Source organism: Pseudorhodoferax aquiterrae (assembly GCF_014652235.1).
GTDB classification, from domain to species: Bacteria; Pseudomonadota; Gammaproteobacteria; order Burkholderiales; family Burkholderiaceae_C; genus Pseudorhodoferax; species Pseudorhodoferax aquiterrae.
On the sequence record NZ_BMYK01000003.1, the window covers coordinates 500,154 to 546,368 of the forward strand.

The window sequence follows — 46,215 nt, forward strand, 5'->3', positions numbered from 1 at the left end:
CTTTCTCCACCCGACCACCGTACCGCCATGAACGACCTGACCCTGCCGACCTACGAAGACGTGGCCGCCGCTGCCCAACGCATCGAAGGCCATGCCCACCGCACGCCCGTGATGACTTCGCGCACGCTCAACGAAGCCATCGGCGCCGAGGTGTTCTTCAAGTGCGAGAACCTGCAGCGCATGGGCGCCTTCAAGTTCCGCGGCGGCTTCAACGCGCTGTCCAGGTTCGACGCGGCCCAGCGCCGCGCCGGCGTCGTGGCCTTCTCCTCGGGCAACCATGCCCAGGCCATCGCGCTGTCGGCCCGCATCCTGGGGATCCCCGCCACCATCGTGATGCCCAGCGACGCGCCGGCCATGAAGGTCGCCGCCACCCAGGGCTACGGCGCCACCGTGGTCAGCTACGACCGCTACACCGAGGACCGCGAGCAGATCGGCCGCGACCTCGCGCAAAAGCACGGCCTCACGCTGATCCCGCCTTACGACCATCCCGACGTGATCGCCGGCCAGGGCACGGCCGCCAAGGAACTCATCGAGGAGGTCGGCCCGCTCGACGCCTTCTACGCGCCGCTGGGCGGCGGCGGCCTGCTGTCGGGCTCGGCGCTGGCGCTGCGCGCGCTGTCGCCCCAAACCCGCATCGTGGGCGTGGAGCCCGAGGCCGGCAACGACGGCCAGCAGTCTTTCCGCAGCGGGAAGATCGTGCACATCGATGTGCCCAAGACCATTGCCGACGGCGCCCAGACCCAGCACCTGGGGAATTACACCTTCGGTGTGATCCGCCGCGACGTGGACGACATCCAGACCGCCAGCGACGCCGAGCTCGTGGACGCCATGGCCTTCGCCGCCGCGCGCATGAAGATCGTCGTCGAGCCGACGGGTTGCCTGGGCCTGGCCGCCGTGCGGCGCGAGGCAAGCGCCCTGCGCGGCCAGCGCATCGGCGTGCTGCTCAGCGGCGGCAACGTGGACCTCGCGCGGCTCTGCGAACTGCTCGGGAAGCAAGCCGCATGAACGCCGCCGACCTTGCGGCGCTGGAGACCCCGCTGCTGCTGCTCGACGAGGCCCGCATGCAGCGCAACATCGCGCGCATGCAGCAGCGCATGGATGCGCTGGGCGTGCGCTTCCGTCCGCACGCCAAGACCAGCAAGTGCGCCGCCGTCGTGCAGCGCCAGATCGCGGCCGGCGCCCAGGGCATCACGGTCTCCACGCTCAAGGAGGCCGAGCAGTTCTTCGCGGCCGGCATCGACGACATCCTCTACGCCGTGGCCATCGTGCCATCCAAGTTCGACCACGCGCTGCGCCTGGTGCGCGCGGGCTGCCGGCTCACGCTGCTGGTCGAGTCGGTCGCGGCGGCCGAGCAGCTGGCCGCGCACGGCCGGGCCAACGGCCACCGCCACCGCGTGCTGATCGAAGTGGACACCGACGGCCACCGCAGCGGCATCCCGCCCGAGGACGCGCGCCTGCTGGCCGTGGCTGCCGCGCTGGTGGACGATGGCGCCGAGCTGGCCGGCGTGCTGACCCATGCCGGCAGTTCCTACAGTCTGAACACGCCCGAGGCCCTGGAGGCCATGGCCGAACAGGAGCGTGCCGGCTGCGTGCGCGCGGCCCAGCGGCTGCGCGCGGCCGGCCACGCCTGCCCCGTGGTCAGCGTAGGCTCCACGCCCACTGCGCTGCACGCGCGCCGGCTGGAGGGCGTGACCGAGGTGCGCGCCGGCGTCTACGTGTTCTTCGACCTCGTGATGGCCGGCATCGGCGTTTGCGGCGTGGACGAGATTGCGTTGTCGGTGCTGGCCACCGTGATCGGCCACCGGCCCGAGGCCGGTTGGGTCATCACCGACGCGGGCTGGATGGCCATGAGCCGCGACCGTGGCACGGCCCGGCAGGCCCAGGACCACGGCTACGGCCTCGTCGCCGACGTCCAGGGCCGGGCCATCGCCGAGCTCAGCTTCGGCGAGGCCAACCAGGAGCATGGCGTGCTGCAGTGGCGCGGCGCGGCGGGCGCCGAGCTCGAGCGACTCTTTCCGCTCGGCAGCCAGCTGCGCATCTATCCCAACCATGCCTGCGCGACCGGGGCGCAGCATCCGGCCTACCAGGTGCTGGCCGCCGACGGCACGCTGGCCTGCTGGCCGCGCTTCAGCGGCTGGTAGCCCCGCCGCAGGCCGGATTGTTCGGGGCGGCCCCACAATGGCGGCTCGACGGGCTGCGCCCCCGCCACGCAAGCGCACCAGAAAGGACCACCATGACCACCGTGCAGATCACCTTGCCCGATCAACTCGCGCAGGAAGCACAGCGTGCCGGCCTGCTGTCGCCAGCGCGGCTGGAGCAGTGGTTGCGCGACCAGTTGGCGGACCAGCGCGTGGAGGAGCTCTTCTCGGCCATGGACCGCATGGCCGGTGTCGATGAACCCGCAGCGATGGCCCCCGAGGATCTGGCCCGGGAGATCGCCACCATGCGCGCGGAGCGACGCACCGACAACGCGCATTGACCAGGCCATGCCATGCGGCTGGTCCTGGACACCAATGTGGTCGCCTCCGCGATCCTCTGGGGCGGCACACCGCGCCAGGTGCTGCAGGCCGCGCGGGACAAGCGCGTGCGGCTGTTCACCAGCACGGCGCTGCTGGCAGAACTCACCGACATCCTTGGGCGGCGCAAGTTCGATCGCAAGATCGCCGCATCCGGCTTGACCGTCGACCAGATCGTGGACGGCTACGTGGCGCTGGCGACGCCTATGCGGCCCGCGCCGACACCGCGCATCGCGCCCGACCCGGACGATGATGTGGTCGTGGGCACCGCACTGGCCGCCCGGGCGGATGGCATCGTCACCGGCGACAAGGCCTTGCTGTCGGTCGCTGCGTACCAGGGCGTCCGGATCATCGGTGTGGCCGAGGCCGTGCAGCTGATCGGCGCCGTTTGAAGCAGCCGCGGCGGCGCCGCTCAAAACACCGACAAGCCGGTCCGCCCCACGAACATCTCCAGCGCCTGCCGCCCCAGGGCCGAGTTGCCCGTCGCGTCCAGCGCGGGCGACCAGACCACCAGCGTGAGCCGGTCCGGCACCACGGCCACGATGCCGCCGCCCACGCCGCTCTTGCAGGGCAGGCCGATGCGGTAGGCGAACTCGCCGGCCGCGTCGTAGGTGCCGCAGGTCAGCATCAGCGCGTTGATGCGGCGCGTCTGGCGCTCGGTGCAGACGGCGCGCCCGGCCCACAGCGGGTGGTGGCCGTCGCGGCTCAGGTAGGCCGCAGCGCGCGCCAGCTGCAGGCAGCTCATGCGCAGCGCGCACTGGTGGAAGTACAGGTCCAGCACCTCTTCGACCGGGTTGTCGAGCTTGCCGAAGCTCTTCATGAAGTTGGCCAGCGCGAGGTTGCGGAAACCCGTGGCGGCTTCGGAAGCCGCTACCTCTTCGTCGAAGGCGACCGGTTCGCCCGCCAGCGCCGCCATGAGCGCCAGCAGCTCGGCCTTGGCCCGGCCGCCGAACAGCGTGACCAGCCGGTCGGCCACGGCGATGGCGCCGGCATTGATGAAGGGGTTGCGCGGCCGGCCCTGCTCGAACTCCAGCTGCACCAGCGAGTTGAAGGCCGTGCCCGAAGGCTCGCGGCCGATGCGCTCCCACAGCGTCTCGCCCAGGTGCTGCATTGCCAGGGTCAAGGTGAACACCTTGGAGATGCTCTGGATCGAGAACGGCAGCGCGCCATCGCCGGCCACGGCCTCCTGGCCATCGGCCGTGACCAGCGCCATGCCGAAGTGCCGCGCGTCGATGCGGGCCAGTGCCGGGATGTAGCTGGCGACCTGGCCTTCGGCGCCACGGAACTCGGCCAGCGCTGCCAGGATCCCGTCCAGCACGGGCTGCAGCGGCGGGCAGGCGCTCACTTGTCTTCGTCGTCGCGCAACTCGTAGAGGCCGGGGCGGTCGGTCTGCACGAAGACGGGCTGCTCTTCCTCGTTGACGCGGGGGCCGATGGCCATGTTGTCGTCGGCCAGCGCGCTGAGCACGGCCGTGCCGTTGGCCAGGGCATCGCCGTAGGTGGCGCAGCTCTCTTCGGCCGCCAGCAGCACCTCGAAGGGCTCGTCCTCCGCGAACCGCTCCAGGACGACCCAGCGGTATTCACCGCTGCGGTACTCCTGGACCGTCAGGGCCAGGGATCTGAGTGCGGGCAAAGGCATGGAACGGGCTCCGTCGCTTGCGCGGTGGGTGAACGCGGCTGGTGTGGGTGGCCGGATGCTAGCAAGCGCGGGGCCGCGCTGCGCCCGGGCGATGAAAAAAAGATGGGGGCGCAGGGGTCTCAGCGCAAGGGCTTGAGCAGGTGGCGCAGCCCGTTGTGGTCGATCTCCAGCATCAGCGCCAGCAGGCGGCCGAGCTCGCCCTTGGGAAAGCCTTCGCGCGCGAACCAGGCCAGGTAGTTGCCGGGCAGGTCCGCGATCACGCGGCCCTTGTAGCGGCCATAGGGCATGGCGAGTGTGGTCAGGCGTTGCAGATCTTCGGGAGTCATGGGGCGTGTCGCGGGCCGGCGCAGGCGGAACCTTACAGCGCCCCGGCGCAAAGGCACACAGACGCTGGGGCCTTGCGCGCGCCGGGCTCCCCGGCGCGCGTGGCTATAGTGTTTTTCGAACTTCCATGCCGAACTCCGCGAACACCGCGCCGCCGCCCCACCTCGCCGAGCAGGCCGGCCCGCGACCGCCGGCGCCCTGGCTGCGCGACGCGCTGCAACGCTGGCAGCCCTGGGTGATCGGTGCCACCGCGGCCCTGCTGATCCTGCTGGTGGGCATCGCCTTGCACGGCCTGCTGCGCGAGGTGCGCTACGCCGAGATCATGCACGCCGTGCACGGCACGCCGCCGCTGCAGGTGCTGCTGGGCCTGGCCTTCACGGCCGCGAGCTACCTCGCACTGTCGGGCTACGACGCCTCGGCACTGGCCTACGCCCAGGCCAAGGTGGCGCGCGGCATGCTGCTGCTGACGTCCTTCGTGGCCTATGCGCTGGGCAACACCATCGGCCTGGGCACGCTGACCGGCGGCGCCGTGCGCATGCGCCTGTTCGCGGCCGCCGGCGTGGAACCGGCCAAGATCGCCCAGGTCGTGGCCTTCAACGCGAGCGCCTTCCTGCTCGGCATGTCGGTGTTCGGTGCGCTTGCACTGTTGTGGGGCGCGCCCGACGTGGCGCGGTTGCTGCACCTTCCGGCCGGGGTGCTGCGCGGGGCGGCCGCCGCGCTGCTGGCCGGCGTGGCCGCGCTGCTGTGGCTGTGCGGGCGCCAGCGCGTGCTGTGCATCGCGCGCCGCTGGACATTGCGCCTTCCGCCGCTGGGCCTGGCCCTGCGCCAGCTGGCGATCTCGGCTGTGGAACTGGGTGCCTCGGCGCTGGCGCTCTGGGTGCTGCTGCCCGCATCGGACCTGCCGCTGCCCACCTTCCTGGCCTTCTACGCCATCGCCATCAGCGCCAGCCTGCTGAGCCATGTGCCGGGCGGCATCGGCGTGTTCGAGGCCGTGATGCTGCTGGCCAGCGGCCCCTACCTGCCGACCGAGACCATGCTGGGCGCGCTGCTGCTGTACCGCGCGCTGTACTACGTGTTGCCGCTGGTGCTGGCCACGGCGCTGCTGGCCGGCTTCGAGCTGCGCGCCGGCGTGGGTGCCCAGGTCGGCCGCGCGGCCGCGCGGCTGGGCCCGCGCCTGCTGGCCGCACTGACGCTGGTGGCCGGCCTGTGGCTGCTGGTCTCGGGCGTCACGCCGTTCACCGAGGACAGCCAGCTGCTGCTGGAATCGCTGAACGTGCCGCTGCCGCTGGTGGAGACCGCGCACTTTCTGGGCAGCGTGGCGGGCCTGGGCCTGCTGCTGGTCGCGCGCGGGCTCCTGCACCGGCTCGACGCAGCCTGGTGGGCGGCGCTGGCGCTGTCCGTCGTGGCCGGGCTGCTGGCCCTGCCCAAGGGCATCGCCTGGGGCGAGGCCGCGCTGCTCTGCACGCTGGCACTGCTGCTGGTGCTTTCGCGCCGGCAGTTCGACCGGCCCTCCTCGCTGTTCGCGCAGCGGCTGGAGCCGGGCTGGCTGCTGGCCGTGGGCGGCGTGCTGGCGGCCTGCGTCTGGATCCTGTTCTTCGCCTACCAGGAGGTGGCCTACAGCAACCGGCTGTGGTGGCAGTTCGAGCTCGATGCACAGGCGCCGCGCTCGCTGCGCGCGCTGCTGGGTGTGGCCCTGGGCGCGCTGGCCATCGGCCTGTGGCAGCTGATGCGCCCGCCGGCCGGCGCCGTGGCGCCGCCCACGCGCGAGGAGATCGAGCGCGCCGCCGCCATCGTGCGCGCCAGCCCCAGCGCGGCCGGCTGCTTCGCGCTGGTCGGCGACAAGAACCTGATGTTCTCGCCTTCGGGCAAGAGCTTCATCATGTACGGCAAGCAGGGCCGCTCCTGGGTCGCACTGTTCGGACCCATCGGCGAGCGCCGGGAGTGGGCCGACCTGGTCTGGCGCTTCATCGAGCATGCCAACGCGCATGGCGGGCGGCCGGCCTTCTACCAGGTGCGCCCGTCCATGCTGCCGCTGTTCCTGGACTGCGGGCTGCAGGCCTTCAAGCTCGGCGAGTACGCCCATGTGCCGCTGCCCGAGTTCAACCTCAAGGGCGCCAAGCGCGCCAACCTGCGCTCGGGCGTGAACCGCGGCGAGCGCGAGGGCCTGGTGTTCGAGGTGGTGCCGGCCGAGGGCGTGCCGCCGCTGCTGGCCGAGTTGCGCGCCGTCTCCGACGCCTGGCTGCGCAAGCAGAGTGCGCGCGAGAAGAACTTCTCCGTCGGCCGCTTCGACGAGGCCTACCTGGCCCGCCTGCCCGTGGCCGTGGTGCGGCGCGAGGGCCGGATCATCGCCTTCGCCAACCTGCTGGTCACAGGCCAGAAGGAAGAGGCCAGCATCGACCTCATGCGCTATGTGCCCGACGCCCCGCCCGGCACCATGGACTACCTGTTCGCCAAGACCATGCTGCACCTGCAGGCCGAGGGCTACCAGCGCTTCGGCCTGGGCATGGCGCCCATGGCCGGCATGGCCGAGCGCCGGCAGGCGCCACGCTGGCAGCGCATCGGGCGGCTGCTGTTCGAGCATGGCGAGCGCTTCTACAACTTCCGCGGCCTGCACAGCTTCAAGGACAAGTTCGAGCCCGTGTGGGACGCGCGCTACCTGGCCGCGCCGGGCGGGCTGGAGCCCGTGCTGGTGCTGGCCGATGTCGCCACGCTGATCGGCGGTGGCGTGAAAGGCGTGGTCTCCAAATGAAAACGGCACTGGCGCTCGCGCTGTCGCTCGCTACCGGCGCAGCCGGCGCCCAGACCCTACCGCCCGTGCAGAGCATCACGCATGGCCTGTTCGAGCGCGTGCAGGTGCATGCGCCCGCCGGGCCGGTGCGCCAGTTCGCCTTGCTGCTGGTCGAGGGCACCGCCGCGTCGCCGCAGGAGCAGGCCATGCGCAGCCGCCTGCTGTCCGGGGGCGCCATGGTGGCCGAAGTGTCCATGGCCGCCTACCAGGCCAAGGTGCGCGCGCAGAAAGAGAAGTGCGGCTACGCGGGCGGCGACTTCGAGAACCTCGCGCGCCACATCCAGGCCATGCGCAAGCTGCCGGCCTACTTCGAGAGCACCGTGGTCGGCGCGGGCGACTACGCGGCCTACGCCTGGGGCCTGGTCGCGCAGGCGCCCGCCGGCTCCTTCGGCGCGCTGCTGACCGCGGGCTTTTGCCCGCGGCTCGTGGTGCAGCCGCCGCTGTGTGCGGTCAACCAACTCAGCTGGCGCGTGGCGGGCCAGGGACCGGCCGTGGACATGGCGCCCGTGGCCCTCGGCATCCCGTGGATGGCGGCGCCCGGCACCGCCCCGGCCGCCTGCGATGCGGGCGCGGCCCAGGCCTTCGTCGCCCAGGTGCCGCAGGCGCAGGTGCAACCCAGCTTCGAGGCGGCCGCGGCCGCCCTCGCCGCGAAGCGCCCGGCGCTCGAGGCGGCGCCCGCCCAACTGGCCGACCTCCCCGTGGTCGAGGTGCCCAGCAAGGCGCCCGGAACACGCTTCGCGGTGCTGCTGTCGGGCGATGGCGGATGGGCCGGCATCGACAAGGACATCGCCGCCGAACTCGCGCGCCAGGGCGTGCCCGTGGCCGGCTTCGACTCGCTGCGCTACTTCTGGAGCAAGCGCACGCCCGAGGGCCTCGCGGCCGACCTGGACCGGCTGGTGCGCTACTACGCCGCGCGCTGGCAGCGCAGCGAGGTGATCCTGATCGGCTTCTCCCAAGGCGCCGACGTGCTGCCCTTCGCGCTGAACCGCCTGCCCGAGCGCACGCGTGCGGCGGTGCGCCTGTCGGTGCTGCTGGCCCCCGCCGAGAAGGCCTCGTTCGAGTTCCACGTCAGCAACTGGCTGGGCCCCAGCGGCGACAAGCCCGTGCTGCCCGAGGCGCAGAAGCTGCAGGCCGCGCGCACGCTGTGCGTGCACGGCAGCGAGGAGAAACGCTCGCTGTGCCCGCAGCTCTCGCCCGCGCAGGCCCAGGTGGTCACGATCAAGGGCAACCACCACTTCGACGGCGATTACGTGGGCCTGGCGCACCGCATCCTGCGCGCGGCCGGGCCCTGACCCTCAGCGGCGCAGCGTGCGGTCCAGGAACGCGAGCAGGCGCGCCGTCACCTCGTCGCGGTTGGTCTCGTTGAGCAGCTCGTGCCGCGCCTGCGAATACAGCACGACCTCCACGTCGTGCACGCCCGCATCGCGGTAACGCTGACCGACCAGCTGCACGGCCGCACCGCCGGGCCCGGCGATCGGATCGGCATCGCCCGACAGCAGCAGGATGGGCAGATCCTTGCGCACGCGTGCGAGTTCTGCCGGGTCCGCCGCCCACGCCAGCGTCTGCAAGCCCTGGAACGGCTCGGGCACGAAGCCGCAGGCCGGGTCGGCGCAGTACTTGTCGACCTCGACCGCGTCGCGGCTCAGCCACTCGAAACCCGTGCGGTGCTCGAAGCCCTGGTTCAGCGAACTCAGGTCCACCGGGCCCTCGGCGCTCAGCATGGCGGCGATGCCGGCCGGCTCGCTGGTGCCCAGCAGCACGGCGGCCTGCACAGCGTCCGAATGGTCGAGCAGGAACTGCTGCGTGGCGAACGAGCCCATGCTGTGCCCGACCAGGCCCAGCGCCAGGGCCGGGTGTTCGGTGCGGATGTGCTGGTTCAGCTGCCAGACGTCGTCGACCCAGCCGGGCCAGCCATCGCGGCCCCAGCGGCCGTAGGCGCCAGCCGCGCTGCGCCCGGAGCCCCGCCCGTCCGGCGCGTAGACCACGTAGCCCGCGGCGGTCAGCGCTTCGCCGAAGCGGCGGTAGCGGCCCGCATGCTCGCCCAGGCCGTGCTGCAGCTGCACGGCAGCGCGCGGCGCGCCCGCGGGCGCCCAGCGCCAGGTCTGCAGCGCGATGCCGTCGCGCGTCTGGATGGTGATGGTGCTTTCCTGCATGTCGTCTCCTTGGTTGCTTGTGGGAGCTCAGTCGCTCGGCTTGAGTCCGGCGCGCTCGATTACGGGCCGCCACAGCCGCAGTTCCTTGCGCATGAAGTCCGCCAGTTCCTGCGGCGTACTGCCCACCGGGTCGAAGTAGGCGGTGGCCAACCGGCGCTTCGTCTCGGGATCCTTCAATACCTCTGCGATGGCCGCGCCCATGCGCTCCACGATGGCCGGCGGCGTGCCCTTGGGCGCCATGTAGGCGAACCACGGCACGGCCTGGATGTCGGGCAGGCCGGCCTCGCGCAGCGTGGGCAGATCGGGCAGCAGCGCCGAGCGCTCGGCCGAGCTCACGGCCAGCGCCACCAGCTTGCCGGCCTGCACCTGCGGCATCACCGACACCGGCGGCAGGCAAGCGAAGTGCACGTCGCCCTGCAGCATGGCCGTGGCGGCCTGGGCCGAGGAGGCGTACGGGATGTGCACCGCGAAGGACTGGGTGCGCAGCTTGACGAGTTCCACGCCCAGGTGCGCGATCGAGCCGTTGCCCGTGGACGCGAAGTTGTACTGCCCCGGGTTGCGCCGCAGCGCGGCCAGCCAGTCCTTGACCGAGGCCACGCCCATGCCCGGCGTGGCCACGCAGACATTGGGCGTGGTGGCCGCCAGCGACACCGGCACCAGATCGGTGAAGGGGTCGTAGGGCAGGCGCTTGAACAGCACGGTGTTGTAGACCAGCGGCGCATTGACCGAGAGCAGAAAGGTCTGGCCGTCCGGCGCCGCCTTGGCCACGAGGTCGGTGCCGGTGTTGCCGCCCGCACCCGGCTTGTTGTCCACCACCAGCGGCTGGCCCAGCAACGGGCCCAGCTTGTCGTTGACGATGCGCGCCAGGATGTCGGGCGAGGCGCCGGCCGCGAACGGCACGACGATGCGCACCGGGCGCTGCGGCCAGTCCTGCGCGCAGGCGGCCGTGGCCAGCACGGTGCCGAGCGCCAGCAGTGCCGCACGGCGGGCCCAGGCACGGAGCAAGGTCTGCATGTTCATTCCTCCGAAGCCACCAGCGTCACACGCTCCTTGCGCGTGCTGCCGCCGCGCCACAGCGTGAGTTCGACGCGGTCGCCGGCCTGGCGCCGCTCCAGCAGGTTCAGCACGTCGTCGGGGCTGGCCACGGCCTCGCCGTCGACGGCGGTGATCACGTCGCCGGCGTTGATGCCGCGTTCGCTGCGCGTGAAGGCCCGCAGGCCCGCCTGCGCCGCCGGGCTGCCCGGCTGCACGCGCAGGATGGCCACGCCGCTGGGCAGGCCCAGCGCGCGGTTGAAGGGCTCGGTGGCGTAGGCCACGCCCAGCGCGGGCCGCACGAAGCGGCCGTCGCGGATCAGCCGCGGCACGATGCGGTTGACCTCGTCCACCGGGATCGAGAAGCCGATGCCGGCGCTGGCGCCCGAAGGGCTGTAGATGGCGGTGTTGACACCGATCAGGCGGCCGGCCGAATCGAGCAGCGGCCCGCCCGAGTTGCCCGGGTTGATGGCCGCGTCGGTCTGGATCGCGCCGCGGATGGTGCGCCGCGTGACGGACTCGATCTCGCGGTTCAGCGCGCTCACGATGCCGGTGGTCAGCGTCTGGTCCAGGCCGAAGGGGTTGCCGATGGCGTAGACCGACTGGCCCACCTGCAGGTCGGCGCTGCTGCCGATCGGCAGCGGGCGCAGCCGGCCGGCCGGCGCCTCGATCCGCAGCACGGCCAGGTCGCGGTCGGGGAATACGCCAACCAACTTGGCCGGGTAGTGGCTCTGGTCGGCCAGCGTCACGCGCGCGCCGCTGGCGCCCTGGATCACGTGGAAGTTGGTGACGATGTGGCCCTGCGCGTCCCAGACGAAGCCCGTGCCCGTGCCCTGCGGCACCTGCTGCACGTTGCGCGAGAACAGTTCGCGCTCCAGGCCCAGCGAGGTGATGTTGACCACCGAGGGCGAGGCCGCCTTGAACACGGCGATGTTGTTCTGCTCGTCGACGCCGAGCGGGCCGCGCGGCGTGACGGGGCGCGGCGCCGCCTCGGTGCGGGCGAACGCAGGGGCGGCCAGCGCCGCGCACAGCAGGAGAACGGAAAGACGGCGTGACAGCGCCATGGAAGCCCTCGACCGGATGACAGCTGCGCGATGGTAGCGGCCAGCGATGGCCCTGCCCTCCGTGCGCGAACCGGCCCAGGCCCGCAAGGCCCTGGTGCATGCGCGATCATCGCCCCCATGAACCCCACGACCTACGCCTTCCTCCTGTTCGTCCACCTGGCCAGCGCCGCCTTCTGGGTCGGCGGCATGGCCACCATGCACCTGGCCGTGCGGCCGGCCGCGGCGGCCGTGCTGGAGCCGCCGCTGCGCCTGCCCTTCATGGCCGCGGCGCTGGGCCGCTTCCTGCGCGGCGTGGACGTGGCGCTGGCCGCGCTGTGGATCAGCGGCCTGGCCATGTTCATGGCCATCGGCGGCTTCCGCGGCGCGCACTGGCGCATCCATGCCATGTTCACGCTGGCGCTGGTCATGACGGTGGTCTACGGCTTCGTCCGCGGCCGTGCGTTCCCGCGCATGCGCCGCGCCGTGGCCGACAAGCAGTGGCCGCAGGCCGGCGCGCAGTTGAACACGGTGCGCCAGCTGGTGGCGCTGAATCTGGTGCTGGGCACGCTGGTCTTTGCGGTCGCGCTGGTGGGCCGGGCCGGCTGAAGCAGCCACGGTGGCGAGCACGGTTCCGGGAACTAAAATCCCATCCGTCATTCCCATCCGATCCTCCCATCACGCAGGGGACTGTTATGCAGGTGGTCAACGTTTCTGGGCTCAAGAACAACCCCAGCGAAGCATTGCGCAGCGCGCGCGACGACCTGGTCGTTGTCATGAACCGCGACCAGCCCGATGCCGTCCTGATCGGTCTGCAGTCGGGCAAGCTGCTGGGCGAGCCCGGCGCGCGTGCCGCGCTGGCCACCGCCTTGTTCCGCGATGGCGGGCTCTCTTTGGCCCGGGCAGCGCGGCTGGCGCAGTTGCCGTTGTCGGCCTTCATCGCCCATGTGTCGCGCCTGGGCATCGCCGTGGTCGACCAGGCGGCCGACGAGGCGCAACAGGATCTGCAGACGCTGGACGAATGGCTCGCATCGTCCTGACGGATGCGAGCCCGCTGATCGGCCTCGCGCTGGTCGATGGCCTCGCCTGGCTGCCGCCGCTGTTCGGCACGGTCTGGGTGCCTCCCACGGTCCAACAGGAGGTTCTGCCGGGGCTGGGTGCCCCGGGCGAGGCGGCAATCACGGCCGCGCTGCGCCGCAAGCAGCTGCGGCCATGGCGCAAGGCCATCCCCGCGGCCGCGCCGGCGCTGCCGGATCTCGATGCGGGGGAGACGGAATGCCTGCACATCGCGCTGGCCGCCGGGCCGGGGCAGGCCCTGGTGCTCATGGACGAACGTGCTGGCCGTGCCGTGGCCGCCGAGCGCGGTGTGCGCGTCGCCGGCACGGCTGCACTGATCGGCCTGGCGAAGAAACGTGGCCTCATCGATGCGGCCAAACCACGCTTCGCGCAGCTGCATGGATCGGACTTCCGGATCAGCGCGGCCGTGATCCGCCAGGTGCTGCAGGACGTCGGCGAAGCCTGACCCACTGGTCCGCACCACAGGACCAGCAGGTTCCATTGAGTCCCGGAGCGGGCATGCCTAGCATGCAGGCATTCCCCAGAGACCCGGAGACAGCATGCCTTTCCTGTTCACGCGGCGCGCCGGCCTGGCCGCGCTGCTGCTGGCCGCCACGGCCACCGCCCCCTTCCATGCCACCGCCCAGGGCCGGCCCATCACCATCGTCGTCGGCAGCCCGGCCGGCGGCACCACCGACACGCTGACCCGCGTGATCGGCCGCATGGTGGGCGACACGCTGGGCCAGCCCGTCGTCGTCGAGAACCGGGCCGGCGCCAGCGGCAACGTCGCCGCCAGCTTCGTCGCCAAGGCCCCGCATGGGCATTCCCGGCGCCTTGCGCGGGGCGCCCGGGATCGGCGACAGTCGCCGCATGTCTCGCCTGTTGTTCATGGCCCGGCCCCCACCAACGGTACGCGACGTGATGCAGCACAGCCTCGCGTACCGGCAGTTGCACGAGCGGCTCGGCAACAGCCTTTCCCCGCCCGGCAACTGGCATCAGACGCTGTCGGACCGTTTCTTCGAGGGACGCGGCCTGGCGAAGTCCTTGCAGCGGGCGGGCGACCGCGTGCGCGCCAGCGCCTGTACCCTGCTGCTCAACCGCATCCAGGGCGTGGACCGCAGCACCCCTGGCCGCCGCGAACGCATCCATTGGGCATTCCGCGCCAAGGGAGAGCCTGCCGGCTTCGCGGCCCTGGTGGCAGCTGTGCGCGAAGGTCTGGCGCAGGAAGGGCTGGCCAGCCCCGGCGGCCACACGCCCCATGTCACGGTCAGCTACGACGCCCCCATGGCCCTGGGCACGCAGAAGATCACGCCCATTCCCTGGACGCTTGAGGAACTGCTGCTGGTCGAGGGCGGCGGCGAGCCCTATGCCTACGAGGTGATCGCCCGCTGGCCCCTGCAGCCGCTGCCCGCGTGCCAGCAGCTCGCGCTGCTGTGAGGCGGCCGGCGCTACACCCGGCCCAGCAGCCCGCGCAACCGCCGCACCTCGCGCTGCAGTTCGATGATGAGCGCGGCGGCGTCCACGCCCACGTCGAAGTCGCGCTGCAGGCGCCGCGCCTCCAGCGCGCCGCGCAGCGCCTCGCCGTGGAAAGCCCACTGGGCGCGGGGCGCCTCGGGCGCGGTCGGCGCGATCACGCCGGCCTCGACCAATTCGATCACCCACTCGATGCGGTCGCCCGCGGCACGGGCGATCTCCTCGGCGCGCAGCGGATGGTCCTCGTCCACCGGCTGGCAGTGCACGACGGACACCGTGGTCTGACGGATCTGCATGTTCAGGCTCCCATGGTGGCCAGTTGGGCGCGCGGGTCGAAGCCGCTGGCCGCCTTGGCCAGCGCCTCGTAGGCCGCGCGCGCGGCGGCGGAATCGGCCGGCGGCAGCGCGATCTCCAGTTCCAGGTACAGGTGGCCGGGCTGCTTGCCCCCGAAGCCGCGCTCCTTGAGCCGCAGCTTGCGGCCGCTGCGCGAGTTCGGCGGCACGGCGACCTCGACCTCGCCGCCGGCCGGCAGCGGCACGCGCACCTGCGCGCCGAGCGCGGCCTCGCTGGGCGTCACGGGCAGGCGCATGGTGAGGTCCTTGCCCTCGACGCGCCAGCGCGCATCGGGCGCGATGCGCACCTCCAGGAACAGGTCGCCCGCCGGCTCGCCGCCGTGGCCGGGCAGGCCCTGGCCCGCCAGCCGGATGTACTGGCCGGGCCGCACGCCCGCCGGGATGCGGACCTCCAGCGTGCGCTGCACCAGTTGCGGTTCGCCGTGGGCGTCGAGTTCCAGCGCGCGCAGCTGCAGCTGGCGCTCGCCGCCGCGGAAGGCTGTGGCCACGTCGATCTCGATCGCGGCATGCTGGTCCTCGCCCCGCATGCGCGGCTGCTGCCGGCCGGCCTGGCGCCGCTGCGCGGCGCCGAACAGCGAGGAGAAGAAGTCGCTGAAGTCGGCATCGTCGGCCGGCCCGCCGCCGCTGCGGCTGAATTCGAAGCCCTGGTCCCAGCCCGGCGGCGGCGAGAAGCCGGCGCCGTCCGGGGCGGCATGCTGGCCGCTGGCCACGCGCGCGGCCAGCGCGTCGTAGGCGGCGCGCTTGTCCTTGTCGCGCAGCACGTCGTAGGCCTCGTTGACCTCGCGCATGCGCTGCTCGGCATCCGGCTCCTTGCTGACGTCGGGGTGGTACTTGCGGGCGAGCTTGCGGTAGGACTTGCGGACCTCGTCGTCCGTGGCGGTCTTCGGCACGCCCAGGGCACTGTAGTAATCCTTGAATTCCATGGCGTTGGCGAAAAAGGGGGATGCCGCCATGGTGGGGGCGGACCCGCGGGTTTGCAAGGTGCGACGTCCTACAGGGGCCGGCGCGCCATTCATATGGCAAACCTATGAAACCATGTGAACCCTAAATTTGCAACATGACCGACGTCAAGGCCTAATGCCGCCGCACCGGGCGCGCCACCGCGGCGCGCCCACCGCACAGGAGACACAACATGCGCCGGCTATTCCGATCCGTGGTCCTTTCCGCCGCCACCGCGCTGGCGGGCCAGGCCTTCGCCTGGCCGGACCAGGCCATCACCCTTGTCGTGCCCTACACGCCCGGCACCGGCATCGACCTCATCGCGCGCCAGCTCGCCGCCCACCTGCCCAAGGCCCTGGGCCAGCCGGTCGTGGTGGACAACGTGGCCGGCGCCAGCGGCAACATCGGCAGCGACCGCGTGGCCCGCGCCAAGCCTGATGGCCACACGCTGATGGTCCAGGTCAACACCCTCGTCATGAACAAGAGCCTGTACAAGTCGCTCTCCTACGACCCGGTGACCGACTTCACGCCCGTGGCGCTGACCTCCTGGGGCAGCCTGCTGCTGGTGACCAACCCCCACGTGCAGAAGGCCACCACGCTGGCCGATCTCGTGGCGGCGGCCAAGGCCGCGCCCGGCAAGCTCAACTACGCCACGCCGGGCGTGGGCACGCCGCACCACCTGTCCATGGCGCTGCTGGCGCAGACCACGGGCATGGAGCTGCTGCACGTGCCTTACAAGGGCACGGCGGGCGCCGTGACCGACCTGCTGGGCGGGCGCATCGACACCATGTTCCTGCCCGTGCACGTGGCGCTGCAGCACATCCAGGCCGGCAAGCTGCGCGCCATCGCCACCGGCAGCCCCAAGCGCCTGCCGCAATTGCCCGACGTGCCCACCCTGGCCGAAGCCGGCGCCAAGGTCGACAACGTGGACATGTGGTACGGCGTGTTCGCCCCCAAAGGCACGCCTGCCGAGGTGGTGCAGCGGCTCAACCGCGAGATCGCCGCCGCGCTCAGGCAGCCCGAGGTGGCCAAGGCCTTCGACGCGCAGGGCATGGTGCCGGCCACGGCCACGCCGGCCGAGTTCGGCGCGCTGGTGGCCAGGGACGCGCAGCGCTGGGCCGAGGTGGTGCGCCGCGGCAACATCACGGCGGACTGAGCCAGCGTCCCGCGGGGCGACAGCGCGCGCCCGGCAGGGTGTGCCTCAGCGCGACATCGAGGGCAGGTGCTGCGCGATCGCCTCGTCGAAGGCCTGCATGGCCTCGGTCTCGGCCACGCCGCGCCGCGCCACGCGGTAAAAGCCCAGCTTGAGCTGCGGGCTGCCCAGCACCTCCATCTGCACCCGGTGGCGCCGGCAGGCCGCCACCGCGAAGGTCGGCATCACGGCCTGGCCGAAGCCGGCCTCCACCATCGAGATCTGCGTCGCCAGGAAGCTGACCGACAGGCTGGCGGCGGTGTCGCGCGCCACGCCGATCTTGTGCAGATGGGTGTCGATGGCGCGCTGGATCGGGTTGTCCGAGGGCAGCGCGATCAACGCCGCGCCCTTGAGCGAGGCCCAGGTCGCGCGGCCCAGCGCGCCGGGCACCTGGGCCGCAGGCGACACCTTCATGAGCGGGAAGTCCGCCACATGCCGGCGCACCAGGCCCGACGCGACCTTGAAGAAGAAGCCCAGGCCCAGGTCCGCCTCGCCGGACTCGACCATGGCCTGCACGCTCGGCAGGTCGCTGTCGAGCAGTTGCAGGCGCACGCCCGGATGCTGTGCCCGAAAGCGCGCCAGCAACTGCGGCAGCAGGTGGGCCGAGACCAGCGGCGTGGCCGCGATGCGCAGCTGCTGGCGCGACAGCTGGCCGAGCGCGTCCACCTCGGCCGTCGCATGGTCCAGCTGCTGCAGCACCGATTCGGCCACCAGCGCGAAGCGCCGGCCCGCGTCCGTCAACTGCACGGCGCGCGTGGTGCGGTCGAACAGGCGCGCGCCGAGCTGGCGCTCGACTTCGCGCACGAGGATGCTGAGGCCGGCCTGCGTCATGTGGGCCCGCTCGGCCGCACGCGTGAAGCTGCCGGCATGGGCCACGAAGAGGAAGGCCCGGATCTGGCGCATCGAGAGGTTCATATGGCGATTTTATGAGTGCATGTCACATCTAAACTTGTCTAATCATGGGTCGCCGGTTCCAATCTCGCCTTCGCGCAACGCACCGTAGACGGAGACAGGACATGGCAGCACAGGCACAGACCCAGGACCAGCAGGCGCACAGCCAGGTGCTCATCGTCGGCGGGGGCCCCGTCGGCATGGGGCTGGCCATCGAGCTGGGCCAGCGCGGCATCGCCTGCACGGTGGTGGAGCGCCACGCCCAGCCGCAGCCCATCCCCAAGGGGCAGAACCTGACGCAGCGCACCATGGAGCACTTCCATTTCTGGGGCGCCGAGCCGGCCCTGCGCGCGGCCCGCACCATCCCGCCGGGCTACGGCATCGGCGGCCTCACGGCGCACGGCACGCTGCTGGGCGCGCACCACTACGACTGGCTGCAGCGCGAGCTGGTGCGGCCCTACTACTTCCAGGCCAACGAGCGGCTGCCGCAATACGCCACCGAGGCCGTGCTGCGCGCCCGCGCGGCCGCGCTGTCCAGCGTGCAGACGCTGTACGGCTGGACGGCCGAGACCGTCACGCCCTCGGGCGGCGGCGTGGAGGTGGTGGCCAGCGAACGCGAAGGCGGCGCGCGCCGCACGCTGCATGCCGCCTACGTGGTCGGTTGCGACGGCAGCCGCTCGGTGGTGCGCACGCAGGCCGGCATCACGCAGACACTGTCGGACCACGACCGCCTGATGGCGCTGGTGGTGTTCCGCTCGCGCCAGCTCCACGCGCTGCTGGCGCGCTACCCCGGCAAGTCCTACTACAACGTGCTGCAGCCCGAGTTGAACGGCTACTGGAAGTTCTTCGGCCGCGTGGACCTGGGCGAGACCTGGTTCTTCCATGCGCCGGTGCCGCCCGGCACCACGCGCGACAACTTCGACTTCGCGGCCTACCTGCACGAGGCGGTGGGTGCCGAATTCGAGGTGGCGTTTGAGCACATCGGCTTCTGGGACCTGCGCTTCGCCATCGCCGACCGCTACCGCGCCGGCCGCGTGTTCATCGCGGGCGACGCGGCACACAGCCATCCGCCCTACGGTGGCTACGGCATCAACACCGGCTTCGAGGACGCGCGCAACCTGGGCTGGAAGCTCGCGGCGAGGCTGCAGGGCTGGGGTGGCGAGGCGCTGCTGGACTCCTACGACCGCGAACGCCGGCCGGTGTTCGCCTCCACGGCAGGCGATTTCATCGCCCGCTCCATCGAGGTGGACCGGGCCTTCCTGCACGCCCACGACCCGGCGCGCGACCGCGCCGCCTTCGAACAGGCCTGGCGCGCGCGCAGCGAGGGTGCGGTGGGCGAGGTGCATGCCTTCGAGCCCCATTACGAAGGCTCGCCCATCGTGCCCGGGACGCAGGGCGAGGGCGGCAGCGCCGTCGGCGCCCACCGCTTCGAGGCGCGCGCCGGTCACCACCTGGCACCCGCGGCACTGTCCGCCGGTGGCAACGTCTACGACCGCCTGGGGCCGGACTTCACGCTGCTGGCCTTCGGCGTGCCCGCGCCGCAGGTGCAGGCCTTCGTGCAGGCCGCCCAGGGCCTGGGCCTGCCGCTGCGCGTGGTCGAGGACACCCGGGCCGACGAGCGGGCGCGCTATGCGGCCGGCCTGGTGCTGGTGCGGCCGGACCAGTTCGTCGCCTGGGCCGGCGAGTCGGTCGCGCCGGACGCCGCGGCGGGCCTGCTGCGCCAGGCCGCCGGGCGGGCCTGATCGGCGTCGGCGGCCATCCTCGGCGCGCCCCAGTCCGTCGCCGGGGCGCTTGAATTCCATGCCGTCCTGACGAAGCTGGCGCTGCCGCCGGTGTGGTGTCTGCGCGCGGCCGTTGCAAGCGGCCCGGACCGCCGTGCCGGTCGCCCGTCGGCCACTGCCTACGCGCAGGCGCCCTGCCGGCCTGCTGCGCGCGCGGTGCGCATGCCACAAGCTGGCCGCTCACAACGACCGTGCGCCGACCCCGCGCGCGGCAGGAGCCCCACGATGCAAACCACCGACCCCCGTGACGACGGTGCGGCCTGCGACCTCGCGCTCACGCGCCGCGATCTGCTGTTGTCCGGCGCGGCCGGCGTGGCCGCGGGCGGTGTCGCAGCCGCCCCCACGCCTGCGCCCGCACCGACGCCCAACCCCATGCCGCTGCACCCCCTCACGCTGACCGTCAACGGCCAGCGCCACGCCGTCGAGATCGACACCCGCACCACCCTGCTCGATCTGCTGCGCGAGCAGCTGCACCTGACCGGCAGCAAGAAGGGCTGCGACCATGGCCAGTGCGGCGCCTGCACCGTCATCGCCGACGGCCGGCGCATCAATGCCTGCCTGTCGCTGGCCGTGCTGCACGAGGGCGGCAGCGTGACCACCATCGAAGGCCTGGGCACGCCGCAGTCGCTGCACCCCATGCAGGCGGCCTTCGTCAAGCACGACGGCTACCAGTGCGGCTACTGCACGCCGGGGCAGATCTGCTCGGCCGTGGCGGTGATCGACGAGGTGCGCGCCGGCATTCCGAGCCACGTCAGCGCCGACCTCAATGCCAAGCCATTGCTCTCGGCCCAGGAGCTGCGCGAACGCATGAGCGGCAACATCTGCCGCTGCGGCGCCTACTCCAACATCGTCGAGGCCATCACGGAAGTGGCGGGAGGTGCGGCATGAAGGCGTTCACCTTCGAGCGTGCCCGCACGCCGGCCGAGGCCGCCGCTGCCGCCGCGCGCACGCCGGGCGCGCGCTTCATCGCCGGCGGCACCAACCTCGTCGATCTGATGAAGCTGCAGATCGAGACGCCGCCGCACCTCATCGACGTGAACGGCCTGGCGCTGGACCGCATCGAGCCGGCGCCGGGCGGCGGCCTGCGCATCGGCGCCCTGGTGCGCAACACCGACCTGGCGGCCGATGCACGCGTGCGCAAGGACTACGCGGTGCTCTCGCGCGCCTTGCTGGCCGGCGCCTCGGGCCAGCTGCGCAACAAGGCCACCACGGCGGGCAACCTGCTGCAGCGCACGCGCTGCCCCTACTTCTACGACACCGCCCAGGCCTGCAACAAGCGCAAGCCCGGCAGCGGCTGCGCGGCCATGGACGGCATCAACCGCCAGCACGCCATCGTGGGCACCAGCAGCGCCTGCATCGCCACGCACCCGAGCGACATGGCGGTGGCCATGCGCGTGCTCGACGCCACGGTCGAGACCGTCCGGCCCGGCGGCGCCACGCGGACCATCCCGATCGCCGACTTCCACCGCCTGCCCGGCAACACGCCGCAGCGCGAGACCGCGCTGGAGCCCGGCGAGCTCATCACCGCCGTGACGCTGCCGGCACCGGTCGGCGGCCGCCACGAGTACCGCAAGGTGCGCGACCGCGCCTCCTACGCCTTCGCGCTGGTCTCGGTGGCCGCCATCGTGCAGCGCGACGGCCGCGGCCGCGTGGCGCTGGGCGGCGTGGCGCACAAGCCCTGGCGCATGGAAGCGGCCGAACCCCTGCTGCCCAACGGGGCCGAGGCCTTCACGGCGCAGCTCTTGGCCGGCGCGCGCACCACCGACCACAACGCCTTCAAGCCCCCGCTGGTCACGCGCGTGCTGTCCGACGTGCTGCAGGAGACCGGGAGAACCACATGAAATTCGACGCCCCCGCCACCACCAACCCGATCGACCAGTTGAAGCTGGTCGGAAAGCCCCTCAACCGCATCGACGGCCCCTTCAAGACCACCGGCACCGCGCCCTACGCCTACGAGCACCACGAGCTGCCCGACACCGCCTATGGCGTGGTCGTCGGCGCCGGCATCGCCAAGGGCCGCATCGCGTCCATGGACACCCGCGCGGCCAGCGCGGCCCCCGGCGTGCTGGCCGTGGTCACGGCGCGCAATGCCGGCAAGCTGGGCAAGGGCAAGATGAACACCGCCAAGCTGCTGGGCGGCCCGCAGGTCGACCACTACCACCAGGCCGTGGCGCTGGTGGTAGCGCAGACCTTCGAGCAGGCGCGCGCCGCGGCCGAGCTCGTGCAGGTGCGCTACGAAGCGACCCGTGGCACCTACGACCTGTCGCTCGCCAAGGACGGCGCCAAGCCACCCGAGCCGAACGAGAACACCGGCCCCGTCGAGACCCGCGTGGGCGATTTCGATGGCGCCTACGCGGCCGCGCCCGTGCAGCTGGACGTGACCTACACCACGCCCGACCAGTCGCACGCGATGATGGAGCCGCACGCCACGCTGGCCGTCTGGAACGACGACGGCGCCCTCACCGTGTGGACCGCCAACCAGATGATCGACTGGGGCGCGAGCGACCTCGCACGCACGCTGGGTCTGCCCAAGGACAAGGTGCGGCTGATCTCCACCTTCGTCGGCGGCGGGTTCGGCGGCAAGCTGTTCGTGCGGGCCGATGCCGTGCTGGCCGCGCTCGGTGCGCGCGCCGCCAAGCGGCCGGTCAAGGTCGCGCTGCAGCGCCCGCTGATCGCCAACAACACCACGCACCGGCCGGCCACGATCCAGCGCATCCGCCTGGGCGCCGGCAAGGACGGCAAGCTCACGGCCGTTGCGCACGAGAGCTGGTCTGGCGACCTGCCCGGCGGCAGCCCCGAGACCGCCGTGAACCAGACGCGGCTGCTCTATGCCGGTGCCCACCGCATGACGGCCATGAAGCTCGCGGTGCTGGACCTGCCCGAGGGCAACGCCATGCGCGCCCCCGGCGAGGCGCCCGGCATGATGGCCCTGGAAGTGGCCATGGACGAGATGGCCGAGCGGCTGGGCTTGGACCCGGTCGCGTTCCGCATCCTCAACGACACGCAGGTCGACCCCGAGAAGCCCGAGCGGCCGTTCACGCAGCGCCAGCTCACGCGCTGCCTGCAGCTGGGTGCCGAGCGCTTCGGCTGGGCCGCACGCCAGAGCCGGCCCGGCCAGCAGCGCGAGGGCCGCTGGCGCATCGGCCTGGGCGTGGCCGCGGCCTTCCGCAACAACCTGCTGCAGACCTCGGCCGCGCGCGTGCGGCTGGACACCAAGGGCATGCTCACGGTGGACACCGACATGACCGACATCGGCACCGGCAGCTACACCATCATCGCGCAGACCGCGGCCGAGACCCTGGGCCTGCCGCTGGAGCGCGTCACGGTGCGGCTGGGCGACTCGCTGCTGCCCGTGTCCTGCGGCTCGGGTGGGCAATGGGGCGCGGCCAACTCGACGGCCGGTGTCTACGCGGCCTGCATGGCGCTGCGCCAGCAGGTGGCCGAGCGGCTGGGCCTGGACCCGGCGCAGGCGCAGTTCGAGAACGGCCAGGTGCGCGTGGGCGAGCGCAGCGTTCCGCTCGCGCAGGCCTCGGCGGACCGCGAGCTCGTGGCCGAGGACAAGATCGAGTACCCCAAGGAGTTCTCCGAGAAGGCCCAGCAATCGACCTTCGGCGCGCACTTCGTCGAGGTGGGCGTGGACGTGGCCAGCTGCGAGATCCGCGTGCGCCGCATGCTGGCGGTCTGCGCGGCCGGCCGCATCCTGAACCCCAAGACCGCGCGCAGCCAGGTGATCGGCGCGATGACCATGGGCGTGGGTGCCGCGCTCATGGAAGACCTGGCCGTGGACACGCGCCGCGGCTTCTTCGTCCACCACGACCTGGCCGGCTACGAGGTGCCCGTGCACGCCGACATCCCGCACCAGGAGGTGGTGTTCCTGGACGAGGTCGACCCCATGTCCACGCCGCTCAAGGCCAAGGGCGTGGGCGAGCTGGGCATCTGCGGCGTCGGCGCGGCAGTGGCCAACGCCATCTACAACGCCACCGGCGTGCGCGTGCGCGACTACCCGGTGACGCTGGACAAGCTGCTCAAGGGCATGCCGAGCGCCGCGTGACGCGCGAGCGCGAGAAGCAAGGCGGCCACCCGGCCGCCTTTTTCGTTACCGGCGCAGGCTGAACACCCAGTCGCGGGCGCTCTGGTCTGCATAGCCTGCGATCCAGACGAAGTGGGCCGTCGGCGAGAAGAAGGTGCCCGTGGGATACAGCCGGGTCTGGTAGCGGATGCCGTTGGCATCGAGCAGCCGGATCAGGTTGAGGTAGGCCGGCTGCCGTACGTCGGGATCGTCCTCGGCGGCGACGACACGGATGCGGCCGTCGAGATACTGCTTGAGCCCGGCCCAGTTGTACGCATCGCCGCCGCCGGTGGTGGGCGATCCGGCCCATGCCGCGTTGACGAACAGCGCGGCGAAGGTCTGGGGGTAGCTTTCGGCCATGACCAGCGCGCCGTTGCCGCCCATCGACAGGCCGGTCAGGTAGACCCGGCCCGCATCGACCTTCTGCGTTGCCAGGACGCTCTGCAGCAGTTCGTAGGCCGCCTGCCCGTCCGAAGACAGCGCGCCGGCCGGGTCGGCGCCCGCCACCCAGGCGGTGTTGGCCTGGGGTGCGATGACGATCGCTTCCTTCGCCGGATTGGCCTCGGAATCCGCGGCCCAGACCGTGGCCTGCCGCGTGCGCTTGAGCACCATGTCGGACGGCTGGCCGCCCGCAGCCCGCTGGCCCACGCCGTGCAGCGCCAGCACCACGGGATAGGTCTTGGTGCTCGTGGCGTAGTTGGGAGGGAAATAGATGTGGTACTTGATCGCCGTTCCGTCGGCGCTGGTGAAGGTCTGCTCTGCACCGAACTTCGCGCGCAGCGCCGCATCGTTGTCCCGCACGATGCGCACGGTGTAATTCGCCGCTTCTCCGGTGGCCGGGTCGGCGACATTGATGGTGGCCGTCTGCACATACTCGACATCGAAGGCGGCGTAGCTCTGCGACAGCTTGACCATGTAGCCGGTGTTGCCCAGCGTCTGCGCCAGCGGCACCGCCTCGGGCGCGGCCACATCGGTGTTCGCAACGGTCGTGCTGTAGGCCCCTGCCGTGGTGGCGGCCGTGACGGTGGTCTGCGTGGCCGCGGCGTTGGCCGTAGGCTGCAGCAGCACGCCGTAGATGTCGCTCTGCACCCGCAGCGTGTAGTTGCGCACGTCCGGATCGAAGGCCGGCTCGAGCTTCTCGCCGTTGTGCGCACTCGTCGTCACCTGCAGGCCGGTCAGGCGCGGCGCGTCGCCGTCATCCCCTCCGCCGCCACAGGCGCCCAGGCTGGTCGCGGCCAGCAGGCCCAGTGCGAAACGTTTCTTCATGCATGTCTCCCATCGGCTCTTGTGTTGGGAACCACCGACCGAGCCACATCGGCGCCCCTCGGGTTCTTCGTTCACGGACGGAGGCGGCGCCGGGCCATGCCGGGCCGCAGGCACGCCGATGGCGGCGCGCCGGTCGCTCAACCCAGCCAGCCGCGGATGCGCTGGCCCAGTACGTCGCGGCTGATGCCGTAGCGGTCGTGCAGTGTGGGAAGGGCACCGGCGTCCAGGAAGGCATCGGGCAGCCCTGCCAGCTGGAACCCGGCCGGCTGCACGCGGTGGCGCAGCAGCGCCGAGGCCACGGCCTCGCCCAGGCCGCCGACCACCGAATGGTTCTCGGCCACGACCACCAGGCGCGGCCTGGCGCCCACGGCCGCCACGATGGTGGCTTCGTCCAGCGGCTTGATGGTGGGACAGTGCAGCACGGCCACGCCGATGTTGTCGCGCGCCAGGTCGGCCGCCACCTCCAGGGCCCGCATGGTCAGGATGCCGCTGGCGATGACGAGCACGTCGGCGCCCTCGCGCAGCATCTTGGCCTTGCCCAGCTCGAAGCGGTAGCCTTCGATCTCGTCGAGCACCAGCGGCACCTGGCCGCGCAGCAAGCGCATGTAGACGGGCCCCGGATGCGCCGCGATCTGGGGCACGGCCTGCGCGATGTCCAGCGCATCGCAGGGGTCGACGATGGTCAGGCCCGGCACGCCGCGCATCATCGCCAGGTCTTCGGTGGCCTGGTGGCTGGGCCCGTAACCGGTGGTCAGCCCCGGCAGCGCGCAGCAGATCTTGACGTTGAGGTGTTCTTCGGCGATCACCTGGTGGATGAAATCGTAGGCGCGCCGCGTGCCGAACACGGCATAGGTGGTGGCGAAGGGCACCAGACCCTCCTTGGCCAGCCCGCCCGCCGCACCCATGAGCAGCTGCTCGGCCATGCCCATCTGGAAGAAGCGCTCGGGATAGGCCTGCGCGAACAGGTGCAGGTCGGTGTACTTGGCCAGGTCGGCGGTGAGGCCCACCACCTCGGGCCGGCTGGCGGCGTAGTCCACGAGAGCCTTGCCGAACGGGGCCGCCTGAACGCGCTGGCCCTCGGAGGCGATGGAGGCGATCATGGCCGACGTGGTCAGCCGGGGCTTCTTCTCTGCGACGGCCGGGTTCATGCGGGCACTCCTTCGGTGGTGGGGACGGGGCGGTTCGCGTCGAGGATGGCGAGCGCTTGCTGCCATTCGGGTGGGTCGACGCGGATGAAGTGGTTCTTCTCGCGCTGCTCCAGGAAGGGCACGCCCTTGCCCATCAGCGTGTCGAACAGGATCACGCGCGGCTTGGCGTCCTGCAGCGCCCGGGCCGCATCGAAAGCGGTGCGCACGGCCGGCAGGTCGTTGCCGTCCACGCGCTGCACGTGCCAGCCGAAGGCCGCCCACTTGTCGGCCAGCGGCTCGAAGCCCAGCACCTTGCCCGACGGCCCGTCGGCCTGCTGGTTGTTGATGTCGACCAGGCAGATGAGGTTGTCGAGCCGGTGGTGGGCGGCAGACATGGCGGCCTCCCAGGTCGAGCCCTCGTCCAGTTCGCCGTCGCTCATGGAGTTGTAGACGAAGGCCGGGTTCTTCTTCTGCTTGAGCCCCAGCGCCATGCCCACGCCGATGACCAGGCCCTGGCCCAGCGAGCCGCCCGAAATTTCCATGCCGGGCGTGTAGCTGGCCATGCCCGACATGGGCAGTCGGCTGTCGTCGCTGCCGTAGGTTTCGAGTTCGGCCTCGGAAATAACGCCGGCCTCGATCAGCGCAGCGTAGTGCGCGATGGCGTAGTGGCCGTGCGACAGCAGGAAGCGGTCACGGCCCTCCCAGGCCGGATCGTCGGGGCGCAGCGCCAGCGCGTGGCGGTAGGCCACGGCCAGCACGTCGGCCCAGCCCAGGGCCTGGCCGATGTAGCCCTGGCCTTGCACCTCGCCCATGCGCAGGGCAAAACGGCGGATGCGCCAGGCGGCCTGGGCGAGCGCGTGGGCGCTGGCGGCGGGCGCCGCGGTGGAATCGGTCATGCAATCTCTCCTTGGAAAACGGTGGGGGGCGTCAGTTGAGGATCAGGCCGGGCCAGTAGGACACCAGCGCCAGCACGCCGAAGGCGACGAGGTAGAACGGACCGAGCTCGCGCACCGTGGCGCCGACCTTGACCTTGGCCAGCGCGCTGGTGATGAACAGCGTGGTGCCCACCGGCGGCGTGTACAGACCAATGGCCAGGTTCACGACCATCATGATCCCGAGCTGCGTCATCTCCATGCCGATGGACTGGGCCAGGGGCACGAAGACCGGGGTGAGCAACAGGACCGCCGCCGGCAGGTCGATGAACATGCCCAGGAACAGCATGAGCAGGTTCATCATGAGGATCACGAGCACCTTGGCGTGCACGTTTTGCTGCACCCATTGGGCGATGCCCTGGGGCATCTGGTCGAAGGTCAGCAGCCAGCCGATCGCGGCCGAGGCCATGATCACGAGCAGCACCACGCCGGTGGCCAGGCCGGCGTGCACGACCGCTGTGTTGAGCCGCTGCCAGCCGAGGTCGCGGTAGACGAGCACGGAGACGACCCCGGCGTACAGCGTGGAGAGCACGGCCACCTCGGTCGGCGTGGCGATGCCGAAGCGCAGGAAGACGATGATGAGCACGGGCAGCAGCACCGCCGGGAATGCATAGGCCAGGTGGCGGCGGAAGGCGGCGCCGTCGAAGGGCGCCGTGTCGCGCGGGAAGTTGCGGCGCCTGCCCACCCACCAGCAGGCGGCCATGAAGCCGGCGCACATCAGCAGGCCCGGCGCCACCCCGGCGACGAACAGGTCGGCGATGGAGGCATTGGCCGTCAGCGCGAACAGGATCATCGGGATCGACGGGGGGATCAGGATGTCGATGGTGGCGGCCGCCGCCAGCGTGGCCGCGGAGAACGCTGCCGGGTAGCCCAGCCGCTTGTGCCAGGGGATCATCAGCGAGCCGATGGCCGAGGCATCGGCCACGGCCGAGCCGGACACGCCGCCGAACAGCGTGGACGACAGCACGCCCACCTGGGCCGGTCCACCATGGAAGCGGCCGATCAATGCCGACAGCACGCCGACCAGCGCCTCGCCCAGCTTGCCGCCCATCATGAGACTGCCCGTCAGCATGAAGAACGGAATGGCGATCAGCGGGAAGCTCTGGACCTGGGCCACCATCTGCTGCACGAGCAGGTCCAGCGGCACCTTGTCGGAACTGGCGGCCGCGGCCATGGCGGCCACCAGCAATGCGTGGGCGATGGGCATGGCGGCCACGGCCGCCACCATGAAGACGAACAGAATGAGAACGCTCATGGCGGCTCCTTACCAGTGGGCGGTGGGAACGGCGCCGTCGGCCGCAGCCGCGTGCTGCGGCGCGGTGCACCAGGCGTGCCATGCCGACTGCAGGGCCAGCGCTGCCAGCAGCGCCATGCCCCCCATCACGCAACCGTAGGTGATGGAACCCGGCAGCTGCAGGATGGGCGACTTCTCGTCGTGCACGATCTCCAGCATGCGGAAGGTGGCCACGGACAGCGTGGCGTACATGCCGGCCACCACCAGCCACGCGAGCACGGCCACCACGCGGCGCACACCGGCCGGCACGGCGTCCATCAGGAAGGTGGTGGCGATGTGCGCGCTGTGCTGGGCGGCGATGACCACGCCGGCCATCACGAGCCAGGGAAACAGCAGCTCGGGCACTTCGTTGGCCCACGCCAGGCTGGAGCCGGTGGCATAGCGCAGCACCGTGTTGGCAACGAGGATCACGAAGATGACGGAGGTCGACAGCCACAGCACCACGCGGCAGATGCCGGTGATGGCGCCATCGACCCAGCCGGAAGGGGCTTGGGCCATGGGAGGTCTCCTGGAACGGGCGCGGGTCAGTTCGGCTGGGCCGCCGCGACGACCTTCTTGACGTACGGGCCGATCGGGCCGCTGGCCCATTTCGTCACGACTTCCGCGGTGGCCTTGGCGAACGGCGCCGCGGCCGGCGTCGTCACCTGCACGCCCTTGGCCTTCAGATCGGCCAGCAGCTTCTCGTCGGCCTCCTGCGAGAGCCGACGTTGCAGCGCCGTGGCCTCGGCCGCGGCCTCCTGCACGAGCTTGCGGTCGGCATCGGCGAGGCGGTCCCAGCTGCGCTTGCTCATGAGGAACGGCGTCATCTGGAACTGGTGGTTGGTCATGGCCAGGTGCTTCTGCACCTCGTAGAGCTTGCTGGCGTGGAAGTTCACGAGCGGGTTCTCCTGGCCGTCCACCACGCCCTGCTGCAACGCCACGTACAGCTCGGCGAACTTGATCTGCTGCGCCTCGGCGCCCAGCGCCTTCATGATGTCCACCAGCGTCGCGTCCGGCGGCACGCGCATCTTCAGGCCCTTGAGGTCTTCCGGCGCCTGGATCGGCCGCTTGCTGTTGGTCATCTGGCGGATGCCGTTGTCCCAGGTGCCCAGCAGCACCATGCCCTTGTCGGCCGAGCGCTCGGCCAGTTCCTTGCCGAGCGGGCCGTCCAGCAGCTTGAAGGCGGCCGCAGGGCTCGCGAACAGGAAGGGCATGCCGTAGGCCGCGTACTCGGGCACCGCATTGGCAACGGCGCCCTGCGAGTTCGCGCTCAGGTCCAGCGCGCCGGTGCGCAGCGCGGTGACCATGGCCGCGTCGTCGCCGAGCTGGCCCGAGGGCGCGACCTGCACCTCGATGCGGCCGCCCGATTTGGCCTTGAGGACTTCGGCGAACTTGACGGCGGCCTCGTGCCGCGGGTTGCCCAGCGCGGCGCCATGGCCCAGCGTGAGCTTGACGGCCTGGGCCGAGGCGCCGGCGGCGCACAGCAGGCCCAGCGTTGCGGCCAGCAGCGAGCGGACGAAATGGTGGCGGTTCATGGGGTTTGTCTCCGTGAGGTGTGCAAAGGGACAGGGGCGGCGTCAGTGGATCAACATGCCGCCGTTCACGTCGAGCGTGATGCCGGTGCAATAGGCGGACAGGTCGCTGGCGAGGAACACGCAGGCGCCGGCCACGTCGTCGGCACGGCCCAGACGGGCCAGCGGGATCGTGTCCTCGATGTCCTTCTTGCGTTCCGGGCTCAGCTTGCCCTGGGTGATGTCGGTCTCGATCAGGCCGGGCGTGATGCAGTTGATGCGGATGCCCTCGCCGCCGAACTCGCGCGCCATGGCGCGGGCCAGGCCCAGCACGCCGGCCTTGGCGGCCGAGTAGTGCGGGCCGCCGAAGATGCCGCCGCCGCGCTGCGCCGACACCGACGAGATGCAGACGATGGCGCCGCTCCCGGCCGCGCGCATGGCCGGCAGCACGGCCTGCGACATGTACAGCGTGCCGCGCAGGCTGACGTCCAGGATGCGGTCGTAGTCGGCGCCGGTGATGTCCAGCGTCTTGACGGGCTGGGTGATGCCGGCGTTGTTGACCAGGATGTCGATGCGGCCGAAGGCCTGCACGGCGGCGGCCGCGGCCGCCACGCAGGCGTCCTTCTCCGTCACGTCGCCCACCACGCCCAGATGGCCGGCCCCCAGGCGTGCGGCCGCCGCGGCGGGCTCGGCGCGCGCCAGGTCCATGACGACCACGCGCGCGCCCTGGGCGGCCATCTGCCGGGCGGTGGCGAAGCCCAATCCGTTGATGCCTGCGCCGCCGGTGACGATGGCGACCTTGTCCTTGAGCAGCATGCTGCGATCTCCTTGGCTGTGGTGGGGTGCGAAGCGCCAGCGGTGTGTCCCTGCTGGCGTGTCGGGGCGGATGTTCGTGGCCGCCCGACATGAAGACAAGCGATATCTCCTCAGGCTAAGATGACGGTTCTTCATTCAACCGCTGGGATAACCCTGTGGCCCATCTGCCCGCCACCACCACCCTGCTGGCCTTCGACGCGGTGGCACGGCGCCGCAGCTTCGCGCTCGCTGCGGCGGAACTGCACCTGACGCCTTCGGCCGTCAGCCACCAGATCGCCCGGCTGGAATCGGAACTCGGTGTGCGCCTGTTCGAACGCAGCGCGCACGGCGTGCACCTCAGCGATGCGGGGACGCGCTACCTCGACCGCGTGGGTGGCGCGCTGTCCGCGATCGCCTCGGCCACGGAAGACCTGCGCCAGGGCGTGCGCAACAGCCTGTACGTGCACTGCGCGCCCAGCATCGCGAGCCTGTGGCTGATGCCGCGCCTGCGCGGCTTCGCCCAGGCGCACCCGGACATTTCGCTGAACCTGTCCGCTGCGCACACGCACAGCGACTTCGCCCTGGGCCAGGCCGACGTGGACATCCGCTACGGTGTGCCGCAGTGGAGCGACCTGGTCGTCGAGCCGCTGTTCGAGGAAAGCATCGTTCCGCTGGCGAGCCCGGCCTTCATCCGCGAACACGGGCTGCGCCGCATCGACCAGTTGCGCGAGGTGCCCCTGATCCAGAGCAACGTGAGCATCGTGCAATGGCCCGACTGGCTGGTCGCGTTCTCCGACCAGCGGGCACCCGAGCGCTACGCGCTGCGCTTCGACCGCGCGCAGATGTCGCTGGACGCGGCGACGCAGGGGCTGGGGGTGGCGCTGGAGAGCGTCGTCAACGCGAGCGGGCACCTCGCGCAGCGCCAGCTCAAGCCCGTCTTCGGACTGGAACGGGCCATCCGCGTGAAGGCGCACTTCGTGGTGTACCCGCCGCGGCATGCGGGCCGGCCCGCGCTGGAAGCGTTCCTGGCCTGGATCCATGCCGAGGCGTCGCGGCAGCAGCCGCGCTGAGCCCTCCGGACCGATCGCCCAGGCCGGGCGGGTCGGGCAAGGCCCTCGCCTGCCGCGCCCACGGGCCGGCGCGCCCTCACTCCACCTTCACGTTCGCTTCCTTGATGCGCTCCAGCGCCTCGCGCCCGGAGTCCGCCGCCCAGCGGTCGAACTGCGCCGGGGAACTGGACGCCAGCGCCTCGTTGCCCGTGTCCAGCAGCTTGCGCTGGACCTGCGGATCGGCCAGCGCGCGGGTCGCGGCGGCGTAGAGCCGCTGCGTCACCTCGGCCGGCAGCTGGGCCGGCCCGAACAGGCCGAACCAGAAGCTGAACGCGAAGCCCGGCAGGCCCTGCGCGGCCAGCGTGGGCAGCCCCGGCACCACGGCCGAGGGCTGCTCCGTCGTCACGCCCAGCATCTTCACGGTACCGGGCCGGCCCAGCGGCAGCACCGAGGCGGCCGTGCCGAAGGACAGCTGCACGTCGCCCGCCGCCACCGCCTGCAGCGCGGGCGCGCCGCCCTTGAACGGGATGTGCACCATCTGCCCGCCCACGGCCTTCTCGAAGCTCAGCGCGGCGATGTGCGGCGAGCCGCCGATGCCAGAGGACGAGTAGTTCATCTTGCCCGGCTGCGCGCGCACCTTGGCCACCAGGTCCTGCACGCTGTCGATGCCCAGGTCCTTGTTCACGGCCAGCACCAGGGGCGAGACCGTCAGGCGCGTGATGGGCGTGAAGTCCGTGGGCTGGTACCTGACCTTGTACAGGTGCTGGTCGATGCCGTAGAGCGTGGCCGTGGCCAGTCCCAGCGTGTAGCCGTCGGCCGGCGCGCGCCACAGCAGCGAGGAGGCCAGCGTGCTGCCCGCCCCGGGCTTGTTGTCCACCACGATGGACTGGCCCAGTTCCTTGCCCATGGCCTCGGCCACGATGCGCGCGATGAGGTCGGCCGCGCCCGAGGGCGAGTAGCCGACGATGAGCCGGATCGGCCGGTTCGGGTAGGGCTGGGCCAGCGCGGTGGCGGCAGCGGTCGCGAGTGCAGCGGCAAGCAGCAGGGTCTTCATCGTGGCTCCCGGGTTCAACGGCCGGCAAAGCGCGGCGCGCGCTTCTCGCGCCAGGCGGCCTGGCCTTCGCGCAGGTCGGCCGAGTCGGCGGCGCGCGCCATGTCGGCATGCAGCGCGTCCACGTCCAACCGGCCGCGCGCGATGCGGTTCAGGTGCTGCTTCATGCCCAGCATGGCCAGCGGCGCCATGCCCGCGCAGGTCTGCGTGAGCCGGTCCACCGCGGCGGGCAGTTCGTCCGGCGCCAGCAGCTGCGTGAGAAAACCGATCGCGCGCATCTCCTCGGCGCCGATCTTCTCGGCCGTGAGGAACAGGCGTTTGGCGGTGTCCAGGCCCAGGCGGCTCACATAGCGCTCCAGCCCGCCCTGGTAGAAGTGCAGGCCCAGCCGCGCGGCCGGCATGAACATGTCGATGCCCTGGGCACCCAGGCGAAAGTCGCAGGCCAGCGCGAGATCGGTGCCGCCACCGTAGACGCTGCCGTGCAGCACCGCGATGGTCACCGGGCGGGCCGCTTCGAGCGCATCGACCACGCCCTCGAAGTTGACCTTGCGCGCCGCGCCGATCTGGCCGATGTCGTAGCCGCTGCAGAAATACTTTCCCAGGGCGCGCAGCTGCAGCACCAACACCTCGGGCCGCGCATTGACGGCGGCGATCTGCTCGGCCAGCGTGGCCAGGTCCTCGGGGGTCAGGCGGTTGGCCTGCTGGGGGCGGCGCAGCGTGATGGTGGCGACGGGGCCGGCGCACTGCAGTTCAGGAAGTTCCATGCTCATCGTCCCTCGAAGACGGGGTTGCGTTTTTCCATGAAGGCGCGGCGGCCTTCCTGGTAGTCGGCGCTGTCGAAGCAGCGGTCCACCGCGGCCGCCACGGCGCTGTCGTCGGCCGCGCTGTAGCGTTCGAACAGGCGCACAGCCGCCTTGGCGGCCTGCACGGTCAGCGGCGCGTTGGCGGCCACGCGGGCCGCGTAGGCGCGTACCGCAGTCTCCAGTTCCTCGGGCGGCAGCAGGTGGTTGACCAGGCCCAGGCGCAGCGCCTCGTCGGCCTCGATCTGCCGTGCGCTGAACAGCAGGTCCTTGGCCGCCGAGGGGCCGACCACGCGCGCCAGCGCCGCCAGGCCCTCGTACTCGTAGCCCAGGCCCAGCCGCGCCGCCGGGATGCCGAAGCGCGAGCCCTCGGCGGCAAAGCGCAGGTCGGCCGCCAGGGCCAGCGCGAGGCCGCCGCCGATGCAAAAGCCCTGCACCATCGCGATCAGCGGCTTGTCGAGCCGGGCCAGGCCGCGGTGCGCGCGCGAGGCGGTCTCGCCATAGAGGCGCTTTTGTTCGGCGTTGGCGCGGTGCTGCTCGAACTCGCTGATGTCGGCCCCGGCCGCGAAGGACAGGCCACCCGCGCCGTGCAGCACGACCACGCGCACGGCCGGCTCGGCCTGCAGGGCCTCGGCCGCCTCGCCCAGACCCTGCCACATGGCCAGCGACATGGCGTTGCGCCGCTCGGGCTGGTTGATGGTGATCCAGCCCACGCCGTCCTCGACGCGGGCAAGGATCTTGTCGGTGGACAGCGCCAGGTTCATGCCGCCGCTCCCGATGTGCGCAATGCCGCGATCGCCTCGGGCGCGTAGCCCAGCTCCGCGAGCAGCGCATCGGTCTGCTCGCCCGGGTCGGGGGCGGCATGGTGGAAGCGCTCGGGGTGCGGGAAGGCCGAGAGGTTGATCGGCGAGCGGATCAGCTGCACCTCGCCCAGCACCGGGTGCTGGGCGGGCCGCGTCATGCGCAGGTGCCTGACCTGCGGGTCCTCGAAGGCCTGGCCGATGTCGTAGACCGGGCCGCAGGGCACGCCGGCCGGGTTGAGCCGCTCGACGAGTTCGGCCACCGTGAACTGGCGGGTGACGGCGTTGATCTCGGCGTCGAGCCGGCGCCGGTGTTGCACGCGGCCTGCGAACTCGCGGTAGTCGGCGTTGTCGGCCAGGTGCGTGGCCTGCAGCGCGCGGCAGAAGCCGGCCCACATCGCCTGCGTGCTGGCGCAGATGTTGACCTGGCCGTCGCTGGCCTCGAAGGTGCCCATGGGCACCTGGGTCGGGTGGGCGTTGCCCTCCTGCCCCGGTACCTCGCCGTTGACCGTGTAGCGTGCGGCCTGGAAATCGAGCTTGTTGAGCATGCCCTCGATCAGCGAGGTGTGGACCCACTGGCCCTGGCCCGTGCGCTCGCGGTGCAGCAGCGCCAGCAGGATGCCCTGGCCCAGGAACATGCCGGCCGTGGTGTCGGAGATCGCGATGCCGGCGCGCACCGGGCCGCGGCCGGGCTCGCCCGTGACCGAACTCAGGCCCGACATGCCCTGCACGATCTGGTCCACGCCGGGCCGGCCGGCATAGGGGCCGTCCTGGCCGAAGCCCGAGATGCTGGCCAGGATGATGCGCGGGTTGCGCGCGCGCAGCTGCTCGTAGTTCAGGCCCAGGCGGTCCTTGACGACGGAGCGGAAGTTCTCGACCACCACGTCGCTGCGCGCGATCAGGCGGTCCAGCACCTCGGCGCCCTCGGGCGTCTTGAGGTCCACGCACAGGCTGCGCTTGTTGCGGTGCAGGTTCTGCTCGTCCGAGCCGCGACGCCGGCCCGTCACGGAGCCGCGGTCCTTGGGCGGAGGTGCCTCCAGGCGCGTGACATCGGCGCCCCAGTCGGCCAGCAGACGCACGGCCGTGGGGCCGGCGCGCGCGATCGTGAGGTCCAGCACGCGGTAGCCCGAGAGCGGGAGCGAGGAAGCGGTGGTGTCCATGGTTGTTTCCGGGTGGTTCAACGGTTCGGGCCGGGCGTGGCCCAGAGTTCGCGGAAGGCGCGCCGCGGGTCGTCCACGGCGCGGGTCTGGGACGCCGGGCCGTCGAACACCAGGGTGCTGCGCCGGGCCAGCGTGAAGGTCGGCCAGGCCGGCGTGCGCGCGTTGTTGGGGTCGCCCGTGGCGGCGAAGGCGAGCCAGGCGCTGGCCAACTGGTCGGCCAGCGCCAGGTTCTCGGCGCTGGGGCCGTTCAGGCCCATGCGGATGTCGTGCAGGCTGGGGCCGATGTCCACGCCGTGCGGCGCGCCGTAGCGGCCGCCGTACGCCGGGCTCGGGGTCTTCCAGAGGTACGTCCAGACCGGCGCGCCGCCCTGCGTTGCATGTTGCGCCGCCTTGCGCTCGGCCTGCAACTGCGCGCCCAGCCGGAACGTGGTGTCGGTGTCGATGCGGGCCTGCAGCACGAAGGGCGTGGCGCGCGGGTCTTCGGCGCGGTACATGGCCACCAGCGCGGCCGCGTCCAGGCCCGCTCGCCCGGCCAGCTTGCCTTCGGCGAACTTCAGCAGGCTGGCCTCGTCGAGGTCGAAGTTGACCTGGCGGTAGGCGCGCTCGTCCAGCGTGGTGCTGATGAGCATGGGCACGCGGGCCGACATCGCCGGTGCATCCGGATCGAAGGGGTGGCGCGCGATGGCCACGCCGTCCACCACGGGTGCGAAGGCGCGCGGCGCCTCGCCCTGCTGGCGGTCGACGCGCTCGAACGCCAGCTGCACGGCCAGCAGCTGCTCCATGGGCAGCTGGTGCAGCTTGTCCAGGGCGCCGCTCTTGACGTCGAGCGCGGCCAGGAAGCGCGCGGCGGTGTCGTGCGCGGTCGCCTGCGGCATGGCCCGGATGCCCGACCCGCTCATCACGCCGGCGCGGTGGAACAGGCCTTGCGCCGAGGGCATGGCCATCAGCGTGCTGGTCTTGAGCCCGCCACCGGATTGGCCGAAGACCAGCACGCGCGCGGGGTCGCCGCCGAAGGCCTCCACGTTCTCGCGCAGCCAGCGCAGGCCGGCCACGATGTCGAGCATGCCGGCGGCGCCGGACTGCGCGTAGCGCTCGCCGCCATGGCCGGCCAGGTGCAGGTAGCCGAAGGCGCCGAGCCGGTGGTTCAGCGTGACGAAGACCGCGTCGCCGAAGCGCGCCATCATCTCGCCGTCGAACTGCGGCGAGTTGCCCGAGCCGGCGTAGTGGCCGCCGCCGTGCAGGTGCACGAGCACAGGGCGTTTGGCCGCCTTGTCGGGCGACGGGGTCCACAGGTTCAGCACCAGGCAGTCCTCGCCCATGCCGCCGGGCTGCAGGTCGTAGGCGATCAGGTCGGCGTAGGCGTGGCGGCGATCGGCCGGCATCTGCGGCGCGTGGTTGCCGTAGGCCGTGGCATCGCGCACGCCGGCCCAGGGCGCCACGGGCTGGGGCGGCAGGAAGCGGTTGGCGCCCGCAGTGTCGGCCCCGTAGCGCAGGCCCTTGAACACGTGGATGCCGCCGGATTTCAGGCCGCGCACCTTGCCCTGCGCGGTCTCGACGACGGAGAAGACCGGGTGCTCGTTCATGGCGCGTACGCCGCCCGCGAACATGCCGGCCGCGGCGCCCAGCCAGTGACGGCGTGACAGTGTTGGCATGGTGTCTCCTTCACGCCAGCACGGCCACGCCGGCCGGGTCGATGGACAGCAGCGACTCGTGGCCCAGTTCCAGCACATGGCCGGGCGCGGCATGCACCTTGAGCGGTGCGCCGCCGGCCAGCGGCCGCACCAGGTAGTCCCAGTACCCGCCCAGGTAGGTGCGTGCGACCACGGCCACCTGGCCCAGCGCCAGCAGGCTGCCGCCCGCCGCGCCCAGGCTCAGCGACTGCGGCCGGATCGACACCTGGGCCTGGGCCTGGTCCTTGCCCGAAAAACCCGCGACAGGCACGGCACCGGCCAGGCCTGGCAACTGGAACCGGCCTGCGCGCAATTCCCCCTGCACCAGATTGGTCTGGCCGATGAAGCCTGCCACGAAGGGCGTGCGCGGGCGGTTGTAGAGGTTCCAGGGCGTGTCGATCTGCTCGAGCCGGCCCTGGTTCAGCACCGCGATGCGGTCGGAGATCGTCATGGCCTCGGCCTGGTCGTGCGTGACGTAGACCGTGGTGAAGCGGAACTCGTCGTGCAGGCGGCGGATCTCGCCAGCCATCTCCTCGCGCAGGTGGGCGTCCAGGTTGGACAGCGGCTCGTCGAGCAGCAGCACCTCGGGCCGCACCACCATGGCGCGGGCCAGCGCCACACGCTGCTGCTGGCCGCCCGAGAGCTCTGCGGGGTAGCGCTGCGCCAGAGGACCGAGCTTGACCACGTCCAGCATCTCGGCCACGCGGCGCTGGACCTCCGCGGCCGGCGCCTTGCGCACCGCGAGGCCGAAGGCCACGTTCTCGGCCACGGTCATGTTGGGCCAGATCGCGTAGCTCTGGAAGATCATGGACATGCCGCGGTGCTCGGGCGGCACGGTGCGTCTGGCGCCCGAGATCTCGCGGCCGTCCACCGCGATGGCGCCTTCGCTGAGTTCGACGAAGCCCGCCACCATGCGCAGCGTGGTGGTCTTGCCGCAGCCCGAGGGCCCCAGCAGGGTCACGAGTTCGCCCTGGCGCAGCTGCAGGCTCAGGTCGTCGACCACGGCCGTGCTGCCGTAGCGCTTGCTCACGTGGGAGAGTTCGAGTTTCGACATGGTGTTCCTTCTTAGGAGCGGCGCAACATGAAGTCGCGCCCCGCGATGCGCATGCCCAGGCCGACGACGGCCGTCACGATGACGACCAGCACCACGCCCATGGCCGCGAGCACCTCGTAGTTGCCCTGCTCGCTCAAGTCCAGCGTGAGCACCGAGACCACGCGCGAGGCCGGCCCGGTCAGAAACACGGCCGTCGAGAGCTCCTTGGTGCAAATCACGAAGACCAGGATGAACACGCCCGCCAGCGGCTTGGACAGCAGCGGCACGACGATGCGGCGCAGCACCGTGAGCCGGCCGGCGCCCAGGATGCGGCCGGCCTCCTCGAGCTCAGGGTTCAGCGAGCGGATCGAGGCACCGCTGGCCACCACCGCGATGGGCAGGAAGCGCGTGGTGAACGCGACCACGATCAACAGCCCCGTGCCGTACAGCGAGAACGGCGGGCCCGCGTAGGCCGCGTACAGGCCGATGGCCAGCACCAGGCCCGGCACCGCGACCGGCGCCAGCGCCAGGAACTCCAGCAGCTTCGGCAGCGGCGTGATGCGGCGTTGCGTGGCATAGGCCACGCACAGGCCCATGCCCACGCAGACCAGCGCGGTGGCGGTGGAGTACAGCACCGTGTTGAGCAGGGCCGAGCGCACCGTCAGCTGCGCGAAGAAGATGGCGTGGAAGTTGTCCAGCGTGAAGTTGCCGGCCACCACGCCGCGGCCCCAGGCCTTGGACACCGAGGCCAAGAGCAGGATGGCCAGCGGCAGCAGCACCGAGAGCAGGCCCACCAGCGCGGCGTAGGCCGCGAGCGGCCACTTCCACCCGCCGATGTCGAAGGGCCGGCGCTCGCCGCCCTTGCCCGACACCGAGACGAAGCCCTTCTTCGCCAGCAGCCGGCGCTGCAGCACCAGCATGGCGATCGTCAGCGCGAGGATGGGCATGGAGAAGGCGGCGGCCTGCTCCACGCGCAGCGGGTACTCGAAGAACGAGACGATCTGCGTGGTGGCGAGGTTGAGCCCCGCGGGAATCGCGATCAGCGCCGGCGTGCCGTACAGCGCGATCGTCTCCAGGAAGATCAGGATGCCGGCGCCGACGATGGAGGGCAGCACCAGCGGCAGCGTCACGCGCGCCAGCGTGTGGAACTTGCCGGCGCCGTGGATGGATGCCGCGTCCTCCAGCTCGGTGGAGACCAGGTCCAGCGCCGACTTGGTGAACACGTAGACCAGCGGGTAGGTGTACAGCGCGATGACGAAGGCCAGGCCCCAGAAGCTGAAGATGTTCAAGGGCCCGCTGTCGGCGCCGGTCAGCGCGGCCCAGCCGCGGTTGAGCCAGCCCGCGTTGGGGCCGGCCAGCAGGATCCAGGCGATGGCGCCCAGGAAGTTGGGCATCACGAAGGCCGCCAGCACCGACAGGTGCGTGAGCCCGCGGCCCGGCATGTTGGTGCGCGAGACCGCCAGTGCCAGCGGCACGCCCAGCAGCGCGGCCAGCCCCGTGACGGCCAAGCCCAGGTAAAGCGAGTTGAGCAGGGCCTGCAGGTGCCGGCTGCGGCCCAGCGCGGCCGCGTAGCTGGCCAGGGAGAAGCCGCCGTCGGCCCCGCGCAGGCTCTCGGCCACGAGGCGCAGGATGGGGTTGGCGACCAGCAGCACGAGCAGCGCGATGAGCAGGCCGAACAGCCACAGCGCGGGGTCGGCCCAGCGGCTCGGTGCGGCGCGCCCTGGCGCACGCACGCGCATCAGCAACTCCGTCATCGCCGGCTCCCTGCGCATACCACCGTGCCGATGGCCGCGGAGCAGGCCAGGCGAGTGACCGCCGCGGAACGGGCTCTGCCCGGCCGCTGGCGGTGCCCCCCTTCGCGCAGCGGAAGGGGGGAGCGGCGCAGCCGCCTGGGGGGTTGGTCCGAATCAAACACCGAATGCGTCCTTCCAGAGTTCGACCACCTGCGGCAGCTCGTCGCGCATCTGCTGGGGCGTGGGCGCCAGCGTCTTGGCCGAGCCCATCGCGGGCAGACCGCCCGGCGGCTTCAAGCCCGTGCGCAGCGGGATGCCGAACTCGGCGCGGCCCAGCTCCACCACGTCGTCGCTGCCGATCAGCCACTCCATGAAGAGCCGGCTGGCGTTGGGCCGCTTGGAGCTGGCCATCACCGCCGAAGGCGAGACCACCATCACCAGCCCTTCCTTGGGCACCACCCAGCCGACCGGGTTGCCGCGGTCGGCCACGCGGGCGGCCAGCGTGATCGGGCCGGCCGAGACCGAGCGCTCGCCGGAGTTCACGGTGGTCACCGTGTCGATCGTGGAGCGGCCGACCTGCACCTTGTTGTCGGCCAGCTTCTTGAACCAGGCGTCGCCGTACAGGCGGCGCATCTCCAGGCTCCAGGCCCCGGCCGCGCCGCTGAAGCCCGGGTGCGCGACCGAGGCCAGGCCGCGCCACTTGGGGTCCAGCAGATCGTTCCAGCTGGTCGGCACATCGGCGCCCTGCACCTTCTGCTTGTTGTAGACCAGGCCCATGGGAAAGGCGCTGGTCACGTGGTAGGCGCCGTCCGGGTCCAGGTTCTGCAGGTGGCGGTCGAGCTGGGCCACCGAGGGCGGCGTGTAGGGCAGCAGCAGCTTGCGCGCCTTGAGGTCCAGGAAGTGCGCGAGGTCGGTGGAGGAGAACACGTCGCAGGCCGGTGTGCCGGCCTTGAGGTCCTGGTTCAGCCTCTGGAACGCCACCTGCGCCGTGGTGCGCACCACGTTCACGCGGATGCCAGGGTAGCGCTCGCTGAAGCGCCGGCCCATGGTCTCGGCCAGCTCGGACGGATAGGGCACGACGTACCAGGTCAGCTCGCCCTCCTTCTTCGCGGCGGCGTAGAGGGCGTCCAGCGGCTGCGCCCGCACGAGGGCCGGCGCGGCCAGCGTGGCGGCAAGGGCGCCGAAACGGCGGCGTGTGAGGGCCATAGGGATGTCTCCATCGTTCGTTGTCGTCGGCAAAGTGTACGGATGGAATTCAAAAGAATCCACATAGCGTTTATCCGTATTCTTATAAAACAGGCCTGCGCCGACATTCACGCCCATGCAAAGCACAGCCATCCACATCCACCGCCACGGCGACCCCGACGTTCTCGAAGGCGTGCAGGTCGACGTGCCACCGCCGGCCGCCGGCGAGATCCGCATCCGCCAGAGCGCGATCGGGCTCAACTTCGCCGACATCTACCAGCGCAAGGGCGCACACGGCCCGCATGCGCCCACGCCGTTCCCGATCACGCTCGGGGCCCAGGGGGCGGGCGTGGTGGAGGCGCTCGGCACGGGCGTCACGGGCTGGCGCGTGGGCCAGTCCGTGGCCTACTTCCACCCCGGCGCCTACCAGGCCGTGCGCAACGTGCCGGCCACGCGCGTGCTGGCCCTGCCGTCCGGCATTTCCGAGGAGCAGGCCGGCGCCAACCTGCTGCGCGGGCTGACGGCCGAATACCTGCTGCGCCGGCTCTACGTGGTGCAGCCCGGCGACGCCGTGCTCGTGCATGCGGCCGCTGGCGGCATGGGCGTGCTGCTGTCGCAATGGGCGCGCGCGCTGGGCGCCACCGTGATCGGCACCGTGGGCTCGGCTGCCAAGGCCGATGTGGCGCTGGCCCATGGCTGCCACCACGTGATCGACTACCGGCGCGAAGACTTCGTGGCGCGCACGCTGGCGCTGACGGGGGGCGAAGGCGTGGCCGTGGTCTACGACGCGGTGGGCAAGGACGTCTTCGTGCCCTCGCTGGCCTGCCTGCGCCAGCTGGGCATGGCCATCAACTACGGCACGGCCTCGGGCGACGTCGAGGGCCTGGACCTGCAACTGCTGCACGCCAAATCGCTGAGCGTGTGCCGGCCCACGCTGCGCAGCTTCATCGCCACACCCGCCGACCTGCAGCGCTCCGCGGCCGCCTTCTTCGCGGCCGTCGACAGCGGGCAACTGCGGCTGGAGGTGGGCAGCCGCTACGCGCTGGCCGACGTGCAGCAGGCCCACCGCGACCTGGAGGGCCGCGCGACCACGGGCGCGCCGGTGCTGGTGCCATGATGAAGCTGTTCCACGGCTGGCTCTCCAGCGCCTCGCGCCGCGTGCGCCTGTGCCTGGCCGAGAAGGGCATGCCCTACGAGAGCGTGGCCATCGACATGGGCCGCCAGGAGCACCATTCGCCGCAATTCCTGGCCATGAACCCGAACGGCGTGGTGCCCGCGCTGGAGCTGGCGCCCGGCCGCTTCCTGCACGAGAGCTCCACCATCTGCGAGTACCTGGACGAGATCCAGCCCACGCCGCCGCTGCGGCCCGACGACCCGTACGCGCGCGCCTGCATGCGCAACTTCGTGCGCTGGACCGACGAGCATTGCCTGCCGCACCTGCTCATCCTGAACTGGAGCCTGGCGCTGCAGCCCACGGCCAGCCAGTGGAGCGACGACGAACTGCAGGCCAGGCTCGCGCGCATCCCCACGGCGGAGCGGCGCGAGGCCTGGCTGCGCATCGCCCGCCGGCCCTACACCGAGGGGGAGAAGGCGGCCGCGCTGGCCAAGCTGCTGCGCCTGCCAGACCGCATGGAGGAGATGCTGGCGCAAGCGCCCTGGCTGTTCGGCGAGCGCTACACGCTGGCCGACATCGCAGCCGTGCCCTTCATCGCGCGCATCGCCGAACTGGCACCGCAGGCGCTCGACGCCGACGCCCATCCGCGCGTGCAGGCCTGGTGGCATGCCGTGCAGCAGCGGCCGGCCTTCACGCAGGCCCGGCTCGAGCGCTTCGACACCGTGTTGAAAGCGCGCGCGGCCGCCTGAACGCCCTCGCTAAGATGCCGGCCAGGAGTGCATGACGACATGGCCAGTGCCCGCATCAACCTCGGCGACCAGATCCGCCAGACCCTCGAAGAGGAGATCCTTTCCGGCAAGCTCGACGCCGGCTCACGCATCGACGAGCAGGTGCTGATGGACCGCTTCGGCGTCTCGCGCACGCCCGCGCGCGAGGCCATCAAGCACCTGACCGCCGCCGGGCTGGTCACGCCGCTGTCGCGCCAGGGCGCCGTGGTGGCCTCGCTCTCGGTGCCCGAATACATCGCGATGCTGGAGATCCTCATGCAGCTCGAGGGCCTGGCCGCGCGCCTGGCCGCGCGCCGCATGCCCACCGCGCAGCGCCAGCAGCTCGAAGAGGCCCACGCCGCCTGCGGCCGCGCGGCGGCGAAGAACGATGCGGAGGAATATGGCCAGGCCAACCGCGTGTTCCACGAGATCATCTACGACGGCAGCCTGAACGAGGTGCTGGCGCGCCAGCTGCGCGCCATGCGGCTGCGCATGCGGCATCCGCGCCGCGCGCTGTTCGACCGGCCCAACCGCATCCGCCATTCGCTGGCCGAGCATGCGGTGATCCTGCAGGCCATCGTGTCGGGCGACGAGAACGCCGCCTTCCAGGCCATGACCGACCACATCTCCAGCGGCGGCAACGTCTACGCCGACGCGATCGCGAGCATGCCGCTGCGGGCGGTGCCGGCCGATGAACCGGCGGACGCGGCTCTGCAGCGCCGGCGCAGCCGGAGCGCGAACGTCTAGGCGCTTGCCGGGGCGCGCAGTGCGTCCATGGGCTTGGTGGGCCGCTGCGTTCGGCCGGAAGAGCGATCCGGACCGGTCGACCGGTGACCGGGTCGCTTCGGAACTTGCTGCTGGACACCGCTGGTCGTTTTATTGTGTAAGTAGCCTGCGCAATCACGTTGGGCCTCCTGAAAGCGAGTAGCCTGGGGATCCCACCGGCACACGAGGAGATCTCTCATGGTCAAAGTCGCTTTGTTCGTTCGCCTCGAAGCGAAACCCGGCAAAGAAAGCGCGGTGGAGAGCTTCCTGATGAGTGGCCTTCCCCTCGTCATGGAGGAGCCCGCCACGACGGCCTGGTTTGGGATACGTCTTGGGCCAACGACCTTCGGCATCTTCGATGCCTTCCCCGATGAAGCCGGAAGGCAGGCGCATCTCTCCGGCAAGGTCGCGGCGGCCTTGATGGCAAAGGCCGGAGAACTGTTCTCTGCGCCGCCTTCCATCGAGAAGGTCGACGTGCTTGCCGCAAAACTACCCGGCTAGCAAGCCGACGCCGATCGGGTCACGAGCGCCTGCGCGGCTCCGCCTGCATGCGCGGCGGAACGTCCTACCCCCGCAGGCCCGTCGCCTGCCGCACACTCCGCCGACCTCGTGCCGACTGGTGCGCCAGCGCATCGCTGGAACGCGCGCTGCAGACAAAACCCTTCAATCCGCGTAGCCCGGGTTCACCCGGTCCAGCACGCGCATCATGGCGGCGAAGTACAGCGCCTCGCGCTCGGCGCGCGGGTGGCTGTCGTTGGGGTTGGGCTTGTCCACCTTGGCGACCATCTCGTCGGACAGCAGGGCCAGCGGCTTGCCGGTGGCCATGGCCAGCAGCTGCGCCTTGCACACGCGCTCGAGCCGGTACAGCCGGCGGTAGGCCTGGGCCACGGTGTCGCCCACGGTCACCACGCCATGGTTCTTCATGAACAGCACGTGCTTGTCGCCGATGATGCCGGCCAGGCGCTCGCCTTCGCTGAGTTCGGCCGCCAGGCCCGTGTAGCCATCGTCGTAGGCGATGTTCTTGGCGAGGAAGGCGGCCGTCTGGCTGCCGGGCAGCAGGCGGTTGTCCTGCAGCATGTTCAGCGCCAGCGCCCAGGTCTGGTGGGTGTGCAGCACCACCTTGGCGCCCGTGATGCGGTGCAGCGGCGCGTGGATGCTCAGCGCGCTGAGCTCCAGGCTGCCCTGGCCTTCCAGGATATCGCCCTGCTCGTTGAACACGATCAGGTCGCTGGCCCGGGCCTCGGACCAGTGCAGGCCGAAGGGCAGGACCAGGAAGCGGTCCGTCGTGCCGGGCACGACCATGGTGAAGTGGTTGTCGATGCCTTCTTCCAGGCCGTCGTGCACGGCCAGCCGGTTGGCGGCGGCCAGGTGCACGCGCGCCTGCCGCACGGCGTCGTCGGCCGGGACCGCGTGCAGATGGCCATAGGTTCTCGGTGCTGTGGTGTTCATGGAGCCTCGTGGGGTACAGGGTTGACGTAAAGTCCCGCCGTCGCCGGACGGGCAGCTGGTCCGCAGGCATTGTCCCCCGTTGATCCCGAAGAGCTGTCCCGTATGAAACTGCTGCTGCAACGCGTGCGCCAGGCCCAGGTGGTCGTCGACGGCGAAACCATCGGTGCCATCGACCGGGGCCTGCTGGCGCTGGTCTGCGCCGAACGTGGCGACACCGAGGAGAAGGCCGACAAGCTGCTGGCCAAGATGCTCAAGCTGCGCATCTTCTCGGACGCAGCCGGCAAGATGAACTTGAGCGTGCAGGACGTGGGCGGCGGCCTGCTGCTGGTGAGCCAGTTCACGCTGGCGGCCGACACCGGCAGCGGCAACCGGCCCGGCTTCTCGGGCGCGGCCGCGCCCGAGGACGGCCGCCGCCTGTACGACCACTTCGTCGCGCGGGCGCGGGCGTTGCACCCCGTCGTGGCCACGGGGCGCTTCGCCGCCGACATGCAGGTGCACCTGGTCAACGACGGGCCCGTCACGATTCCAATGCAAAGCTGAGGAGACGACATGAGCAAAGAGACGGTAGGACTGATCGGCCTGGGCGCCATGGGCGCCGGCATCGCCGCCACGCTGCGGCGCAACGGCCACGCGCTGCGCGTGTGCGACGTGCGGCCCGGTGTCGCGGCCGCCTTCGCGGCAGATGGGGGCACGGCCTGCGCCAGCCCGGCCGAGGTGGCGCAGGGCAGCGACGTGGTGGTCTCGGTGGTCGTCAACGCGCAGCAGACCGAGGCCGTGCTGTTCGGCGAGCACGGTGCAGCCGCGGCCATGGCCCCCGGCAGCGTGTTCGTGATGTGCTCCACGGTCGACCCGAACTGGTCGGTCGCGCTCGAGGCGCGGCTGGCCGCGCTGGGCCTGCTCTACATCGACGGCCCGATCTCGGGCGGCGCCGCCAAGGCGGCCGGCGGCCAGATGACCATGATGACGGCCGGCACGCCCGCGGCCTACGCCAAGGCCGGCGGCGTGCTGGAGGCCATGGCCGGCAAGGTCTACCGCCTGGGCGAGAAGGCCGGCGCCGGCAGCAAGGTCAAGATCATCAACCAGTTGCTGGCCGGCGTGCACATCGCGGCGGCGGCCGAGGCCATGGCGCTGGGTCTGCGCGAAGGCGTGGACGCCGCCGCGCTGTACGAGGTCATCACGCACAGCGCGGGCAACAGCTGGATGTTCGAGAACCGCATGGCCCACGTGCTGGCCGGCGACTACACGCCGCTGTCCGCCGTGGACATCTTCGTCAAGGACCTGGGCCTGGTGCTGGACACCGCGCGCGCCAGCAAATTCCCGCTGCCGCTGGCCGCCACGGCGCACCAGATGTTCATGCAGGCGTCGACGGCCGGGCATGCGGGCGAGGACGACAGCGCGGTCATCAAGATTTTTCCGGGAATCACGCTGCCCAAGGCGGGCTGAGAGCAACCGTCTTTCGTGTCAAGCGTTGTGAAGCGAATCGTCCCAAT

General features: G+C 71.3%; 48 protein-coding genes. 22 read left to right on the forward strand and 26 right to left on the reverse strand.

All coding sequences use genetic code 11. The features are described 5' to 3' along the window. Positions 1-27 precede the first annotated feature (27 nt). The 4 genes from IE209_RS07680 (at position 28) to IE209_RS07695 (ending at position 2,908) form a co-directional block, all read left to right on the forward strand. Positions 28-1,005 (forward strand): threo-3-hydroxy-L-aspartate ammonia-lyase, encoded by a 978-nt coding sequence (locus tag IE209_RS07680; RefSeq protein WP_189686361.1) that lies wholly within the window; start codon positions 28-30, stop codon positions 1,003-1,005. Continuing rightward, complete coding sequence (locus IE209_RS07685) at positions 1,002-2,141, forward strand: alanine racemase (protein ID WP_189686362.1); 1,140 nt, start codon at positions 1,002-1,004, stop codon at positions 2,139-2,141. Before IE209_RS07680 ends, IE209_RS07685 begins: the two co-directional genes overlap by 4 nt. Before the next feature lie 92 nt (positions 2,142-2,233). Beyond that, positions 2,234-2,479 (forward strand): hypothetical protein, encoded by a 246-nt coding sequence (locus IE209_RS07690; RefSeq protein ID WP_189686363.1) that lies wholly within the window; start codon positions 2,234-2,236, stop codon positions 2,477-2,479. 12 nt (positions 2,480-2,491) lie between these two features. Continuing rightward, positions 2,492-2,908: a putative toxin-antitoxin system toxin component, PIN family gene (locus IE209_RS07695; protein WP_189686364.1), complete on the forward strand. Its 417-nt coding sequence runs from the start codon at positions 2,492-2,494 to the stop codon at positions 2,906-2,908. A 20-nt stretch (positions 2,909-2,928) separates the two neighbouring features. Here the strand turns inward: IE209_RS07695 and IE209_RS07700 are convergent, their stop codons facing one another. From IE209_RS07700 to IE209_RS07710, 3 genes are all read right to left on the reverse strand, one after another. Beyond that, entirely contained in the window at positions 2,929-3,861 is a 933-nt protein-coding gene (locus IE209_RS07700; protein WP_229882727.1) for a glutaminase, read from the reverse strand. Further along, positions 3,858-4,154 (reverse strand): hypothetical protein, encoded by a 297-nt coding sequence (locus tag IE209_RS07705; RefSeq protein WP_189686365.1) that lies wholly within the window; start codon positions 4,152-4,154, stop codon positions 3,858-3,860. The genes IE209_RS07700 and IE209_RS07705 overlap by 4 nt, the downstream gene beginning before the upstream one ends. Before the next feature lie 119 nt (positions 4,155-4,273). Next, positions 4,274-4,480: a DUF3820 family protein gene (locus IE209_RS07710; RefSeq protein ID WP_189686366.1), complete on the reverse strand. Its 207-nt coding sequence runs from the start codon at positions 4,478-4,480 to the stop codon at positions 4,274-4,276. 125 nt (positions 4,481-4,605) lie between these two features. Between IE209_RS07710 and mprF the strand changes: the two genes are divergently transcribed. Together mprF and IE209_RS07720 are read left to right on the forward strand one after the other, a co-directional pair. Further along, positions 4,606-7,227: a bifunctional lysylphosphatidylglycerol flippase/synthetase MprF gene (gene mprF, locus IE209_RS07715; protein ID WP_189686367.1), complete on the forward strand. Its 2,622-nt coding sequence runs from the start codon at positions 4,606-4,608 to the stop codon at positions 7,225-7,227. Next, the gene (locus IE209_RS07720; protein ID WP_189686368.1) at positions 7,224-8,558 is read left to right on the forward strand and encodes a virulence factor family protein; all 1,335 of its coding nucleotides are present in this window, start codon (positions 7,224-7,226) and stop codon (positions 8,556-8,558) included. Before mprF ends, IE209_RS07720 begins: the two co-directional genes overlap by 4 nt. A 3-nt stretch (positions 8,559-8,561) precedes the next feature. Here IE209_RS07720 and IE209_RS07725 read toward each other — a convergent pair whose 3' ends face one another. From IE209_RS07725 to IE209_RS07735, 3 genes are read right to left on the reverse strand one after another with little or no spacing between them, the layout of a single operon-like run. Then, complete coding sequence (locus tag IE209_RS07725; protein ID WP_189686369.1) at positions 8,562-9,419, reverse strand: alpha/beta hydrolase; 858 nt, start codon at positions 9,417-9,419, stop codon at positions 8,562-8,564. A 27-nt stretch (positions 9,420-9,446) separates the two neighbouring features. After that, positions 9,447-10,433: a Bug family tripartite tricarboxylate transporter substrate binding protein gene (locus IE209_RS07730; protein ID WP_189686370.1), complete on the reverse strand. Its 987-nt coding sequence runs from the start codon at positions 10,431-10,433 to the stop codon at positions 9,447-9,449. A gap of 2 nt (positions 10,434-10,435) precedes the next feature. Beyond that, positions 10,436-11,515, reverse strand: a complete 1,080-nt coding sequence (locus IE209_RS07735; RefSeq protein ID WP_189686371.1) for a S1C family serine protease — start codon at positions 11,513-11,515, stop codon at positions 10,436-10,438. 117 nt (positions 11,516-11,632) lie between these two features. On the opposite strand from IE209_RS07735, the gene IE209_RS07740 reads away from it, so the two are divergent. The 3 genes from IE209_RS07740 (at position 11,633) to IE209_RS07750 (ending at position 13,013) form a co-directional block, all read left to right on the forward strand. Next, positions 11,633-12,100, forward strand: a complete 468-nt coding sequence (locus tag IE209_RS07740) for a CopD family protein (protein ID WP_189686372.1) — start codon at positions 11,633-11,635, stop codon at positions 12,098-12,100. Between the two features lie 92 nt (positions 12,101-12,192). Further along, on the forward strand, positions 12,193-12,531 hold the full coding sequence (locus tag IE209_RS07745) for a UPF0175 family protein (RefSeq protein ID WP_229882728.1): 339 nt from the start codon (positions 12,193-12,195) through the stop codon (positions 12,529-12,531). After that, on the forward strand, positions 12,513-13,013 hold the full coding sequence (locus IE209_RS07750; protein WP_189686374.1) for a PIN domain-containing protein: 501 nt from the start codon (positions 12,513-12,515) through the stop codon (positions 13,011-13,013). Before IE209_RS07745 ends, IE209_RS07750 begins: the two co-directional genes overlap by 19 nt. Before the next feature lie 57 nt (positions 13,014-13,070). Here the strand turns inward: IE209_RS07750 and IE209_RS33755 are convergent, their stop codons facing one another. Next, a complete protein-coding gene (locus IE209_RS33755) occupies positions 13,071-13,355 on the reverse strand; it encodes a hypothetical protein (protein WP_229882739.1) in 285 nt (94 codons plus the stop codon). A 62-nt stretch (positions 13,356-13,417) separates the two neighbouring features. On the opposite strand from IE209_RS33755, the gene IE209_RS07760 reads away from it, so the two are divergent. Continuing rightward, on the forward strand, positions 13,418-13,984 hold the full coding sequence (locus tag IE209_RS07760; RefSeq protein WP_189686375.1) for a 2'-5' RNA ligase family protein: 567 nt from the start codon (positions 13,418-13,420) through the stop codon (positions 13,982-13,984). An 11-nt stretch (positions 13,985-13,995) separates the two neighbouring features. On the opposite strand, the gene IE209_RS07765 is transcribed toward IE209_RS07760, so the two are convergent. Both IE209_RS07765 and IE209_RS07770 read right to left on the reverse strand, forming a co-directional pair. After that, positions 13,996-14,316 carry a chaperone modulator CbpM gene (locus IE209_RS07765; RefSeq protein WP_189686376.1) on the reverse strand — a complete coding sequence of 107 codons (321 nt, stop codon included), beginning with the start codon at positions 14,314-14,316 and terminating at the stop codon, positions 13,996-13,998. A 2-nt stretch (positions 14,317-14,318) separates the two neighbouring features. After that, positions 14,319-15,296 carry a DnaJ C-terminal domain-containing protein gene (locus tag IE209_RS07770; RefSeq protein WP_189686427.1) on the reverse strand — a complete coding sequence of 326 codons (978 nt, stop codon included), beginning with the start codon at positions 15,294-15,296 and terminating at the stop codon, positions 14,319-14,321. Between the two features lie 209 nt (positions 15,297-15,505). On the opposite strand from IE209_RS07770, the gene IE209_RS07775 reads away from it, so the two are divergent. Next, the gene (locus tag IE209_RS07775) at positions 15,506-16,468 is read left to right on the forward strand and encodes a Bug family tripartite tricarboxylate transporter substrate binding protein (RefSeq protein ID WP_189686377.1); all 963 of its coding nucleotides are present in this window, start codon (positions 15,506-15,508) and stop codon (positions 16,466-16,468) included. 45 nt (positions 16,469-16,513) lie between these two features. Here the strand turns inward: IE209_RS07775 and IE209_RS07780 are convergent, their stop codons facing one another. Continuing rightward, the gene (locus IE209_RS07780; protein WP_189686378.1) at positions 16,514-17,419 is read right to left on the reverse strand and encodes a LysR family transcriptional regulator; all 906 of its coding nucleotides are present in this window, start codon (positions 17,417-17,419) and stop codon (positions 16,514-16,516) included. A gap of 101 nt (positions 17,420-17,520) precedes the next feature. Between IE209_RS07780 and IE209_RS07785 the strand changes: the two genes are divergently transcribed. The 4 genes from IE209_RS07785 (at position 17,521) to paoC (ending at position 23,227) form a co-directional block, all read left to right on the forward strand. Next, positions 17,521-19,137, forward strand: a complete 1,617-nt coding sequence (locus IE209_RS07785) for an FAD-dependent monooxygenase (RefSeq protein ID WP_189686379.1) — start codon at positions 17,521-17,523, stop codon at positions 19,135-19,137. Positions 19,138-19,401: 264 nt separating this feature from the next. Continuing rightward, the gene (paoA, locus tag IE209_RS07790) at positions 19,402-20,064 is read left to right on the forward strand and encodes an aldehyde dehydrogenase iron-sulfur subunit PaoA (protein ID WP_189686380.1); all 663 of its coding nucleotides are present in this window, start codon (positions 19,402-19,404) and stop codon (positions 20,062-20,064) included. Next, a complete protein-coding gene (locus IE209_RS07795; RefSeq protein WP_189686381.1) occupies positions 20,061-21,017 on the forward strand; it encodes an FAD binding domain-containing protein in 957 nt (318 codons plus the stop codon). The genes paoA and IE209_RS07795 overlap by 4 nt, the downstream gene beginning before the upstream one ends. Continuing rightward, entirely contained in the window at positions 21,014-23,227 is a 2,214-nt protein-coding gene (gene paoC / locus IE209_RS07800; RefSeq protein ID WP_189686382.1) for an aldehyde oxidoreductase molybdenum-binding subunit PaoC, read from the forward strand. Before IE209_RS07795 ends, paoC begins: the two co-directional genes overlap by 4 nt. A gap of 45 nt (positions 23,228-23,272) precedes the next feature. Here the strand turns inward: paoC and IE209_RS07805 are convergent, their stop codons facing one another. The 7 genes from IE209_RS07805 to IE209_RS07835 form a co-directional block, all read right to left on the reverse strand. Next, entirely contained in the window at positions 23,273-24,511 is a 1,239-nt protein-coding gene (locus tag IE209_RS07805) for a carboxylesterase family protein (protein ID WP_189686383.1), read from the reverse strand. Positions 24,512-24,648: 137 nt separating this feature from the next. Then, positions 24,649-25,659 carry a transketolase family protein gene (locus tag IE209_RS07810; RefSeq protein ID WP_189686384.1) on the reverse strand — a complete coding sequence of 337 codons (1,011 nt, stop codon included), beginning with the start codon at positions 25,657-25,659 and terminating at the stop codon, positions 24,649-24,651. Further along, positions 25,656-26,534: a transketolase gene (locus IE209_RS07815; protein WP_189686385.1), complete on the reverse strand. Its 879-nt coding sequence runs from the start codon at positions 26,532-26,534 to the stop codon at positions 25,656-25,658. Before IE209_RS07815 ends, IE209_RS07810 begins: the two co-directional genes overlap by 4 nt. Before the next feature lie 31 nt (positions 26,535-26,565). After that, positions 26,566-27,825, reverse strand: a complete 1,260-nt coding sequence (locus IE209_RS07820) for a TRAP transporter large permease (protein ID WP_189686386.1) — start codon at positions 27,823-27,825, stop codon at positions 26,566-26,568. A 9-nt stretch (positions 27,826-27,834) separates the two neighbouring features. Further along, positions 27,835-28,362 carry a TRAP transporter small permease gene (locus tag IE209_RS07825; RefSeq protein ID WP_189686387.1) on the reverse strand — a complete coding sequence of 176 codons (528 nt, stop codon included), beginning with the start codon at positions 28,360-28,362 and terminating at the stop codon, positions 27,835-27,837. A gap of 26 nt (positions 28,363-28,388) precedes the next feature. Continuing rightward, the gene (locus IE209_RS07830) at positions 28,389-29,378 is read right to left on the reverse strand and encodes a TRAP transporter substrate-binding protein (RefSeq protein WP_189686388.1); all 990 of its coding nucleotides are present in this window, start codon (positions 29,376-29,378) and stop codon (positions 28,389-28,391) included. Positions 29,379-29,420: 42 nt separating this feature from the next. Then, on the reverse strand, positions 29,421-30,170 hold the full coding sequence (locus IE209_RS07835; RefSeq protein ID WP_189686389.1) for an SDR family NAD(P)-dependent oxidoreductase: 750 nt from the start codon (positions 30,168-30,170) through the stop codon (positions 29,421-29,423). A gap of 155 nt (positions 30,171-30,325) precedes the next feature. On the opposite strand from IE209_RS07835, the gene IE209_RS07840 reads away from it, so the two are divergent. Then, entirely contained in the window at positions 30,326-31,219 is an 894-nt protein-coding gene (locus IE209_RS07840; RefSeq protein WP_189686390.1) for a LysR substrate-binding domain-containing protein, read from the forward strand. Positions 31,220-31,295: 76 nt separating this feature from the next. On the opposite strand, the gene IE209_RS07845 is transcribed toward IE209_RS07840, so the two are convergent. The 8 genes from IE209_RS07845 to IE209_RS07880 form a co-directional block, all read right to left on the reverse strand. Continuing rightward, on the reverse strand, positions 31,296-32,252 hold the full coding sequence (locus tag IE209_RS07845) for a Bug family tripartite tricarboxylate transporter substrate binding protein (protein WP_189686391.1): 957 nt from the start codon (positions 32,250-32,252) through the stop codon (positions 31,296-31,298). Between the two features lie 14 nt (positions 32,253-32,266). Continuing rightward, on the reverse strand, positions 32,267-33,013 hold the full coding sequence (locus IE209_RS07850; protein ID WP_373305299.1) for an enoyl-CoA hydratase/isomerase family protein: 747 nt from the start codon (positions 33,011-33,013) through the stop codon (positions 32,267-32,269). A gap of 2 nt (positions 33,014-33,015) precedes the next feature. Further along, positions 33,016-33,813, reverse strand: coding sequence for an enoyl-CoA hydratase (locus tag IE209_RS07855; protein ID WP_189686393.1), 798 nt, complete (start codon positions 33,811-33,813; stop codon positions 33,016-33,018). Next, complete coding sequence (locus tag IE209_RS07860; protein WP_189686394.1) at positions 33,810-35,009, reverse strand: CaiB/BaiF CoA transferase family protein; 1,200 nt, start codon at positions 35,007-35,009, stop codon at positions 33,810-33,812. The genes IE209_RS07855 and IE209_RS07860 overlap by 4 nt, the downstream gene beginning before the upstream one ends. Positions 35,010-35,026: 17 nt before the next feature. Further along, positions 35,027-36,661, reverse strand: coding sequence for a carboxylesterase/lipase family protein (locus tag IE209_RS07865; RefSeq protein ID WP_229882730.1), 1,635 nt, complete (start codon positions 36,659-36,661; stop codon positions 35,027-35,029). A 10-nt stretch (positions 36,662-36,671) separates the two neighbouring features. Continuing rightward, the gene (locus IE209_RS07870) at positions 36,672-37,733 is read right to left on the reverse strand and encodes an ABC transporter ATP-binding protein (protein ID WP_189686395.1); all 1,062 of its coding nucleotides are present in this window, start codon (positions 37,731-37,733) and stop codon (positions 36,672-36,674) included. A gap of 11 nt (positions 37,734-37,744) precedes the next feature. Beyond that, positions 37,745-39,466: an ABC transporter permease gene (locus tag IE209_RS07875; RefSeq protein ID WP_229882731.1), complete on the reverse strand. Its 1,722-nt coding sequence runs from the start codon at positions 39,464-39,466 to the stop codon at positions 37,745-37,747. A gap of 153 nt (positions 39,467-39,619) precedes the next feature. Next, complete coding sequence (locus IE209_RS07880) at positions 39,620-40,651, reverse strand: ABC transporter substrate-binding protein (protein ID WP_189686396.1); 1,032 nt, start codon at positions 40,649-40,651, stop codon at positions 39,620-39,622. A gap of 115 nt (positions 40,652-40,766) precedes the next feature. Here IE209_RS07880 and IE209_RS07885 point away from each other — a divergent pair, with 115 nt between their 5' ends. The 4 genes from IE209_RS07885 to IE209_RS07900 all read left to right on the forward strand — a co-directional run bounded on the left by IE209_RS07885 (position 40,767) and on the right by IE209_RS07900 (position 43,777). After that, positions 40,767-41,747, forward strand: a complete 981-nt coding sequence (locus tag IE209_RS07885) for a quinone oxidoreductase family protein (RefSeq protein WP_189686397.1) — start codon at positions 40,767-40,769, stop codon at positions 41,745-41,747. After that, on the forward strand, positions 41,747-42,493 hold the full coding sequence (locus tag IE209_RS07890; RefSeq protein ID WP_189686398.1) for a glutathione S-transferase family protein: 747 nt from the start codon (positions 41,747-41,749) through the stop codon (positions 42,491-42,493). The genes IE209_RS07885 and IE209_RS07890 overlap by 1 nt, the downstream gene beginning before the upstream one ends. 39 nt (positions 42,494-42,532) lie before the next feature. Beyond that, positions 42,533-43,258, forward strand: a complete 726-nt coding sequence (locus IE209_RS07895) for a GntR family transcriptional regulator (RefSeq protein WP_189686399.1) — start codon at positions 42,533-42,535, stop codon at positions 43,256-43,258. 216 nt (positions 43,259-43,474) lie between these two features. Beyond that, positions 43,475-43,777, forward strand: a complete 303-nt coding sequence (locus IE209_RS07900; protein ID WP_189686400.1) for a putative quinol monooxygenase — start codon at positions 43,475-43,477, stop codon at positions 43,775-43,777. 162 nt (positions 43,778-43,939) lie between these two features. Here IE209_RS07900 and IE209_RS07905 read toward each other — a convergent pair whose 3' ends face one another. Further along, positions 43,940-44,725, reverse strand: a complete 786-nt coding sequence (locus tag IE209_RS07905) for a class II aldolase/adducin family protein (RefSeq protein ID WP_189686401.1) — start codon at positions 44,723-44,725, stop codon at positions 43,940-43,942. Between the two features lie 102 nt (positions 44,726-44,827). Here IE209_RS07905 and dtd point away from each other — a divergent pair, with 102 nt between their 5' ends. Continuing rightward, the gene (dtd, locus tag IE209_RS07910; RefSeq protein WP_189686402.1) at positions 44,828-45,265 is read left to right on the forward strand and encodes a D-aminoacyl-tRNA deacylase; all 438 of its coding nucleotides are present in this window, start codon (positions 44,828-44,830) and stop codon (positions 45,263-45,265) included. A gap of 9 nt (positions 45,266-45,274) precedes the next feature. Then, positions 45,275-46,168, forward strand: a complete 894-nt coding sequence (gene ltnD, locus IE209_RS07915) for an L-threonate dehydrogenase (RefSeq protein ID WP_189686403.1) — start codon at positions 45,275-45,277, stop codon at positions 46,166-46,168. Positions 46,169-46,215: the final 47 nt, after the last annotated feature.

Excerpts from the sequence above, each read along its gene's own strand:
- IE209_RS07760 (WP_189686375.1), top strand. The coding sequence starts at position 13,418 with ATGTCTCGCCTGTTGTTCATGGCCCGGCCCCCACCAACGGTACGCGAC.
- IE209_RS07770 (WP_189686427.1), bottom strand. The coding sequence starts at position 15,296 with ATGGAATTCAAGGATTACTACAGTGCCCTGGGCGTGCCGAAGACCGCC.
- IE209_RS07705 (WP_189686365.1), bottom strand. The coding sequence starts at position 4,154 with ATGCCTTTGCCCGCACTCAGATCCCTGGCCCTGACGGTCCAGGAGTAC.
- IE209_RS07860 (WP_189686394.1), bottom strand. The coding sequence starts at position 35,009 with ATGGACACCACCGCTTCCTCGCTCCCGCTCTCGGGCTACCGCGTGCTG.
- IE209_RS07710 (WP_189686366.1), bottom strand. The coding sequence starts at position 4,480 with ATGACTCCCGAAGATCTGCAACGCCTGACCACACTCGCCATGCCCTAT.
- IE209_RS07900 (WP_189686400.1), top strand. The coding sequence starts at position 43,475 with ATGGTCAAAGTCGCTTTGTTCGTTCGCCTCGAAGCGAAACCCGGCAAA.
- dtd (WP_189686402.1), top strand. The coding sequence starts at position 44,828 with ATGAAACTGCTGCTGCAACGCGTGCGCCAGGCCCAGGTGGTCGTCGAC.
- IE209_RS07750 (WP_189686374.1), top strand. The coding sequence starts at position 12,513 with ATGGCTCGCATCGTCCTGACGGATGCGAGCCCGCTGATCGGCCTCGCG.
- IE209_RS07895 (WP_189686399.1), top strand. The coding sequence starts at position 42,533 with ATGGCCAGTGCCCGCATCAACCTCGGCGACCAGATCCGCCAGACCCTC.
- IE209_RS07825 (WP_189686387.1), bottom strand. The coding sequence starts at position 28,362 with ATGGCCCAAGCCCCTTCCGGCTGGGTCGATGGCGCCATCACCGGCATC.
- IE209_RS07690 (WP_189686363.1), top strand. The coding sequence starts at position 2,234 with ATGACCACCGTGCAGATCACCTTGCCCGATCAACTCGCGCAGGAAGCA.
- IE209_RS07820 (WP_189686386.1), bottom strand. The coding sequence starts at position 27,825 with ATGAGCGTTCTCATTCTGTTCGTCTTCATGGTGGCGGCCGTGGCCGCC.
- IE209_RS07810 (WP_189686384.1), bottom strand. The coding sequence starts at position 25,659 with ATGAACCCGGCCGTCGCAGAGAAGAAGCCCCGGCTGACCACGTCGGCC.
- IE209_RS07815 (WP_189686385.1), bottom strand. The coding sequence starts at position 26,534 with ATGACCGATTCCACCGCGGCGCCCGCCGCCAGCGCCCACGCGCTCGCC.
- IE209_RS07865 (WP_229882730.1), bottom strand. The coding sequence starts at position 36,661 with ATGCCAACACTGTCACGCCGTCACTGGCTGGGCGCCGCGGCCGGCATG.
- ltnD (WP_189686403.1), top strand. The coding sequence starts at position 45,275 with ATGAGCAAAGAGACGGTAGGACTGATCGGCCTGGGCGCCATGGGCGCC.
- IE209_RS07880 (WP_189686396.1), bottom strand. The coding sequence starts at position 40,651 with ATGGCCCTCACACGCCGCCGTTTCGGCGCCCTTGCCGCCACGCTGGCC.
- IE209_RS07845 (WP_189686391.1), bottom strand. The coding sequence starts at position 32,252 with ATGAAGACCCTGCTGCTTGCCGCTGCACTCGCGACCGCTGCCGCCACC.
- IE209_RS07870 (WP_189686395.1), bottom strand. The coding sequence starts at position 37,733 with ATGTCGAAACTCGAACTCTCCCACGTGAGCAAGCGCTACGGCAGCACG.
- IE209_RS07765 (WP_189686376.1), bottom strand. The coding sequence starts at position 14,316 with ATGCAGATCCGTCAGACCACGGTGTCCGTCGTGCACTGCCAGCCGGTG.
- IE209_RS07885 (WP_189686397.1), top strand. The coding sequence starts at position 40,767 with ATGCAAAGCACAGCCATCCACATCCACCGCCACGGCGACCCCGACGTT.
- IE209_RS07875 (WP_229882731.1), bottom strand. The coding sequence starts at position 39,466 with ATGACGGAGTTGCTGATGCGCGTGCGTGCGCCAGGGCGCGCCGCACCG.
- IE209_RS07725 (WP_189686369.1), bottom strand. The coding sequence starts at position 9,419 with ATGCAGGAAAGCACCATCACCATCCAGACGCGCGACGGCATCGCGCTG.
- paoA (WP_189686380.1), top strand. The coding sequence starts at position 19,402 with ATGCAAACCACCGACCCCCGTGACGACGGTGCGGCCTGCGACCTCGCG.
- IE209_RS07905 (WP_189686401.1), bottom strand. The coding sequence starts at position 44,725 with ATGAACACCACAGCACCGAGAACCTATGGCCATCTGCACGCGGTCCCG.
- IE209_RS07685 (WP_189686362.1), top strand. The coding sequence starts at position 1,002 with ATGAACGCCGCCGACCTTGCGGCGCTGGAGACCCCGCTGCTGCTGCTC.
- IE209_RS07780 (WP_189686378.1), bottom strand. The coding sequence starts at position 17,419 with ATGAACCTCTCGATGCGCCAGATCCGGGCCTTCCTCTTCGTGGCCCAT.
- mprF (WP_189686367.1), top strand. The coding sequence starts at position 4,606 with ATGCCGAACTCCGCGAACACCGCGCCGCCGCCCCACCTCGCCGAGCAG.
- IE209_RS07785 (WP_189686379.1), top strand. The coding sequence starts at position 17,521 with ATGGCAGCACAGGCACAGACCCAGGACCAGCAGGCGCACAGCCAGGTG.
- IE209_RS07775 (WP_189686377.1), top strand. The coding sequence starts at position 15,506 with ATGCGCCGGCTATTCCGATCCGTGGTCCTTTCCGCCGCCACCGCGCTG.
- IE209_RS07730 (WP_189686370.1), bottom strand. The coding sequence starts at position 10,433 with ATGCAGACCTTGCTCCGTGCCTGGGCCCGCCGTGCGGCACTGCTGGCG.
- IE209_RS07680 (WP_189686361.1), top strand. The coding sequence starts at position 28 with ATGAACGACCTGACCCTGCCGACCTACGAAGACGTGGCCGCCGCTGCC.
- IE209_RS07795 (WP_189686381.1), top strand. The coding sequence starts at position 20,061 with ATGAAGGCGTTCACCTTCGAGCGTGCCCGCACGCCGGCCGAGGCCGCC.
- IE209_RS07735 (WP_189686371.1), bottom strand. The coding sequence starts at position 11,515 with ATGGCGCTGTCACGCCGTCTTTCCGTTCTCCTGCTGTGCGCGGCGCTG.
- IE209_RS07720 (WP_189686368.1), top strand. The coding sequence starts at position 7,224 with ATGAAAACGGCACTGGCGCTCGCGCTGTCGCTCGCTACCGGCGCAGCC.
- IE209_RS07830 (WP_189686388.1), bottom strand. The coding sequence starts at position 29,378 with ATGAACCGCCACCATTTCGTCCGCTCGCTGCTGGCCGCAACGCTGGGC.
- IE209_RS07695 (WP_189686364.1), top strand. The coding sequence starts at position 2,492 with ATGCGGCTGGTCCTGGACACCAATGTGGTCGCCTCCGCGATCCTCTGG.
- IE209_RS07835 (WP_189686389.1), bottom strand. The coding sequence starts at position 30,170 with ATGCTGCTCAAGGACAAGGTCGCCATCGTCACCGGCGGCGCAGGCATC.
- IE209_RS07805 (WP_189686383.1), bottom strand. The coding sequence starts at position 24,511 with ATGAAGAAACGTTTCGCACTGGGCCTGCTGGCCGCGACCAGCCTGGGC.
- IE209_RS07850 (WP_373305299.1), bottom strand. The coding sequence starts at position 33,013 with ATGGAACTTCCTGAACTGCAGTGCGCCGGCCCCGTCGCCACCATCACG.
- IE209_RS07855 (WP_189686393.1), bottom strand. The coding sequence starts at position 33,813 with ATGAACCTGGCGCTGTCCACCGACAAGATCCTTGCCCGCGTCGAGGAC.
- paoC (WP_189686382.1), top strand. The coding sequence starts at position 21,014 with ATGAAATTCGACGCCCCCGCCACCACCAACCCGATCGACCAGTTGAAG.
- IE209_RS07890 (WP_189686398.1), top strand. The coding sequence starts at position 41,747 with ATGAAGCTGTTCCACGGCTGGCTCTCCAGCGCCTCGCGCCGCGTGCGC.
- IE209_RS07740 (WP_189686372.1), top strand. The coding sequence starts at position 11,633 with ATGAACCCCACGACCTACGCCTTCCTCCTGTTCGTCCACCTGGCCAGC.